The 57671-nt window shown below is 67.8% G+C and carries 49 protein-coding genes and 2 tRNA genes (1 of these 51 running past the window's edge); 20 read left to right on the top strand and 31 right to left on the bottom strand.

The window, feature by feature from the left end:
• On the bottom strand, window positions 1-758 hold the 5' end (the start) of the coding sequence (locus tag KHO18_RS28330) for a BON domain-containing protein (RefSeq protein ID WP_244844385.1). The gene continues 934 nt to the left of window position 1, outside the view; only the first 758 of its 1692 coding nucleotides appear in the window; its start codon is at window positions 756-758; the stop codon falls past the left edge of the window.
• A gap of 220 nt (window positions 759-978) precedes the next feature.
• Here KHO18_RS28330 and KHO18_RS00245 point away from each other — a divergent pair, with 220 nt between their 5' ends.
• Together KHO18_RS00245 and KHO18_RS00240 are read left to right on the top strand one after the other, a co-directional pair.
• Entirely contained in the window at window positions 979-1353 is a 375-nt protein-coding gene (locus tag KHO18_RS00245; protein ID WP_211942564.1) for a hypothetical protein, read from the top strand.
• 239 nt (window positions 1354-1592) lie between these two features.
• The gene (locus tag KHO18_RS00240; protein WP_144202274.1) at window positions 1593-2093 is read left to right on the top strand and encodes a hypothetical protein; all 501 of its coding nucleotides are present in this window, start codon (window positions 1593-1595) and stop codon (window positions 2091-2093) included.
• A 15-nt stretch (window positions 2094-2108) separates the two neighbouring features.
• Here KHO18_RS00240 and KHO18_RS00235 read toward each other — a convergent pair whose 3' ends face one another.
• Window positions 2109-2651 (bottom strand): malto-oligosyltrehalose synthase, encoded by a 543-nt coding sequence (locus KHO18_RS00235; RefSeq protein WP_144202276.1) that lies wholly within the window; start codon window positions 2649-2651, stop codon window positions 2109-2111.
• A gap of 286 nt (window positions 2652-2937) precedes the next feature.
• On the opposite strand from KHO18_RS00235, the gene KHO18_RS00230 reads away from it, so the two are divergent.
• Entirely contained in the window at window positions 2938-3258 is a 321-nt protein-coding gene (locus KHO18_RS00230; protein ID WP_144202278.1) for a hypothetical protein, read from the top strand.
• A gap of 79 nt (window positions 3259-3337) precedes the next feature.
• Here the strand turns inward: KHO18_RS00230 and KHO18_RS00225 are convergent, their stop codons facing one another.
• From KHO18_RS00225 to msrA, 8 genes are all read right to left on the bottom strand, one after another.
• Entirely contained in the window at window positions 3338-4186 is an 849-nt protein-coding gene (locus tag KHO18_RS00225; RefSeq protein WP_211942563.1) for a BON domain-containing protein, read from the bottom strand.
• Between the two features lie 187 nt (window positions 4187-4373).
• Entirely contained in the window at window positions 4374-5750 is a 1377-nt protein-coding gene (locus tag KHO18_RS00220; protein WP_144202369.1) for an MFS transporter, read from the bottom strand.
• A 322-nt stretch (window positions 5751-6072) separates the two neighbouring features.
• A complete protein-coding gene (locus KHO18_RS00215; protein ID WP_144202282.1) occupies window positions 6073-6477 on the bottom strand; it encodes a short-chain fatty acid transporter in 405 nt (134 codons plus the stop codon).
• A gap of 189 nt (window positions 6478-6666) precedes the next feature.
• A complete protein-coding gene (gene uvrA / locus KHO18_RS00210) occupies window positions 6667-12546 on the bottom strand; it encodes an excinuclease ABC subunit UvrA (RefSeq protein ID WP_211942562.1) in 5880 nt (1959 codons plus the stop codon).
• A 222-nt stretch (window positions 12547-12768) separates the two neighbouring features.
• On the bottom strand, window positions 12769-14466 hold the full coding sequence (gene aspT, locus KHO18_RS00205) for an aspartate-alanine antiporter (RefSeq protein WP_211942561.1): 1698 nt from the start codon (window positions 14464-14466) through the stop codon (window positions 12769-12771).
• Window positions 14467-14556: 90 nt separating this feature from the next.
• A complete protein-coding gene (locus KHO18_RS00200) occupies window positions 14557-14880 on the bottom strand; it encodes a calcium-binding protein (RefSeq protein ID WP_144202288.1) in 324 nt (107 codons plus the stop codon).
• Between the two features lie 131 nt (window positions 14881-15011).
• Entirely contained in the window at window positions 15012-16412 is a 1401-nt protein-coding gene (locus tag KHO18_RS00195) for an FAD-containing oxidoreductase (protein WP_144202290.1), read from the bottom strand.
• Between the two features lie 43 nt (window positions 16413-16455).
• The gene (msrA, locus tag KHO18_RS00190; protein WP_144202292.1) at window positions 16456-16962 is read right to left on the bottom strand and encodes a peptide-methionine (S)-S-oxide reductase MsrA; all 507 of its coding nucleotides are present in this window, start codon (window positions 16960-16962) and stop codon (window positions 16456-16458) included.
• A 90-nt stretch (window positions 16963-17052) separates the two neighbouring features.
• Here msrA and KHO18_RS00185 point away from each other — a divergent pair, with 90 nt between their 5' ends.
• On the top strand, window positions 17053-17691 hold the full coding sequence (locus tag KHO18_RS00185; protein WP_244844384.1) for a uracil-DNA glycosylase family protein: 639 nt from the start codon (window positions 17053-17055) through the stop codon (window positions 17689-17691).
• Here KHO18_RS00185 and KHO18_RS00180 read toward each other — a convergent pair whose 3' ends face one another.
• Window positions 17692-18666 (bottom strand): LysR substrate-binding domain-containing protein, encoded by a 975-nt coding sequence (locus KHO18_RS00180; RefSeq protein ID WP_211942559.1) that lies wholly within the window; start codon window positions 18664-18666, stop codon window positions 17692-17694.
• Window positions 18667-18916: 250 nt separating this feature from the next.
• Here KHO18_RS00180 and KHO18_RS00175 point away from each other — a divergent pair, with 250 nt between their 5' ends.
• Together KHO18_RS00175 and KHO18_RS00170 are read left to right on the top strand one after the other, a co-directional pair.
• Entirely contained in the window at window positions 18917-19948 is a 1032-nt protein-coding gene (locus tag KHO18_RS00175) for a Bug family tripartite tricarboxylate transporter substrate binding protein (protein WP_144202298.1), read from the top strand.
• Window positions 19949-20054: 106 nt separating this feature from the next.
• Entirely contained in the window at window positions 20055-21656 is a 1602-nt protein-coding gene (locus tag KHO18_RS00170; RefSeq protein WP_211942558.1) for a gamma-glutamyltransferase family protein, read from the top strand.
• A gap of 33 nt (window positions 21657-21689) precedes the next feature.
• Here the strand turns inward: KHO18_RS00170 and KHO18_RS00165 are convergent, their stop codons facing one another.
• Complete coding sequence (locus KHO18_RS00165; protein WP_144202302.1) at window positions 21690-24647, bottom strand: autotransporter family protein; 2958 nt, start codon at window positions 24645-24647, stop codon at window positions 21690-21692.
• A 145-nt stretch (window positions 24648-24792) separates the two neighbouring features.
• Window positions 24793-25263: an Lrp/AsnC family transcriptional regulator gene (locus KHO18_RS00160; protein ID WP_211942557.1), complete on the bottom strand. Its 471-nt coding sequence runs from the start codon at window positions 25261-25263 to the stop codon at window positions 24793-24795.
• A 136-nt stretch (window positions 25264-25399) separates the two neighbouring features.
• On the opposite strand from KHO18_RS00160, the gene KHO18_RS00155 reads away from it, so the two are divergent.
• A complete protein-coding gene (locus KHO18_RS00155) occupies window positions 25400-26329 on the top strand; it encodes a DMT family transporter (protein ID WP_144202306.1) in 930 nt (309 codons plus the stop codon).
• 22 nt (window positions 26330-26351) lie between these two features.
• On the opposite strand, the gene KHO18_RS00150 is transcribed toward KHO18_RS00155, so the two are convergent.
• Window positions 26352-26822, bottom strand: a complete 471-nt coding sequence (locus tag KHO18_RS00150; RefSeq protein WP_092300665.1) for an Lrp/AsnC family transcriptional regulator — start codon at window positions 26820-26822, stop codon at window positions 26352-26354.
• Window positions 26823-26982: 160 nt separating this feature from the next.
• Here KHO18_RS00150 and KHO18_RS00145 point away from each other — a divergent pair, with 160 nt between their 5' ends.
• Window positions 26983-27294, top strand: a complete 312-nt coding sequence (locus KHO18_RS00145) for an AsnC family transcriptional regulator (protein ID WP_144202308.1) — start codon at window positions 26983-26985, stop codon at window positions 27292-27294.
• Window positions 27295-27300: 6 nt separating this feature from the next.
• On the opposite strand, the gene KHO18_RS00140 is transcribed toward KHO18_RS00145, so the two are convergent.
• Window positions 27301-28221 (bottom strand): LysR family transcriptional regulator, encoded by a 921-nt coding sequence (locus KHO18_RS00140; RefSeq protein ID WP_211942556.1) that lies wholly within the window; start codon window positions 28219-28221, stop codon window positions 27301-27303.
• 128 nt (window positions 28222-28349) lie between these two features.
• Between KHO18_RS00140 and metE the strand changes: the two genes are divergently transcribed.
• Together metE and KHO18_RS00130 are read left to right on the top strand one after the other, a co-directional pair.
• On the top strand, window positions 28350-30752 hold the full coding sequence (gene metE, locus KHO18_RS00135) for a 5-methyltetrahydropteroyltriglutamate--homocysteine S-methyltransferase (protein WP_144202312.1): 2403 nt from the start codon (window positions 28350-28352) through the stop codon (window positions 30750-30752).
• 135 nt (window positions 30753-30887) lie between these two features.
• Window positions 30888-32987 (top strand): TonB-dependent receptor family protein, encoded by a 2100-nt coding sequence (locus KHO18_RS00130; RefSeq protein WP_144202314.1) that lies wholly within the window; start codon window positions 30888-30890, stop codon window positions 32985-32987.
• 37 nt (window positions 32988-33024) lie between these two features.
• Here the strand turns inward: KHO18_RS00130 and KHO18_RS00125 are convergent, their stop codons facing one another.
• From KHO18_RS00125 to KHO18_RS00060, 14 genes are all read right to left on the bottom strand, one after another.
• Window positions 33025-34440: a DUF1254 domain-containing protein gene (locus KHO18_RS00125; RefSeq protein WP_144202316.1), complete on the bottom strand. Its 1416-nt coding sequence runs from the start codon at window positions 34438-34440 to the stop codon at window positions 33025-33027.
• Between the two features lie 210 nt (window positions 34441-34650).
• Window positions 34651-34992: a hypothetical protein gene (locus KHO18_RS00120; protein ID WP_144202318.1), complete on the bottom strand. Its 342-nt coding sequence runs from the start codon at window positions 34990-34992 to the stop codon at window positions 34651-34653.
• A gap of 224 nt (window positions 34993-35216) precedes the next feature.
• Window positions 35217-35293 (bottom strand) — tRNA-Arg (locus tag KHO18_RS00115).
• Window positions 35294-35359: 66 nt separating this feature from the next.
• Window positions 35360-36142, bottom strand: a complete 783-nt coding sequence (locus KHO18_RS00110; RefSeq protein WP_244844382.1) for a hypothetical protein — start codon at window positions 36140-36142, stop codon at window positions 35360-35362.
• Between the two features lie 329 nt (window positions 36143-36471).
• Window positions 36472-36558, bottom strand: a tRNA-Leu gene (locus tag KHO18_RS00105).
• Between the two features lie 96 nt (window positions 36559-36654).
• A complete protein-coding gene (locus KHO18_RS00100) occupies window positions 36655-37929 on the bottom strand; it encodes an amidohydrolase family protein (protein ID WP_144202321.1) in 1275 nt (424 codons plus the stop codon).
• Between the two features lie 43 nt (window positions 37930-37972).
• Window positions 37973-38935 (bottom strand): ABC transporter permease, encoded by a 963-nt coding sequence (locus KHO18_RS00095; protein ID WP_186296967.1) that lies wholly within the window; start codon window positions 38933-38935, stop codon window positions 37973-37975.
• Window positions 38935-40026 carry an ABC transporter permease gene (locus tag KHO18_RS00090; RefSeq protein WP_211942555.1) on the bottom strand — a complete coding sequence of 364 codons (1092 nt, stop codon included), beginning with the start codon at window positions 40024-40026 and terminating at the stop codon, window positions 38935-38937. The genes KHO18_RS00095 and KHO18_RS00090 overlap by 1 nt, the downstream gene beginning before the upstream one ends.
• Window positions 40016-41575: an ABC transporter ATP-binding protein gene (locus KHO18_RS00085; RefSeq protein WP_144202325.1), complete on the bottom strand. Its 1560-nt coding sequence runs from the start codon at window positions 41573-41575 to the stop codon at window positions 40016-40018. Before KHO18_RS00085 ends, KHO18_RS00090 begins: the two co-directional genes overlap by 11 nt.
• Before the next feature lie 59 nt (window positions 41576-41634).
• Window positions 41635-42648, bottom strand: a complete 1014-nt coding sequence (locus KHO18_RS00080) for a BMP family protein (protein ID WP_144202327.1) — start codon at window positions 42646-42648, stop codon at window positions 41635-41637.
• Between the two features lie 73 nt (window positions 42649-42721).
• Window positions 42722-43393, bottom strand: a complete 672-nt coding sequence (locus KHO18_RS00075) for a TetR/AcrR family transcriptional regulator (RefSeq protein ID WP_092300696.1) — start codon at window positions 43391-43393, stop codon at window positions 42722-42724.
• Window positions 43393-44091, bottom strand: coding sequence for a uracil phosphoribosyltransferase (gene upp / locus KHO18_RS00070; protein ID WP_211942554.1), 699 nt, complete (start codon window positions 44089-44091; stop codon window positions 43393-43395). Before upp ends, KHO18_RS00075 begins: the two co-directional genes overlap by 1 nt.
• Before the next feature lie 102 nt (window positions 44092-44193).
• Window positions 44194-45498: a URC4/urg3 family protein gene (locus KHO18_RS00065; protein ID WP_211942553.1), complete on the bottom strand. Its 1305-nt coding sequence runs from the start codon at window positions 45496-45498 to the stop codon at window positions 44194-44196.
• Window positions 45495-46733, bottom strand: coding sequence for a GTP cyclohydrolase II (locus KHO18_RS00060; protein WP_144202333.1), 1239 nt, complete (start codon window positions 46731-46733; stop codon window positions 45495-45497). The genes KHO18_RS00065 and KHO18_RS00060 overlap by 4 nt, the downstream gene beginning before the upstream one ends.
• Before the next feature lie 284 nt (window positions 46734-47017).
• Here KHO18_RS00060 and KHO18_RS00055 point away from each other — a divergent pair, with 284 nt between their 5' ends.
• Window positions 47018-47308 (top strand): hypothetical protein, encoded by a 291-nt coding sequence (locus KHO18_RS00055; RefSeq protein ID WP_144202335.1) that lies wholly within the window; start codon window positions 47018-47020, stop codon window positions 47306-47308.
• Between the two features lie 10 nt (window positions 47309-47318).
• On the opposite strand, the gene KHO18_RS00050 is transcribed toward KHO18_RS00055, so the two are convergent.
• Window positions 47319-48413 carry an acyltransferase family protein gene (locus tag KHO18_RS00050; protein WP_211942552.1) on the bottom strand — a complete coding sequence of 365 codons (1095 nt, stop codon included), beginning with the start codon at window positions 48411-48413 and terminating at the stop codon, window positions 47319-47321.
• Window positions 48414-49142: 729 nt separating this feature from the next.
• On the opposite strand from KHO18_RS00050, the gene KHO18_RS00045 reads away from it, so the two are divergent.
• From KHO18_RS00045 to KHO18_RS00035, 3 genes are all read left to right on the top strand, one after another.
• Window positions 49143-49475: a hypothetical protein gene (locus KHO18_RS00045; RefSeq protein WP_144202341.1), complete on the top strand. Its 333-nt coding sequence runs from the start codon at window positions 49143-49145 to the stop codon at window positions 49473-49475.
• 106 nt (window positions 49476-49581) lie between these two features.
• Entirely contained in the window at window positions 49582-50493 is a 912-nt protein-coding gene (locus tag KHO18_RS00040; protein ID WP_144202343.1) for an amino acid ABC transporter substrate-binding protein, read from the top strand.
• 176 nt (window positions 50494-50669) lie between these two features.
• Window positions 50670-50948 carry an amino acid ABC transporter permease gene (locus tag KHO18_RS00035; RefSeq protein ID WP_144202345.1) on the top strand — a complete coding sequence of 93 codons (279 nt, stop codon included), beginning with the start codon at window positions 50670-50672 and terminating at the stop codon, window positions 50946-50948.
• Window positions 50949-51043: 95 nt separating this feature from the next.
• On the opposite strand, the gene KHO18_RS00030 is transcribed toward KHO18_RS00035, so the two are convergent.
• A complete protein-coding gene (locus KHO18_RS00030; protein WP_144202347.1) occupies window positions 51044-51943 on the bottom strand; it encodes a hypothetical protein in 900 nt (299 codons plus the stop codon).
• A gap of 343 nt (window positions 51944-52286) precedes the next feature.
• Between KHO18_RS00030 and KHO18_RS00025 the strand changes: the two genes are divergently transcribed.
• From KHO18_RS00025 to KHO18_RS28325, 6 genes are all read left to right on the top strand, one after another.
• Window positions 52287-54023, top strand: coding sequence for a glycosyltransferase family 39 protein (locus tag KHO18_RS00025; RefSeq protein WP_211942551.1), 1737 nt, complete (start codon window positions 52287-52289; stop codon window positions 54021-54023).
• Window positions 54020-54391, top strand: a complete 372-nt coding sequence (locus KHO18_RS00020; RefSeq protein WP_144202352.1) for a DMT family transporter — start codon at window positions 54020-54022, stop codon at window positions 54389-54391. The genes KHO18_RS00025 and KHO18_RS00020 overlap by 4 nt, the downstream gene beginning before the upstream one ends.
• Before the next feature lie 37 nt (window positions 54392-54428).
• A complete protein-coding gene (locus KHO18_RS00015) occupies window positions 54429-55604 on the top strand; it encodes a DegT/DnrJ/EryC1/StrS family aminotransferase (RefSeq protein ID WP_211942550.1) in 1176 nt (391 codons plus the stop codon).
• Window positions 55583-56587 (top strand): glycosyltransferase, encoded by a 1005-nt coding sequence (locus KHO18_RS00010; RefSeq protein WP_144202356.1) that lies wholly within the window; start codon window positions 55583-55585, stop codon window positions 56585-56587. The genes KHO18_RS00015 and KHO18_RS00010 overlap by 22 nt, the downstream gene beginning before the upstream one ends.
• Window positions 56575-57519: a formyltransferase gene (locus KHO18_RS00005; protein WP_144202358.1), complete on the top strand. Its 945-nt coding sequence runs from the start codon at window positions 56575-56577 to the stop codon at window positions 57517-57519. The genes KHO18_RS00010 and KHO18_RS00005 overlap by 13 nt, the downstream gene beginning before the upstream one ends.
• On the top strand, window positions 57516-57671 hold a 156-nt coding region (locus KHO18_RS28325), incomplete at its 3' end, for an NAD-dependent epimerase/dehydratase family protein (protein ID WP_244844442.1). The genes KHO18_RS00005 and KHO18_RS28325, both read left to right, overlap by 4 nt.

Genomic DNA, 57671 nt, shown 5'->3' with positions numbered 1-57671 from the left:
CGCTCGCGGGATCCGCGCTGCTGGCCTTCGCCATACTCGCCGTAGCGGCCTTCGCCATAGCCACTGGGGCCGCCCAGATCGCGCCCGCCGCCGGGGTTCCAGCCCTCGCCAGCGCGGTTGCCGCCGTAGCGGTGGGCTTCCATGCGGCGCGGGTCGCCGCCATAGCCGCTGCGCTGGCCATAGAGGGTCGAAGACGACTCATCGTCACCATAACGTTCACGCTCGCCCCGGCTGCGCTCGTTCTGCTCATTGCCGTAGCGCTCGGCCTGACCCTGATAACCGCTGTAGCCGCTTCCCGTCCGCACGGAGGATTCCGGCGACGATGACCGGTCCGCACCTTGCTGGCCGCTGCCCTGCCAGTCGTTGCCGCCGCCGTGCTGCTGGCTGGCGCGTCCTTGCCAGTCCGAACCACCGCCTTGCTGCTGGTTCCCTTGCTGCTGATGGGACAGCCAGCCGCCGCTGTCGGCCTGTTGCTGGCGCTGCTGCGGCCAGTGGTTGCCGCCCTGATCCTGCCAACCGGCGCGCTGGACACTGCCGCGTTGGTCGCGTTGGTCGCGTTGGTCGTCGGTGTTGCGATCGTCGTCGCCGTCACTGCCGTAGCCGCCCGAGGCGCGGTCGTCCGACCCGCCGCCCCCGTAGTTGCCCCTGTAGTTGCCCCTGTAGTTGCCCTGGTTCATGTCGATCTCCGGTTGATCGTCGATCGCGGCGCTGTCGTGCCGCGCCACGCGGTTGCCTTTGACCAGGGACGCAAATTCCATACCGCACGCCGCAACGGGGCTCGTGCGCGCCACGGCGCACGCCGGGCGTGCTTGCCCATCCCCCTTTTACATGCCGATATAAAAGGTGCAAAACCCTGCACCGGCGCGGCGGCCAAGTAGTCGATGTCCTACATGTGTTTCAGGCATCGCCCCCAAGTGGCCGGCGGTCGTCCCGAATATCGTGGAAGTACCGTGAGGACACAATCTTGGAGAAACCGACATGAAACGTACGCTTACCGCCACCGCCCTCGCCCTCAGCGCACTGATCGCGATGCCCGCCATGGCCCAGGGGGGCGGACAGGCCCCCGTCTCGCCGAACGTGCCGAACCCGAGCGCACCCCCGGCCCCTGAAGGCCCCAGCACGCAACGCGGCACCCTGCCTTCCGCCACCCAACCCGGCGGCAGCGGGACGATGAGCAGCGGGACGATGAGCAGCGGCTCGACCATGCAAAAGGACAGCACCACGACCAAGAAGGATCCCACGGCACGCTCGAAGAAGCCGCGTGAGCAAGGCGCCCCGGCCGTGCCGACTGCCGATGCACCATCCGGCCCGAAGGGTGACTCGCCGGACCCGGCCCCGGGCACCAAGCGCTAATCCTCAACAAGCCCGCCGACCGGCCCCGCGCCGCCCAACTGCGTCTTGCAGCGGGGCGGCGCGTTGGCGCTTGCGCGTGTTGCGCGCGTGTTGTGCGTGTGTTGCGCGTCTTGCATGTGTGCAAGACTGATCTGCACGAAATTTCAGGGAGATATGGATCGGCCTTTCGTCCCGGAGCGGCTGCGGTCTCCTACAGTGAGACATGACAAGACAACCGCAAGGACATGACGGAGACGTTGATGGATGCATTGACTACTACACTCGCTCGACTGAGCCGCCATGCCCAGTCGTGCGCAGAGTCGTTGTCCGCCGTGGCCGCCGCGGCGTCTGACCCGCAGATGCGCGCCGTGCTGGCCCATCGCGCGAACATGCAGCGCTGTGCGGCGGCCGAGCTGGCCGTCCGGGCCGGGGCCAACCTGGGCGACGGACACGGTACTTCGCACGGGTCTCCCGTGCCCCCGGCACGCCGCGATGCGCCGGGTAGCCCCGGCATGCCCTCGGCGGACGCGGGCGAGTTGCTGCTGCTGCGCCACGCTGCGCAACAGGCCGGCCGCGCCGCCAGCGCCTATGGCGCGCTGCTGCGCGAGCCGATCGACGATCCGGACCTGCGGCTGCTGCTCGCGCATTACTACCGGGGCGCCACGGAACTGCAGCGGCTGCTGGAACAGCGCGTGGCCGAGTTCTCCCCGGCGCGGGCTGCGGGCATGACGTCACGGCGCATGAGTCCGCCGCTGCATTAGGAGGATGGCGGCGTCCTAGCCTTGCGGATAACCGGCGCGCAGCAGCCCCGCCTGGCGCGGCGCGGTCAGCTCCTGCTGCGGCTGGTAGGGCCGGATCACCAGCGCCACGTAGTCGTCGTTCTTGGGCGACACCACCAGGTACACCAGACCCGACATGACCAGGGCCACCTCGCCCAGCTGCGCGGCGATGCGCGCGGCAATGAAGCGCTGGAGCAGCACCGGATCCACCGTGGCGTCGATGGCCAGCGCGGCCGTGCAGATCGTCATCAGGCATTGTTCCACGGCGCGGCAGACCACCACCACCTCGTCGATGGCGTACCCGGTGTGGGCGGCGCGCACGAGCACGGAAATGCCCTCGCTGGTCGTGGCGCGATGCCAGCCGGGTTTGGCGCGGAAGTCGGGCAGCGCGAGGCGAGACCCGGCGCCCGTGGCCACCGCGTTGAACTGGTGGGCAAAGTCGCGCGGACTGATCGAGAGGAGTTGTTTTTCCACGGGCGTGGAGGAGACGGCCACCGATGAGGCGAGGCTCATCGTCACCAGGATGCCGGACAAGTTCATCGTGATCTCCCTGGCTGACGCCCGGCGGTGCCCTGCACCGCGTGGGTCACGCAGCCCACCATCCCTGAGCAATTGGCATTCCAGCCTCTGGCGGGCGGTCTGCATGGCGCCTGTGTGTCGCGGTCCCCTGCCTGAAACTATAGGCGGCGGCGGGTCTTGGTGAAAACCCTCATCCGTGCCGTAGCGCATGCTGGCCGCCCTGCCGCCCGGGATGTGCCGACTGGCACGCAACTTGCCGCCCTTCCTAGTCGAAGGACATGTGAAAACGATCATCAGGAGCCCCATCATGAGCAAAAGGTCCCGCCATCCGCATGACACGCCGCCCCGACGAGCGGACCAGACCGGCGCAAGCGACCCCGCAAGCATCCCGAGCACGCTCGACCCCAACCTCGACACCGATGCCGGCGACCTGGAACGCGAGCTGGAACTCGAAATGGGACAGACCGAGCGCGACCTCCACGTTGCCACCGAGGAAGACAACCCCGAGGACGAGATCTCTGAGGAAGTACAGCGCGCCGCCGAATCCCTGCCGTCCGACACCCCGGTCGACCGCGCCGACCAGACCGACAAGCGCATGGAGAATCCGCCCAACGGCAGCGATCTGTAGGTCGCGCTCCCGGCCATGAAAACCCGCCATGAAAAATGCCCCGGCAGACCGGGGCATCGTATTGGGGCGTGGGGCCGGCTTATTCCGAGGCCAGCACGCCATACGGGCGAATGTGCAGCTTGTTGATCACATCCGTCACGCCAAAGGTGTCGTCGGCAATGTCTTCCACCTCATACTTGGTACGCCGATTGTCCACCGAGCCAGTCAGGGTGACGATGCTGCCCATGACGGTGACATCCACCTCGCTCACGTCCAACCCAGACTCATGGGCCAGCCGTTCGCACAGTTCCTCGCGGATGCGCTCGTCGCTGCGCGTGTAGTTCTTCGGCCCCACCCGGCGTGAATAGCCATAGGGTGACCGCTCCTGGCCGAATGACTGGTCGCCGCGTGAGCGCTGGCGGTAGTTGCGGCCGGCGTCTGCCTCGTAGCCGCGCGGGGGCTGGTAGGGCTGGTGTGGCTCGTGCGGCTGCGACTCGTGTGGCGGCGGATAGGAGTCGGCGCCCCGGGCGGGCACGTCTGCCGGGGAGCGCGAGGCAGCCTGATAGCCATCCTCATAGCCGCTGCTGTAGGCGGTGACGTAGCCCCGGTTGTGGGGCGCGCTCTCGTCGCGGTTCTCGTCGAAGGTGGAGCGGGCCGGATAGTAGACCGGGCCCCCACGCGCCTGGTTGCCCTGGCGACCCCACTGGCTCCCCTCCGTGCGGCCGCGTCGCCAGGCGCCGCCATCACGCACGCTGTCCTCGGGCGCGTTCCAGGCGTTGTCGCTGGCGTCATAGGGGTTGCGGTCGCGCGTGTTGCCATACCGGCCGCCCGACAGGTCCCGTCCCCGCCAGTTCCGATCATCGCCCGGTACGTGACCGTAGCCTTGCTCCGAGCCGCCGTAACGCTGGTCCGGCCACCGGCGTTGGCCATAGTCGTCTAATCGCTTCATTGCGTTCCTCCATGGACTGGGGCGCGAGACGCGGCCCCGATACGGAAGAAGCGGCAAGTTTCATACCGAGCGCGGCTGGCGTCCGGTGTGGCGAATCATCCACTCACGGCATGCAGTTTCTACAAGCTGTGCGCGCACAAAGCGGCGCCGCTTATTTGCCCGCTTATTTGCCCGCTTATTTGCCCGCTTATTTGCGGGAGGCCCGCATGGCGGCGCTGTCCGCGCTGTCCGCACTTTGCGGCGTCACCAGCCGCAGGCCGCTGGCGATGGCCGCCAGACCGGCAAAGCCGGCGCCGAGCGACAGCGCCAGGGTCGGGCCATGTTCGCCGGCAATGCTGAAGGACAGCGCCACCAGCGCAGCGCCCATGGCCTGGCCGATCAGGCGGGCCGTGGCAATCACCCCGCTCGCACCGCCCGAGCGCTCGCGCGGCGCGCTGCCCATCAGCGCCTTGAGGTTCGGCGACTGGAAGAAGCCGAAGCCGGCCCCGCAGATCGCCATGCGGATGCCAATGTTCAGCGCGCTGGCGTCCGCCGGCATCATCGCCAGCGACGCCATGCCGGCCGCCATCACGGCCAGCCCCACCCCGCCGAGCAGGCCAGGCGGATAGCGGTCAGACAGGCGCCCCGCCAGCGGCGCCATCAGGGCCACCACCGCAGACCAAGGCGTGAGCAGGAAGCCGGTTTCCACCGGGTTGCGCCCCAGCACATGCTCGAAATAGAACGGCAGCGACACGAAGGCCAGCCCCTGCGCGGCAAACGAGCAGACGGCGGTCAGCGTGGAGAGCGCGAACATCGGCCGGCGGAACAGGTCCACCGGCAGCATCGGCGCCGGGTGGCCGCGTTCGCGGCGCAGCAGCAGCACGAAGGCGATGGCGAACACCGCGGCGGCAGCCACCACGTATTCCACCGGCTCGCGCTGCACGCCCTCGCCGAGCGCGAAGATCAGCGCCGCGAAGGTGATGACGTTGAGCACGGCCGCCACGGGGTCGAAGCCATGCGTGCTGCGCTTGCTTTCCGGCAGCGAGCGCCAGCCGATGGACAGCGCCAGCAGCCCGATCGGCAGGTTCACGGCGAACAGCCACGGCCAGGTGCCGAACGAGAGGATGACGGACGCCACGGTCGGCCCGACGGCGAACGACACCCCGACGATCAGCGCGTTGAGCCCCAGCCCGCGCCCGAGCCGGTGCATCGGAAAAATCGCGGAAATCAGCGCCGTGTTCACGCTCATGATGGCGGCGGCGCCGATGCCCTGCAGCGCCCGCGCGGCAGCCAGCGACGGCAGCGACCACGCCATGGCGCAGATCACCGACGAGATGACGAAGACGATCACCCCGCTCAGATACATGCGCCGGTGACCGACGATGCCGCTCAGCGCGGCGAACGGCAGCAGCGTGGCCACCATCGCCAGTTGGTAGGCGTTGATGATCCAGACCGAGGCCTGCGGGGTACTGCGCAAGTCCGCTGCGATGGCCGGCAGCGCAGTGTTGGCGATGGCCGTATCGAGCGTGGCCAGCGCCACGGCGATCATGATCGCCGCCATGCCGCGCTTCTCGCGGGGCGTCATGGCGTTGTCGAGCGGGGGCTGCGTGGCGGGATTGGGCTGCGCGGAGGACGGCTGGCTGGCGGGGGTCTGCACGGTCGGATTACCAGTAGGGGCGATCGGGGGCGAAGGCGCCGGACGGGCTTGACCCCATCGGGGGCCGTCCTTGTCGCCAGATCGAGACAATACGGGAAAACACGCGGGCCTGCTGAAGGCGCTTCAGCATCCGCTTAATAGATCAGGGGGAAGTTGCCGGGAGATCGCAGCCGATGGGGAGGGGTTCCCCACCGTTACGGACGCGATGTCAGCGAGATGCTGGATAAGTCAACGAATCAGCACCAACGAATCAGTACCGCATCTGCACGTCGTCCACGCGGCTGGTGCGCGTGTTGAACAGGCAGGTGTAGCGGAAGGCCATGGCCGCGTCGGAGGCGTCGGGCTCGAAGGTGCCCTCGCCGGTAACGCCGGTCTGTGTGCTGCTCTGCTGATAGATCCGCTCGCGGTCCGGCATCATCATCACGCTGCCGGGTTGCGGATAACGCTGCTTGACCGCGCTGGTCACGGCTTTTTCGCAGGCGTTGCCGGCGGCTTCCATCTGCGAACGGCTCAGGCCACCGGCTGCGCCATAGGCGCCGCCCGGCGCCGGCGTGATCGTGGTGGTGGGTGGGGCCGGCATCCGCTGGGGTGGCGCCGGAGGCGGCGTGGTGCAGGCTGCCAGCAAGGCGACCGTGGCCAGCCCGAGGCTGGCCATCGGCAAAGCAGAGGAACGGAAACAGAGGCGCGAGAGAGAGCGTGACGAAAATCGGGGCATCGGGTCGGTTCCGGTATCGGCTACGGACCGTCGGATGACGGGGATATCGGAACGACTCTATGCCAGGAATGCAGTGGGAGCAACCTGGATAATGTCGCTTTCGTCACTCTCGCTCTTATTCGACCGTCATTAGACCGCAATCCCCCGCTTTTCCTGCTTGGCGCCATCTTGTGGTTCGCGCGCCAACACCGGCACCAGCGCCGCGCCCGTGTGGCTGGCCGCGATCCGCACCAGCGCTTCCGGGTCCGCCGCGCCAACGATAGTGCCGCCGGCCGCCCCGCCTTCCGGGCCGAGGTCGATGATCCAGTCCGCTTCGGCAATCACGTCGAGGTCATGCTCGATCACCACCACGCTGTGGCCGCCATCGGTCAGCCGGTGCAGCACGCGAATCAGCCGCGCCACATCGGCCATATGCAGGCCCACGGTCGGTTCATCGAGCACATACAGCGTATGCGGCGCCTTCTGGCCCCGGCGCGTGATGTCATCACGCACCTTCGACAGTTCCGTCACCAGCTTGATCCGCTGGGCCTCCCCGCCAGACAGCGTGGGCGATGGCTGCCCCAGCGTCAGGTAGCCCAGGCCCACATCCTTCATCAGTTGCAGCGGATGGGCGATCTGCGTGATGGCGCCGAAGAACTCCACCGCCTCGTCGATCTCCATGGTCAGTACATCGCCGATGTTCTTGCCGCGCCAGGTCACCGCCAGCGTCTCCGGGTTGAAGCGCTGGCCATGGCAGACGTCGCACAGCACCTTCACATCGGGCAGGAAGCTCATGCCGATGGTGCGCACGCCCTGGCCCTCGCAGGCCGGGCAGCGCCCGTCGCCGGTATTGAACGAGAAGCGCGAGGCGCTGTACCCGCGCGCCTTGGCCTCCAGCGTCTCCGCAAACATCTTCCGGATCGCGTCCCAGACGCCGATATAGGTGGCCGGGCACGAGCGCGGCGTCTTGCCGATGGGGGTCTGGTCGACCTCCAACACGCGATCGATGGACTCCCAGCCGCTGATCGACGTGCAGCCATGCCACGCATGCGCCACATTCAGCGCGCGCGTGGCCGTAGGCTTGCCGGCCTTCTCGGCGGCAGCCCGGGCCCGGCGCGTGGCCGGCGACGACATTACCGAGCGCCCCACGGCGTCCAGCAGGTTGGTCATCAGCACGTCCCGCGCGAGCGTGGATTTGCCCGAGCCGGACACCCCGGTAATCGCCACCAGCCGCGCCAGCGGAATCCGCGCCGTGACATGGCGCAGGTTGTGCAGATGGGCGCCCTCCACGGTCAGCCACTGCGCCGGCTCGGCTTCCCGACCCGCGCGCGCTGGCCGCACCGCGCGGCGCGGTTGCAGCGGATGGATGATCGGCCGCGCCAGGAACTGCCCCGTGGTGGAATCCGGCGCGGCGGCCAGCGCCGCCACCCCGCCCTGCGCGACGAGATGCCCGCCGCGCTTGCCGGCGCCGGGGCCAATATCGATGATGTGGTCGGCACGGCGGATGGTGTCTTCGTCATGCTCCACCACGACCAGCGTGTTGCCCTTGTCGCCAAGCTTGCGCAGGGCGTCCAGCAGGATCTGGTTGTCGCGCGGATGCAGGCCGATGGTCGGCTCGTCCAGCACATAGCACACGCCCTGCAGGTTGCTGCCGAGCTGCGCTGCCAGACGGATGCGCTGCGCCTCGCCGCCCGAGAGGCTCGGCGCGGCCCGGTCCAGGCTCAGGTAGCCCAGCCCCACTTCCTCCAGGAATTGCAGCCGGCTGGCGATTTCCGACACCACGTCGCGCGCGATCTCGGCATCGCGGCCCTTGAGCCGCAGGCCGTCCACCCAGCGCCGCGTATCGGACACCGTCCATTGGGCGACGTCGGTAATCGCGCTGGCCTCGAAGGTCACCGCGCGCGCCACCGGGTTCAGCCGCGTGCCGCTGCAATCGGCGCAAGGCGTATCGCCCACGCCTTCCGGCTCCTGCTCTTCGGACGGCAAGCTCTGCTCGCGCCCGCGATTGTCGTCGGCGCCCAGCACCGTGTCGTCATATGCCGCGCGCTGCTCGCGTGTCAGCGCCAGCCCCGTGCCCACGCAGGTGGTGCACCAGCCGTGCTTGCTGTTGTACGAGAACATGCGCGGATCGAGTTCCGGGTAGCTCGTGCCGCAGACCGGGCAGGCGCGCTTCGTCGAAAAAACCTTGGTTTCGCCGACGTGGCCCGTGCCACGGCCACCGTGGATGGCGTCTTGCAGCCCGTCCAGCGGTGCCAGCAGGTGCATCACGCCCTTGCCCACCTCCAGCGTCTGGTCCAGCAGCGCGCGCAGCGCCGCCTCGTTATCCGCCGAAATCACGAGGTCGCCCACCGGCAGTTCGATGGTGTGCTCGCGGAAGCGGTCCAGGCGCGGCCAGGGGTCTACGGGCAGGAATTCGCCGTCCACACGCAGGTGGGTGTTGCCGCGCGCCTTGGCCCATTTGGCCAGATCCGTATAGACGCCCTTGCGGTTCACCACCAGCGGCGCCAGCAGGCCCACGTGCTGGCCGCGATGGTCGCGCAGCAGCTGCGCCACGATGGACGCCGCGCTCTGCGAGGTCACCGGCGCGCCGTCATGCACGCAGTGCTGGATGCCGAGCTTCACGTACAGCAGGCGCAGGAAGTGCCAGACCTCGGACGTGGTCGCCACCGTGCTCTTGCGGCCACCGCGCGACAGCCGCTGCTCGATGGCCACCGTCGGCGGAATGCCATAGACCGCGTCCACCTCCGGCCGCCCGGCCGGCTGCACGATCGACCGCGCATAGGCGTTCAGCGATTCCAGATAGCGGCGCTGGCCCTCGTGGAACAGGATGTCGAAGGCCAGCGTGGACTTGCCCGACCCCGAGACGCCCGTGATCACGTTGAACTTCCCGTGCGGGATATCGACATTCAACGATTTCAGGTTGTGCTCATGCGCGTTGACGATGCGCACCACCCCCTCGCCCTCGATGGCCCGGCGCGCGCGTTTGGCCTGCAGCGCGGCTTGCAACGGCAGGCCATGCCCGGCCATCTCGGCGCGCTCGGCGGCCAGCGTGCCGGCCTCACCCATGGCCTTGTCATACTGAATCAGCGCATGGCCGGTATGGGAGTGTTCGCAGCCCTTGACGTCCTCGGGCGTGCCCACGCACAGCACCTCGCCGCCGGCGTCGCCGCCCTCCGGCCCAAGGTCGATCAGCCAGTCCGCCGCGCGAATCACGTCCAGGTTGTGCTCGATCACGATCAGCGAATGGCCGCCGTCCAGCAGCTTGCCGAACGCGCGCATCAGCTTGGCGATGTCGTCGAAATGCAGGCCGGTGGTGGGCTCGTCGAACATGAACAGCCGCCGGGGCAGGATTACCGCCTTGCGGTTCTTCACCGGCTGGGCCTGCGCGGTCTCGGCCAGGAAGCCGGCCAGCTTGAGCCGCTGGGCCTCCCCGCCGGACAGCGTCGGCACGGGCTGGCCCAGCTTCACGTATTCCAGGCCCACGTCGGCAATCGGCGCCAATACGCGCAGGACGGCGGCATCGTCGGCGAACAGCGCCGTGGCCTCGCTGACGGTCAGCTCCAGCACATCGGCCACGCTCAACTGGCGCGGCGGCTGGCCGCGCACGGCGCGGGCGATTTTCACCTCGAGCACCTCGGCGCGGTAGCGCGTGCCGTCGCAATCGGGGCAGCGCAGGTAAACGTCGCTCAGGAACTGCATCTCCACGTGCTCGAAGCCGGAGCCGCCGCAGGTCGGGCAGCGCCCATCGCCCGAATTGAAGCTGAAGGTGCCGGCCGTGTAGCCGCGCTGGAGCGCCAGCGGCGCGCGGGCGAACAGCTTGCGGAGCTCGTCGAACGCGCCCACGTAGCTGGCCGGGTTGGAGCGCGCAGTCTTGCCGATGGGCGACTGGTCCACGAAGACCACGTCATTCACCTGTTCGGCGCCGATCAGGTCGCGGAACGCGCCCGGGGACTCGGTGGCCTTGCCGAAATGGCGCGCCATGGCCGGGTACAGCACGTCCTGCAGCAGCGTGGATTTGCCCGAGCCGGACACGCCGGTCACGCACACCAGCCGGTTCAGCGGAATCTCCACGCTGACATCGCGCAGGTTGTGCTCGGTGGCGCCTTCCAGCCGGAGGCGCGGGGTGTCCGCATCGACCTTGCGTGGCTGCCAGTGCGACGCATCCGTCACAAGGCGCCGACCACCGAGGTAGTCGCCCGTCAGCGTGCGTTCATGGCGGATGGCCGCCGGCGTGCCGTCGAAGACGATCTCGCCGCCGCGCTCGCCGGGCCCGGGGCCCATGTCGATCAGGCGGTCGGCGGCCAGCATGACCGAGGGGTCGTGCTCCACCACCACCAGCGTGTTGCCGGCGTCGCGCAGGCGGTGCATCGCCTCCACGATCCGGTTCAGGTCGCGCGGATGCAGGCCGATGCTCGGCTCATCCAGCACAAACAGCGTGTTGACCAGCGAGGTGCCCAGCGCCGTGGTCAGGTTGATCCGCTGCACCTCCCCGCCAGACAGCGTGCGGCTCTGGCGGTCCAGCGTCAGGTAGCCCAGGCCCACGTCGCACAGGTACTTGAGTCGCGTGCGCACCTCGGCCAGCAGCAGCTTGAGGGCGTCGTCGAGCAAGGCGCTCGGCAGCGTCAGATCGTCGAAGAAGCGGCGGATGCGGGCAATCGGCATCAGCATCAGGTCGTGCACGGTCAGGCCCGGCAGCGCTTCCAGCTGGGTGCGGTCCCAGTCCACGCCGCGCGGCAGGAAGCGGTGGCCCGGCTGGAGCACGGCGTCGGCGTTGGCCTTGTCGCCCAGGCGCCAGAGCAGCGATTCGGTCTTGAGACGGGCGCCGCCGCAGGTTTCGCAGGGGGTGTAGCTGCGGTACTTCGACAAGAGCACGCGGATGTGCATCTTGTACGCCTTCGACTCCAGGTAGTTGAAGAACCGCATCACGCCGTACCACTGCTTGTTCCACTGGCCGTTCCAGTCCGGCGAGCCGTGGATGACCCAGTGCTGCTCGGCCTCGCTGAGCTGGTTCCACGGCAGGTCACGCGGAATGCCGGCGCGGGCGGCGTAGCGCATCAGGTCGTCCTGGCATTCCTTCCAGGCCGGCGTCTGCATCGGCTTGATCGCCCCGTCGCGCAGGGATTTGCGGCTGTCGGGAATCACCAGGCCCAGGTCTACGCCGATGACCCGGCCAAAGCCGCGGCAGGTCTCGCAGGCGCCATAGGCGGAATTGAACGAGAACAGCGCCGGCTGCGGGTCCGCGTAGCGGATATCGCTTTCCGGGCTGTGCAGGCCGGTGGAGAAGCGCCAGACCGGGCCATCGCCGGCATCGGTCACCACGTTTACGCTGACGCGCCCGCCGCCGCGCTTGAGCGAGGCCTCGATGGCCTCCACGGCGCGGGCCTTGTCCACATTGGCGATGCGGAAGCGGTCTGCCACCACATCCAGCACCTTGCGGCTACCGGTGGTGGACTCGACCACGCGCTGGCCGTGCACGCGCGTGTAGCCGCTGACGGACAGCCATTGCGCCACCTCTTCCTCGGTGGCCGAGGCCGGCAGTTCCACGGGGAAGGTCACCACCAGCCGGGCATCGGCAAACGGCTGGCCGGGCGCGGTGCGGGCGGCCAGTTCGGCGTAGATGGTCTCGGGCGAGTCATGCCGCACCGGCAGGGCCGTCTGGCGGTCGAACAGTTCGGCGGCCCGCGCGTAGAGCAGCTTCAGGTGGTCGTTCAGCTCGGTCATCGTGCCGACGGTGGACCGCGAGCTGCGCACGGGGTTGGTCTGGTCGATGGCGATGGCGGGCGGCACGCCGTCCACCTTGTCCACCTGCGGGCGGTCCATGCGGTCCAGGAACTGGCGCGCGTAGGCGCTGAAGGTCTCCACGTAGCGGCGCTGGCCTTCCGCGTAGAGCGTATCGAAGACCAGGCTGGACTTGCCCGAGCCCGAGGGGCCCGTCACCACGGTCATCTGGCCCGTGTGCAGGTCAAGGTCGATATTCTTGAGATTGTGCTGACGGGCGCCGCGGATGCGGATCAGGCCATGGTCGGACAATTTTTCCTCGCAAATCAATGGGTTAAGCGCAATGCAGGGGGCGGTTGGACCGCCAGAGCCCACCATCGTACTCCGATCGGCTCGGCGATTTACGATGGCTTGGCAGGCCCCGGCAGGGTCTCGTGTGGCGCTACTATACTGTATAAACGTACAGTGTGTGGAGCGCGGTGGCTGCGGCAGAGGGCGCAGCGGAGGGCGATGGGAATTCCGGCTGGGGAATGGCTACCCCACCCGGTAGGCCAGTGCGACGATGATGGGGCCGAGTACGGGAAGCATCACATTGGCGATGGCATAGGTCACCGTATAACCAAGCAGCGGCACCGAACTCTGGCTGGCCGCCAGGATAGCGCTGATCGCCGGCGTGCTGACGTGCTGGCCGGCGATGGCGCCAATCAGCAACGGTCCCTCGATCTTCAGGAACACGTGGCCGATCCACAGGGACAGGCAAGCTGGCACCAGCGACACGGCAAGGCCCACCAGCGGCAGCATCGCGCCATGCTCGCGCACCAGCGTCATGGCATCGGGGCCTGCAGACAAGCCCACGCTGGCGACGAATACCGCGAGCCCAAGGTCCTTCAGCAACTGGACGCCAGCCGGCGGCATGTCACCCAGCCCGGGCCGCTTGAAGTTGATCCAGCCGAACACCAGCCCGCTCAGCAGCGCCCCGCCGCCGCTGCCGAGCGAGATCGGAATCCCGTACACGGTCACGGACAGCATGCCCACCAGCAGACCCAGCAGGATCCCCACGCAGAGGAAGACGAGATCGGTGGTGTCCACGTGGCGCACGGCCGTGCCCAGCTCCTGCGCGGCTGCGCTCAGCGCCGGGTCGGTGCCGACCAGGGTCAGGCGATCGCCGTGCAGCAGCTGCGTCGCCGGCGTGATTGGCAGGCTCATGCCGGAGCGCACGATCTGCTGAACCCAGACGAAGCGAAGGTGCCGTTGCGTGGCCATCCGGGCGAGATCGCCCAGCGTGCGGCCGTTGAGGCCGGGCTTGTTGACGATCACCTGGCGCTCGTCGAGCTGGAGCACATCGTGGTGGGCGGACGGCGGCAACACCTCCACGCCGACCCGTTCGCCCGCATTGACCAGCCGCTCGCGCACGCCGATCAGGGCGACGATGTCGCCGGCCTCGATCTTCTGGTCCGGGTCCGCAGAGAGGGATTCATTACCGCGAAACAGGCCTGCGACGAGGGTGCGCCCGCCAATCTGGCGTTCAAGCTGGCCGACGGTCAGCCCGGCGGCCCCTTCGGCGCGATAGGCGCGGCCTACCAGACGCGGGAGCGCCGGTTGCGTGGCCACGTCGTCATCCGAGGCGGCCTCCAGCCGGGTGGCGAGCTCGCGGGACGCCGTCTTCAGGTTGAGCCGCAACAGCATCGGCGCGACCTGACTGGTGAAGAAGACAATGCTGACGAGGCCGACCAGATAGGTCAGCGTATACGCGGTGGCGATGTTCGATTCCATCCGCGTGGTTTCCGCCGCGCCCAGGCCAAGGTGCTTGAGCGCTTCGGCCGCCGTGCCGACCACGGCCGATTCGGTGGCGGCGCCGGCCGCGAGCCCTGCCGCGGTGCCGGCGTCCAGGCCCATCATCCGCGTGGCGGTGAGTACGATGGAGATGACGGCAACCGCCTCGATCAGGGGCAGCACCATGAACCGCAGGCTGGAGCGGTTCAGGTTGGCGAAGAACTGCGGGCCGCCGGAATAGCCCATCGCGAAGATGAACAGCGCGAAGGCCACCTCCTTCAGCTCCCCGTGGAGCTGGCAGCCGGTCTGCCCGATCAACAGCGCCACGATCAGCGTGCCGCACACCCCGCCGAGCCCGATCGGCCCGATCTTGAGCTTGCCCACCGCATAGCCGAGCCCGACGGTCACGAACAGGACCGCCATGGGCACGTCGTTGAAGACTCCGACCGAACATTGCATGGTGACCTCTCTTGCGGACGGCCATTTCAACAACGGCCCAGCCGGGGTCCACGGCCTGCGGCGCCGCGTCCCCGCTGACTTCCCTTCGCGTCAGTTCAGGCTGCCCGGATCACGCGCGGCTTTTTGCTGCTTGGCTCTCGCCGCAAAGTAGGCGCCGATCTGCTTCTGCGTGATGCCGTTGGTCTTCTTGGTGTCGATCTTGTCGTAGTTCTTGTAGACCTCCGGCATGCCAGCCTCAGCCTCCTCGCGGCTCAGCTTGCCGTCCTGATTGGTATCGGCGGCCTTGAATTTCGCGGCGAAGGCAGCCTTGGCCTCCTGTGCGTTAGCCGGCTTTTGCTGCTGCGCACTGGCGGCCGTGGCCGTGAAAGCGGCAATCGCCGCAAGGCACGCGGCTGCTACGAGTTTCGAAGTCATGGTTGTCTCCCAGGTTGTGTTGTATTCAGCGCTCGGGGCGCCACAGCCTGTGTGACTCTATCGCAGCGATTTGCGGTCCTGTAGTTAGACTTTTTGCGGCAGATATGAAAATAGTCGGGCGTCGGCGAAGCTCAACGCGGCTTCGACAACTCCCCGAATATCGTCGGAATCAACTCCGATACCGTGGGATGGATGGCCATGGTCTGGGTCATCTGCGTGGCGGTCATGCCGCCGGCCATCGCGGCCAGCACCATGTGTACGGCCTCGTCGCCGCCCGGGCCGAGGATGGCGGCGCCGAGGATCTTGTCGGTATCGGCATCCACCACCACCCGCATCGAGCCCTGCGCCTCACCCTTCTCCACGGCCCGCGCCACGCGCGTCATGGGCCGCTTGCCGATGCGCACCCGGTGGCCGGCCTGCCGCGCCTGGGCTTCGGTCATGCCGACGCGGCCCAGCGGCGGGTCGGTGAACAGCGCGTAGACGGGAATCCGGTCGCCCACCGAGCGCTGGGCGCCATCGAGCAGATTGGCCGCCACCACCTCGAAATCGTTGTAGGCGGTGTGGGTAAAGGCGCCGCGCCCGTTGCAGTCGCCCAGCGCCCAGATGCCGTCCACGCTGGTGCGAAGTTGGTTGTCCACATCGATATAGCCGCGCGCATCAGTGGCCACGCCGGCCTTGTCGAGTCCCAGGTCGTCGGTGTTCGGCCGGCGGCCCACGGCCAGCAGCACGTGGGTGCCGGCGATCTGCTCCGCGCCGCCCGGGCAACCCGGGCCATTCACGCCTACCGCCGCGCCGTCGGCATGCGGGTGCAGTTGGATGCACTCCGCCCCGCAGCGGATGCGGATGCCTTCCGCTTCCAGGATCTCCCGCACTTGCAGGGAGACCTCAGGATCTTCCCGCGCAATCAGGTGCTTGCCGCGCTCCACCACCGTGACCTGCGCGCCGAGCCGGCGGAACACCTGCGCGAACTCCAGTCCCACATAGCTGCCGCCGATGACGATCAGGTGCCCGGGCACCTCGGTCATCGCCACCATGTTCGTATTCGTCAGATAGGGGACGTCTGCGAGTCCGCCGATTTCCTTCGGTGCCAGCGCGCGGCCGCCCACATTGAGAAAAATCTTGTTCGCGCGTAGCAGGCGGTCGCCCACGCGCACGGTGCGGGGGCTCTCCAGCCGGGCGTGGCCACGGATCAGCGTGCAGCCTTGCATGCCGCCAAGCCAGCCCTCCAGCCCCGCGCGGGACTTGCCGCTGATCTCCGCCACGCGGGCGCTGACCCGCGCCATGTCGATGCGGGCCGGCCCCGGCAGCATCACGCCGAAGTCCGCCGCGCGCGCCGCCAGATGGGCCGCATAGGCATTGGCGACGAGTGCCTTGGTCGGCGTGCAGCCCACGTTGACGCAGGTGCCACCCACCTGATGGCGCTCGATGATCGCCACGGTCATGCCGGCCTGCGTCAGCCGGCCCGCCAGCGACGGGCCCGCCTGGCCGGTGCCGATGATGATGGCGTCGAAGATTTCAGGGGAATCCGACATACAGCCTCCTCATCGGCACACCGGCCGTGTGGCAGCGGGGGGATTACACGCGCGCCGGCAGCTTCCAGTTGGGGCGCACGAAGTGGCAGGTATAGCCATTCGGAATCCGCTCCAGGTAGTCCTGGTGCTCGGGCTCCGCCTCCCAGAACGGGCCGGCCTGGACGATCTCCGTCACCGCCTTGCCCGGCCACAGCCCGGAGGCATTCACATCCGCCACGGTGTCCTCGGCGACCTGCTTCTGCTCGTCATCCATATAGAAGATGGCGGAGCGGTAGCTGGTGCCGATATCGTTGCCTTGCCGGTTCCTGGTGGTCGGATCGTGGATCTGGAAGAAGAATTCGAGGATCTGGCGATAGCTGATCTGCTTCGGGTCGAACACGATCTCGATGGCTTCCGCATGGGTGCCATGGTTGCGATAGGTCGCGTTCGGCACATCGCCGCCGGAGTAGCCCACGCGCGTGGAGAGCACGCCCGGATAGCGGCGCAGCAGGTCCTGCATGCCCCAGAAGCAGCCGCCGGCGAGGATGGCGGTTTCGGTTTGCGTCGTCATACGTCTGATCCTTTCATTCTGGCGGCCGGCCAGAGCGCCGGCGCATGGACCAGTAATATACGCATGCCTCAGGAATTTCGCAGAATGGCCATGCCGTCCCCACCCTCGTCCCCGCCCTCCTCCCCGAGTTTCGCCACCGATGCCGTGCAGCGCCTGCGCCACGAGATCGCCGCCTGCACGCGCTGCGCGGCCGACCTCGCCGCCGGGCCGCGCCCCGTGGTGCAGTTCAGCGCCACGTCACGCATCCTGATCATCGGGCAGGCGCCGGGCTCGCGCGTGCACGCCAGCGGCGTGCCATTCGACGACCCCAGCGGCGACCGCCTGCGCGCCTGGACCGGCCTTACCCCCGACCAGTTTTACGATGCCAGCCGCGTGGCCCTGATGCCGATGGGGTTCTGCTATCCGGGCAAAGGCGCGGGCGGCGACCTGCCGCCGCGCCGCGAATGCGCGCCGCTCTGGCACGAAGCCATCCTGCAGCACCTGCCGCCAGACCGCCTGACCCTGCTGGTCGGCAGCTACGCTCAGGCGCGCTATTTGCCGAAGGGTGCCGGCGGATCGATGACGGATGCCGTGCGCAACTTCCGCGCGGCCGGGCCGCATGTGTTCCCGCTGCCGCATCCGTCCTGGCGGGTGGTGGGATGGATGCGCCAGCATCCATGGTTCGAAGCGGAGCTGCTGCCCGCGCTGCAAGCCGCCGTGCGGGAAAAACTCGTCGATTCGCTACGATAGCTACGCGGCGGAAGCCAGCACGGCCGGCACCTCTGCCCGCGACGCAACCAGCCGGGGCGTGGCCGACCCGGGCGTCTCCAGCATCCGCCAGAACTCCAGCAGCGTGGGATTGCTGCTGATGACGGGCCGATAGGCGACGATCTCGAGCTCCGCGTACCAGGAGGCATCGCCGGCATGCACCAGCGTGCCATCGGCCAGCGCCTCGGCGGCGGTGCTCAGCGGCAGCCACGCCAGCCCGTGGCCCTCGGTGGCCATCTTGAGCAGCAGCATGGCCATGTCGGCCTCGTAGCAGCGCACCAGCCCCCGGTGCGCGTTGTGCGCCTCCAGCACGGTGTCGAGCACGCGCCCGAGCGTGGTGTTGGGCGTGTAGGCCAGGAAGGGGATGGGTGGCGCGTCGCCCCGGGTAGCAGGGGGCACGGCGTAGCGCGGGCGGCCATCGGGCCGGGGCGCGGAGACCGGCAGCAGCGTGTCGGCGCCCACGGTCAGGCTCAGGAAGCGCTCCGCATCGAGCGATACCGGCACGCGCGGGTGGTTGTAGCCGAGCATGAGATCGCAGTGGCCCTCGGAAAGCGCCACCACCGCATCCAGCACATTGGCTGCCACCACGCGCGCGTGGAAGTCGCCAAAGCGTTGCTGGCAGCGCTTGAGCCAGGCCGGCAGGAAGGCCAGCGAGAGCGTGTGCCCCGCCGCGATGTCAATCGCATTGCCCGGCAGCGACGCCTCGCGCCGCAAGGCGGCGCGGGCGTCCAGCAGCAGGTCCGCGGCCTGCCCGGCGGTCTCGCAGAAGGCCGCGCCGGCCCGTGTCAGCGCCAGCGGGTAGGTGTTGCGGTCCACCAGTTCGGCGCCCACCCAGTCCTCCAGCGAGCGGATGCGGCGCGACAGCGCCGACTGCGTGATGTGCCGCAACTCGGCGGCACGCGAGAAACTGCGTGTGCGTTCCAGCACAAGCAGGTCTTCAATCCATTTCAACTGCATGATGCAACCCCATGACCGGGCCACGGACTCCTGCGGCGCCCGGATGCGCAAGCCCTATTCCGGTTTCGCATAGGTTCATGGCCAATTTGCATCCCACGATGCACGGACCGTGCCTAGAATCGATCCCACTCCCAACAGCAGGCCGCCCCATGGGGCCCGGCCCCTGGCATGACAGGCGCGACAGAGCCCGCGAGACAGCGGCCGGTGCGTCAGATGTTCCGCAACCCATCGCCCTCGGAGTCTCTCCATCATGTTGAAGTCATCTCTCCTGCCCGCCCGCACCGCTCCGGCGCATGCGCGCACCATCCTGAGCCGCGCCCTGCCGCTGCTGGTTGCCGCCGCCGGCCTCTCGGGCGCCCTGGCCGCGCCCGCCGCGCTGGCCGAGTATCCGGATCGCCCGATCCAGCTCGTGCTGTCGTTCCCGCCCGCCGGCGCCACCGACGTGCTGGCCCGCGCCGTGGGTACGCGGCTCTCCCAGGTGCTCAAGCAGCCGGTGGTGGTGGAAAACCGCCCGGGCGCCGGGGGGGCGCTGGGCATGGGCTACGCCGCCAAGGCCGCGCCGGACGGCTACACGCTCTACATGGCCGCCGTCAGCAACGCCGCCATCGCCGCCGTCACCTACAGCAACCAGCCGGCCAACCTCGCCAAGGATTTCGTGCCGATCGCCGGCATCGGCAATGTGCCGCACATCCTCGTGGTGCCGTCCACGCTGCCCGTGAAGACCGTGCCGGAACTGGTGAAGTACCTCAAGGCGTCGCCGGGGCAGTACAACTTCGCCTCGCAGGGGTCGGGCACGCTGTCCCACCTGGAGTCGGAGCTGTTCCGGCTGCGCACCGGGGTGGACGTGGTGCATGTGCCCTATAAGGGCAGCTCGTTCGCGCTGCCGGACCTGATGGCGGGCCGTTCCGCGATGATGTTCGACAGCATTCCGTCGGCCCTGCCGCACGTGAAGGCGGGCAAGCTGCGCCTGCTGGCGGTGGCGTCAGACCAGCGCGTGAAGTCCCTGCCCGAGGCCCAGACCATGGGCGAAGCCGGCATCCAGGACTTCCGCGCCAACAACCTGTTCGGCCTGGTGGCCCCCAAGGGCACCCCGCCGGCGGTGATCGAGAAGCTGGCCGCCGCCACCAAGGCCGTGCTGGCCCAGCCCGATCTGGTCGACACCATGGACGCCCAGGGCGTGCAGATCGTCTATTCGGCGCCGGACAAGTTCGGCCGCATGATTAACGAGGAAATGCGCGACTGGGCCAAGGTGGCGCAGGCCGCGAAGGTCAAGGTGGACTGAGCCCCGCCCGGTCTCACCGCAGTTCAGCAACCCTCCCGGGGCGGCGGCCCGATTCGTCCCCAGCCTGGCTGGCGCCGCCCATTTTTCGAATTTGTCCGAGCCGTTCATGACCGCTTTCTGGGATTTTCCGTACACGGCGCGCCGCTTGCCGGTGCTTGCCGACAATGTGATCGCCACGTCGCAACCATTGGCAGCAGCCGCCGGCCTGCGCATGCTCGCGCGGGGCGGCAATGCCGTGGATGCCGCGCTGGCCACCGCCATCGCGCTGACCGTAGTGGAACCGTGCATGAACGGCATTGGCGGCGACGCCTTCGCGCTGATCTGGGACGGCGAGACGCTGCACGGCCTCAACGCCTCCGGCCGCGCGCCGCGTGCCTGGACGCCCGAATCGTTCGCCCGCCACAGCGCCATGCCCTTCACCGGCTGGGACAGCGTGACGGTGCCCGGCGCAGTCTCGGGCTGGCGCACCACGTGGGAACGCTTCGGCTCGCTGCCGTTCGAGGACCTGTTCGAGCCGGCCATCGAGTACGCCACCCATGGCTACGTGGTCTCGCATACGGTCCATCGCCAGTGGCAGGCCCAGGTGCCGGTGTTGCGCAACGAGCCCGGTTTTGCCGAATCGTTCGCCCCGCGTGGCCGGGCGCCGCTGCCCGGCGAGCGCTTTGTCTGCCCCGGACAGGCGGAAACGCTGACCCGCATCGCCCGCTCCGGCGGGGAGGACTTCTATCACGGTGAACTGGCACGAAAGATTGCCGACCATGCCCGCGCCACCGGGGGCCGCATCGACGAAGCCGACCTCGCCGCCCACCGCGCGGACTGGGTCGAGCCGATCCGCATGGCCTACCGCGATCTGGAACTGTACGAAATCGGCCCGAACGGCCAGGGCATTGGCGCGCTGATGGCGCTGGGCATGCTCGAACATTGGGATATTGCCGAGTCCGGGCTCGACAGCGCCCGCACCATGCACCTCCAGATCGAGGCGATGAAGCTCGCCTTTGCCGACCTGCAGGCCCATGTGGGCGATATCGACGCCATGCGCCGGCCCGGCGCGGTGCCGCCCGAGGCGCTGCTGGACCCCGCCTACCTGGCCGAACGCGCACGCGCCATTCGCCCCGACCAGGCGTCGTACCCCGGCCCGGGCAAGCCGCATACGGGCGGCACGGTCTACCTGACCGCCGCCGACCGCAACGGGATGATGGTGTCGTACATCCAGTCGAACTTCAAAGGCTTCGGGTCCGGCGTGGTGGTGCCCGGCACGGGCATCGCGCTGCATAACCGCGGCTGGGGCTTCAGCCTGGAAGCCGGCCATCCGAACCAGGTGGCGCCGGGCAAGCGCCCGTTCCACACCATCATTCCCGGCTTCCTGATGCGCGACGGTGCGCCGCTGGCCTCGTTCGGGGTGATGGGTGGGTCGATGCAGGCGCAGGGCCACGTGCAGATGACCAGCCGGCTGGCGGATTTCGGCCAGAACCCGCAGGCCGCCAGCGACGCGCCGCGCTGGCGCGTGATGGACGATAACGTGGGGGTAGCCGTGGAAGCCCATTGCCCGCCCGCCACCGTGGAGGGGCTGCGCGCCATGGGACACAAGGTGGAGCAGGCGCCCGCCGACAGTCTCGACTTCGGCGGGGCCCAGATGGCGATGAAGATGCCGCACGGCTATGCGGCGGCATCGGACTCCCGCAAGGATGGCTATCCGGTGGGATTCTGACCCCGCCAGACGGCCATCGCTATCAGCGGGGCCTTACCAGCGGTAGCGCATGCCCAGTTGCGCCTTGCCGGCCGTGTAGTCGTGAGCGCCGGCCTCGAAGCCGACGCTGCCCCATACGGTCAGGCGCCGCGTGACATCGCCCTGCATGCCGATCCGGCCTTCGAGACGGTTGGCGGGGAGATCCTCACGGACGACGAAGCTGTCGAACTGCGCGGTCTGCGAAGCGGGGCCATGCCACCAGTTGATCTCGGCGAACGGTTTCATCCGCATCACGCCGATCGGGCTGCCGGCGGTCTCGGGATGGCTGACATCGCCATGCAGGCGCAGGCCCAGGCGGGTGGTCAGGCTGCTCTCCGACAGCTGGCTGACCGCGGTGCCGCCCTGCTCCACATGGCGGTCCGCCCAGTAGTTTGCGTAGAGGATCTGGAGCTGCGGCTCCAGATAGGTACGCACGTCCGCCGAGCGGTGGAGCGGGAAGGCATGGCCGGCCTCGATGGACGTCACGAGGTTGGAGGAGCGATAGCGCTCGGAGGGCAGGCCCGCGCCGTTCACTTCATTGTCATAGGCGCCATACATGGCCCACACGTCCACGTAGGGACCGGTTTCCGTGTGACGGTCGCCGTACCAGGTGCCGTAGACCCCCGCGCTGACGCCATCGACCTTGCCGTGCGCGGCCAGCGGCCCGTTGCGCGACGCGTTGCGGCTGCCGCCGTACGCGCCCATCACGCCCACATGGATGCTGCCCTTGTCCACCGGCAAGCGGAGCACATCGCCACCGATATGCACGAGGTAACGGGTGTCGCTGCCGGTCAGGCCCAGCGCGCCGTTGCGGCTGGCCGTGGAGCCTACCGTGCGCAGCCAGGCGTTGCGGCCCGGCCCGTCGGCGTCGCTGGTACCGGCTGCGGCGCGCTCGCCCTCCCGGTCGCGCAGGGTATGGAACAGCAGGGTGCTGGCGGCGAGCTTGTTATTGAGATAGGCACCCACTTCGGGGCGCAGCGCCGGCAGTGGCGTGACGTCGTCAGGCTGGCCGTCGGTCCGGGCCTGTGCCACCAGATACCAGTCTTCGGCCTTGCCTCCCTCGCCGCCCCGCACCAACTGGTAGTCATACGCCCCAGCGGCGATCGATCCCACGCCTTGCCGGTAGCCGTCCGAGCCCGGGTTCAGCCGGAATGCCGCGGCATCGGTGGCGCCGCCGTTGCGCGTCTCCACAAGGCGGATCCCTTGTACCGTCTGCGCGCCCTCGCCGCCGGCATGGCGGATCAGCAGGCTGGTATCGCCCGAGGCGCGTGCGCCGTCCAGCACGATCTTGTCGGTGGCCGATGCATCGCCGCCCATCTGCGTGGCGAGCCGCACGGTTCCGCCGGTGCCGACATAGTCGCGCGTCACGGTCAGCGTCTGGCCTGGCGTGGCGCCGGCTCGCGTAGCCAGGTTCACCGTGCCGCCATTGGCCAGGCTGGTCACCATGGCATCGCCCTTGATGTTCCAGGCCGACTGTGCGTCCACGGAGAGGTTGAACGTGCTGCCGGCATCCACGCGTGCCGCGCCATCCAGCGTTGACGATTCGAGGGCGAGGCTCAGGGTCCCCCGCGTGCCGTCGTCGGCGTTCAGCACTTCCACCCCGTTCGTGCTGCCCAGCAGGGACGATCGCCGCAGCGTGGCGTCCAGCGCGCTGCCCACCACGTGGATGCCGGCGGCCTGGTTGGCGGCGAGTTGCGAGTCCACGATCATGGCCGTGCTGGTGCCAGCATCATAGGCCTCCGCGTGCAACGCCGCGGCGTTGACGCCATGCGTGGTGATGGTGCTGGCATTCAGGTCCAGGTCGGCAGCACCGCCCACGACCGCGCCCTGGGCCCGTGCGCCGCGCGTGGTGACCGTCACGCCATCGGCGCGTGCGGTGGCGCGCAGCGTCGTGCCGGTTCGGCCGCCAAACGCCATCAGGCCTTGCGCTTCCGCGCCTTCGGTGGTGACCGTGCCGCCGTCCAGCGTTACCGAGCCGCCATGCATGGCGAACACCCCGGCGGCCCCTTCGCCAGCCGTTGTCAGGGCCACGTCATGGGCCACCACCGTGGCACCCGATAGCGCGCCCATGCCATAGCCTGCCTCGCCCGTCGTTTGAATGGTGCCGCCATGGAGTTCCGCGCTGCTGACGTAGCCGCTTGGGTCGTTGATGCCATCGGCCCAGACGCCCGCCGCGGCGTATCCGCTGGTCACGATCTCTGTGTCACGCACCCGGACGGCGCCTGATACGGCGTGGGCGCCGTGGCCGCGCTCTCCCCGCGTACGGATCCGCGTGCCGGTGGCATCGACGAGCGTGTCGCCGCCGCCGCCAATCGCATAGAGCCCGTGCCCGTTGCGTCCGCTGGTGTTGACCACGCCGCGCGACACCGTCACGATGCCATTGAGGTTGGCTTCCACCCCGGCGGCATTGTCGCCACTGGCGTTGATCGTGGTGTCGCGCGCGTCGATCCGGGCACCATTCTCGAAGGCCATGAGCGCGTTGCCGCGATCGGCCGTCACCGTGCCGCCATCGATGCCGATGGTCGCGCCATCACCGGCCCACACGCCCACATAACCGCTGCCGGAGAACACCTGGACGTTGTCCAGGCCGATGCGGCTGTTTGCGTTGATGGCGTACAACGCCATCGCGTTGTCGGTGTCGATACCGCCGCCGCGCATGTCGATGGTGCTCCCGCTCATGGCCGCCAGCCCGTGCGCGCCGCCGCCTTCGGTCGTGACCGAAATCGCCCCGCCGCTATCGAGGATGCGGACTCTGCCGCCTTCGGTGGCGAGGACCGCAATGCCTGCCGTACCGGGTGTCGTGCCGGTCTCGATGGCACGGCCATCATCGATTTGCACTTCAACGCCCGGCGCGAGGATCTGAGTGGCCAGCGTAGGTTGGGAAAACGCGAGGCAAGCCGTGGCGATCACGGACAGGCGCGTGGTAATGGCCCTGCGTTGCTCGCGGGCCCGAACTGAGTAAGACGACTGCATGATGGACTCGAAGAATAAGAAGAAAGGCCCGGCCCGCCACGCCAGATCTGGCGCGGCCTTCCGGGGCGTTGCGCATTCTCACGAGTCACATTTCCTATTGCTATGGGAATTCCCTTAAATTGCGGATGACGCCCAGTCGAATCAATTACCCCAGCGGCAGCGCCGTGCTGTACAGCACCTGCTTCAGCGCGAAGCTGGAGCGGATGCTCGCCACGCCCGGAATGCGCGTGATCTGGTCGATGATCAGACGCTCGAGCGAGTCCACGTCGGGCACTACCACCCGCAGCAGGTAATCGGCATCGCCGGACATCAGGTAGCACTCCATCACCTGCGGCAACGCGCCGATGCGGCGCTCGAACTCGTCCAATGTTTCGCGGCGCTGTTTATCGAGCGAAATCGAGATGAAGACCACCACCTTGAGGCCAAGCCGGCGCGCGTCCAGCAGCGTGACCTTGCGCGCGATCACGCCCGATTTCTCCAGCTGCTTCACCCGCGCCAGACAGGGCGACGGCGACAGGTTCACGCGGCTGGCCAGTTCCACGTTGGTGAGGCTGCCGTCGCGCTGCAATTCGCTCAGGATCCGGATATCTGTGGCGTCAAGATCGATGTCCAGCATGTTGCGCTTCCCGTTCGTGCAAAGACGGCATTCTATGCTGGAATCTACGGCTGGCGCAGTCGAATCCAGTCATTGCTGCGGCGCAACCAGACGTAGACTTTTCAGCACCCGCACCCGCTCCGGAACCCCTTTCCCGATGTCTGCCCAAGCTCCCGCCGGCGCCGCTCCGGCCGCCGGACTCAAGAAATTCCTGCCCCTGATCGGGGCCGTCGCCATCTGGGGCGGCAACTGGCCCGTGATGAAGCTCGGCCTGGCCCACGTCAGCCCGCTGTGGTTCGCGGCGCTGCGCTTCGGCTCGGCAGCGCTGATCAGCGTGGTGGTGCTCGGCGCGCTGCGCCGGCTGCGCCTGCCAACGCGGCAGGAATGGCCGCTGGTGGTCAGCGTGGGGCTGTTGCAGATGGGCGCCTTCACGGCGCTGGCGCTGTGGGCCTTGCAATACGTGGCGCCGGGGCGGGCCTCGGTGGTGGCCTACGCCACGGCGATCTGGGTGATTCCGCTGTCCGCGCTGGTGCTGGGCGAGCGGCCGTCGCGGCTGCAATGGCTGGCCACGGCGTTCAGCTACGCCGGCATCGCCGTGATCGTGGCGCCCGCGCTGGGCGGCTGGGAATTGCATACCGTGATGGGGCTGACCATGCTGCTGGGCGCGTCGCTGGCGTGGTCGGTCAGCATCATCCATCTGCGCGCGCACCGCGCGGTGCGGCTCGGCGCGGACATGATTCCGTGGGAGTGCGCGGTGGCCACGGTGCCGCTGCTGTTACTGGCCCTGTTCCGCGATGGCACGCCGGACCTCGGCGCCATGGCGGACATCTGGCCGGTCATCCTCTACACCGGCCCGCTCGCCACGGCCCTGACCTTTATCGTCGTGCTCAATGTCACGCAGTCGCTGCCGCCGGCCGCCACGTCCATCGCCATGCTCGGCGTGCCGCTGCTCGGCCTGCTGCTATCGGCAGTGGCCTGGCACGAGCGCATTTCCGCGGATCTTTCGATTGGCCTCGCGCTGATCGGGCTCGGCGTCATTACCACGGCGCTGGCGCCTCGCCTGGGCAAACTGGCCGCGTCGCGCTGATATTTCGGAAAATGACTAGCGACTACGGCTGGACTGAGGGTTCGCGCTTCAGCGTGCGCAGCACGAAGGTCGAATGGCTGTGCCGCAGGCCGGGCAGCTTGTAGAGCTTGTGGCGCAGGAATTCCTCGTAGCCCTCGGTGCCGGCCACGGCCACCTTGATCAGGTAGTCGTACTCGCCCGTCAGCAGATGGGCCTCGAGCACTTCGGGCAGTTCGGCCAGCGCCTCGCCAAAGCGGCGGAACATGTCGTCGTCGTGGCGGTCCAGCGTGACTTCGATTAGCACCGTGTCCGGCAGGCCCAGCGCCTTCTGGTTCAGCAGCGCCGCGTAACTCTCGATCACCCCTGCTTCCTCCAGCGCCCGCACCCGGTTCCAGCACGGCGTGGCGGACAGGCCAACCAGCTCGGCCAGCTTCGCATTGGAGATGCGCCCGTCGCGGCGCAGTTCGCGCAGGATGCGGCGGTCGATGTCATCGAGCTTGGGAAGGTTCGACATGGCGGATTCGCTTAAGAAAGAAGAATTATCCGGAGATTGTATGATAATCCGCAGTTTTTTCTTCATTTACCCTGGCATCGGAGAAAAATCAGAAGCTCATTTTTCGCCCGTGCTGGTAAATTTACCGGACACCTTTCGCATCACATCCGGACCGCCTGCCATGTCGCTGCCCACTCTCGACCTCGCCCTTGAACTCGATCCCGCCGATGTCTTCGGCAGCCTGGAATGGGTGCTCGCCAATGCCCGCCGCACGGGCCTGACGCTGCAGGCGCTGCGCTTCGACGCCAACGCCGCGCAGGGCGTGCGGTTCTCCGCCAGCGCGCCGGTGCCGGAACTGCTGCACGTGTTCGTACGCCGCATCGGCCATGGCGTGGAGGTGCGGATCGTGGATGCAGAGTTCGGCGATGACATCGATTCGCTCGATGGGCTCGCCTCGGTCACGCTGCCCGAGCCGGTGGCGCTGCACGCCTAAGGCAGCTCAGGCCGGCGCCAGCAGTTCGATGCCGTCGAGTTCCGCCGCGCAGGTGTCGCGCACGATGGTGACGAAGTCCGCCACATAGGGCCGGTCGGCCATCGCGGCGGGCACGGTTGCGTACAACTCGCTCCACAGGCCCTTGGCGCCGATGCGCTTGGCCAGCACGTAGTCGTGATCGACGTAGTTCTTCACGCCCCAGTTCGGCAGTGCAGCCACCCCGCGCCGGCTGGCCACGAGCTGTAGCACGGCCACGGTCAGCTCGGCCGTGCGGCGTTGCAGATGGATGCCGGCAGGCTCCAGCACCTCGCGGATCAGGTCGATGCGCTGCTCGGGCACCGGATAGGTAATCAGCGTTTCGCCGGCCAGGTCCGCCGCCTCCAGGCGCCGCTTGTTGCGCAGCCGGTGTTCGTTGGCGATGACCGCCAGGATCTCGAAGCGGAACAGCGGCGCCACCTCCAGCCCGCGCTTGGCTGGCGGCTTGGAGCCGATCACCATGTCCGCCTTGCCGTTCGCCAGCAGCGCGAGCGGATCGGCGTGGAAACCCGCCACGAGGTCGATTTCCACCTCAGGCCAGCGGCGGCGGAACTCGTCCATCACCGGCATCAGCCAGTCGAAACACGTGTGGCACTCCAGCACCACGCGTAACTCCCCCCGGGTATCGCCCTTGAGCCGCAGCAGGTCGCGTTCGGCCGCGCTGATGGCGGCCAGCGCCTCGCGCGCCAGCGCCAGCAGCCGCTCCCCGGCCGGCGTGAAGCGCAGGCCCTGGCGCGTGCGGTCGAACAGCGGCGTGCCGTAATGGGCCTCGATGGCCTTGATCTGGTGCGAGAGCGCCGACTGGCTCACATGCACACGCTCTGCCGCCGTGGCCAGCTTGCCGGACTCGGCAATCGCCACGAGGGAGCGGAAATGGCGGACTTCGATCATTGGCGTTGACTACACCCTGTGACTTGAATGAAATTCATATATTGTTTAAAACATGTCGCTTGATTCATTCTACTCGCCATCAGAGACTGTGCGCCAGATCGAACATTTCCCATCTCTGGAGCCCACACATGGCACGCACCCACATCCTCGGCTTTCCGCGCATCGGCGCGCGCCGTGAACTGAAATTCTCGCAGGAGGCGTTCTGGCGCGGCGAGACGCCCGAAGCCGCGCTGCGCGAGACCGGCGCCGCGCTGCGCCGCCGCCACTGGCAGTTGCAGGCCAATGCGGGCCTGGCCACCGTGGCCGCCGGCGACTTCGCCTGGTATGACCAGATGCTCGGTACCACCGCGCTGCTCGGTGCCCTGCCCCGGCGCTTCGGTTTCGACCCGGCCGCGCTGACGCTCTCGCAATACTACGAACTGGCGCGCGGCAACGTGGGTCAGCCGGCCATGGAAATGACCAAGTGGTTCGATACGAACTACCACTACCTGGTGCCGGAACTCGATGCCGAATCCACCTTCGACGGCGGTCCGTCCTGGTATCTCGACGAAATCGACGAGGCGCTGGCGCTCGGCCTGCCCACGCGTCCGGTGCTGATCGGGCCGGTGACCTACCTGTGGCTGTCCAAATCCCACGTGGCGGGGTTCGACCGCCTGAGCCTGCTGCCCAAGGTGGTGGCGGCCTACGCCCGCATCCTCGCCCAGCTCAAGGCGCGCGGCATCGAATGGGTGCAGATCGACGAGCCGGCCCTGTGCCTGGACCTCGATGCGCCCTGGCTCGACGCCTTCGACGCCGCCTACCCCACGCTGGCCGCTGCCGGGGTCAAGCTGCTGCTGGCCACCTACTTCGACACCGCCGCGCCCCACGCCGCCCGTGCCGCCGCGCTGCCCGTGCACGGTTTTCATATCGATCTGGTGCGCGCACCGCAGCAGCTGGCCGCGTGGCAGGCCGTGCTGCCGGCTGACGCCGTGCTGTCCGTCGGCGTGATCGATGGCCGCAATATCTGGCGGGCCGACCTGCGCGCCGTGCTGGACACGCTGAAGCCGCTGCACGCGCAGCTCGGCAATCGGCTGTGGATCGCCCCGTCCTGCTCGCTACTGCACGTGCCGGTTTCGCTCGATGCCGAACAGCGGCTCGACCCGGAACTCAGGAATTGGCTAGCCTTCGCCACCGAGAAGCTCGATGAACTGCATACGCTCGCCACGGCGCTGAACCAGGGCGAGGCGGCCGTCGCCGAAGCCCTCGCGGCCAGCGATGCAGCCCAGGCCGCGCGCCGCACCTCGCGCCGGGTGGTGAACCAACAAGTGCAGAAGCGGCTGGCCGACGTGACGGCCGGCATGGCCGACCGCGCCAGCGCGTTCGACCTCCGCATCGAGCGCCAGCGCGCCGCGCTGGCCCTGCCGGCGCTGCCGACCACCACCATCGGCTCGTTCCCGCAGACGCCGGCCATCCGCCAGACCCGCGCGGCCTACAAGCGCGGCGACATCGGCGCGCTGGAATACCTCGAACGGATTCGCGGCGAGATCGAACTGGCGGTGCGCAAGCAGGAGGCGCTGGGGCTGGACGTGCTGGTCCACGGCGAGGCCGAGCGCAATGACATGGTCGAATATTTCGGCGAACAGCTATGCGGCTACGCCTTTACCGAGAACGGCTGGGTGCAGAGCTACGGCTCGCGCTGCGTGAAGCCGCCGGTGATCTATGGCGATGTGTACCGCCCCGAACCGATGACGGTGGAGACCGCCCGCTACGCGCAGTCCCTGACGGACAAGCCGATGAAGGGCATGCTCACCGGCCCGGTGACGATGCTGCAATGGTCCTTCGTGCGGGACGACCAGCCGCGCGCCACCACGGCACGGCAACTGGCGCTGGCCATCCGCGACGAGGTGCGCGACCTGGAGGCGGCCGGCATCCGCGTAATCCAGATCGACGAACCGGCATTGCGCGAGGGCCTGCCGCTGCGCCGCGCGGACTGGGCGGCCTACCTGGACTGGGCTGTCAACGCCTTCCGGCTCTCGGCCGCCGGTGTGGCCGACGCGACGCAGATCCACACCCATATGTGCTATGCGGAGTTCAACGACATCCTGCCGGCCATCGCCGCCATGGACGCGGACGTGATCACCATCGAGACCTCGCGCTCCGCCATGGAACTGCTGGAGGGCTTCGGCGAATTCGACTATCCGAACGAGATTGGCCCGGGCGTCTACGACATCCACTCCCCGCGCGTGCCGACCGTGGAAGCCGTGACGCGGCTGCTCGAGCGCGCCTGCGAGGTCATTCCGCCGCAACGGCTGTGGGTCAACCCGGACTGCGGACTGAAGACGCGCGGCTGGCCGGAGACCGAGGCGGCGCTGGCCAATATGGTAGCGGCGGCGCGGCAGCTGCGCGGCAAGCTGGCTGGGCAGGTGCCCGTGTCGTGGAAGCGGGTGGATCGCCCGGCCAGCGCGCAGGTCGGCGCGGTTGTCGGCGCGGTTGTCAGCCATACGCACACGGCGGCGTGCGCCCCGGCCTGCGCGGGACAGGCGGCGGTATAGGTCAGAGCCACGTCAGAGCTAGATCAGGAAATCGGCCGGAAAAACGGCGCCCTGCGCGCGCAGCTGTGTCCTTGTGTCACATGGTGCGCGCGCTGGCCAGCCCGTATCCTCTCGGGAAAATTCCAAGAGGAAGTCATGAAACGAGCCAATCCCTGGCGCCGCGCGGCAGTCCTGCCCGCGGCCGCCTTGTCCACGGCTGCGCTGGGCCAGGCCGCCAGCGCGCCCGACCCTACGCCCGAGCACGTGCTGCCCACCGTCACCGCGACGGCCCCGGCGGCGGGATCGCTGACCGCGCCGAGCATCGGCCAGCAGCGCCGGTCGCTGTTCGAATCCGCTGGCTCGGTGGGGTTCGTTGACGCGGCGTCGTATACCAACACCTACGCCAGCGATCTGCGAGATGTGCTCAAGGATGCGCCCGGCGTCTACGTCCAGGAACGCTACGGCCAGGAACTGCGCCTGTCGGTGCGCGGCTCGGGCGTGGCGCGCGGCTTCCACACGCGCGGCATCGACATCCTCCAGGACGGCGTACCGACCAACTTCGCCGATGGCAGCGGCGACTTCTATCAGATCGATCCGATTGGCCTGTCGGCGGCGGAGATCTACAAGGGCGGCAACGGCCTCGCCTATGGCAGCACCACGCTGGGCGGCGCGATCAACTTCACCACCCCAACCGCCCTGAACGCCGAGGCGCCGAACATGGCGCGCGTGGACGGCGGCAGCTTCGGCACGATCCGCGCGAGCGGGCAGGTGTCGCGCCAGATCGGCGCGTGGGACTTCCTGGCCAACCTGACCGTGAACCATTCGGAGGGCTACCGGAACCACGAGCGCGGCCAGTACGAGCAGCTCAACGCCAACCTCGGCTATCGCTTCAGCCCGTCCGTGGAAACGCGCTTCTACTTCGGCGCGTACATCGTCGATCAGCTGCTGCCGGGCACGCTGAGCCTGAACGACGCGCTGAACAACCCGCGCATGGCCTCCGCCAGCGCGCTGGCGGGCGATCAGGCCCGCAACACGCGCACCGAGCGGCTGGCCAACGTGACGACCGTGAAGCTCGACAACGGCCAGCTCGACTTCAGCACCTGGGTCATCCACAAGAGCCTGTATCACCCGATCTTCCAGGTCATCGACCAGGACTACTGGACCTACGGCTTCGCGCCGCGCTACACGGGCAATTTCACGCTGGGCGGCATGCGCAACCAGCTGATCGCGGGTGCGCGCTTCTTCGGCGGCAACAACAACGCGCGCCAGTACGTGAACGTGAACGGCAGCCGGGGCGCGCAAACGCTGAACGCGGCGCAGGATGCGTATAACTACGAGGCGTACCTGGAAGACCGGCTCTACGTGGTGCCCACCGTGGCGCTGATGGCTGGCGCCAAGGCGTACCGCAACCGGCGCGAGTACCAGGACTATGGCGGTCTGCCCGCCAGCTCCACGCCCAAGTCGGACGGCACCACCTACAGCGGCGTGAACCCGAAGTTCGGCGTGCTCTGGGAACCGCGCAAGGACGTGCAGGCCTTCATCGACATCACGCGCAGCGCCGATGTCCCGGATTTTTCCGATTTGAACCAGACCATCGGTGCGACCAACCAGTTCGTGCCGCTGGCCGCGCAGCGCGGCTGGACGCTGGAGGCTGGCACGCGCGGCCAGGTGGACCGCTTCGGCTGGGATCTGACGGTGTACCGCTCCCTCGTGCGCGACCAGTTGCTGCAATACACGGTCAGCCCGGATGTGCCGGCTTCCACCTTCAACGCCAATCGCACCATCCTGCAGGGTGTGGAGCTGGGCGCCAGCGCCGACGTGCTGCGCAACGTGGCCGGCCCCGGTGACAAGATCACCGTGTCGCAACTGTGGAATTTCAGCGATTTCCGATTCGACAACGACCCGGTGTACGGCAACAACCGCATCGCCGGCATCCCGAAACACGTGCTGCGCACGACGCTCGCGTATAGCCAGGCTGCGGGGTTGCGGGTGGCGGGAACGATCGACTGGGTGCCGACCGGCGCCTACGTGGACTACGCCAACACGATGAAGGTGCCGGCCTACGTGCTGTTCGGGATTCAGGCCAGCTATGAATTCCAGCGCGGGGTCACGCTGTTCCTCGATGCCCGCAACCTGGCCGACAAGCGCTACATCAGCGACTTCGGCACCGTGGCCGATGCGCGCACCGCGAACACCGCAGTGTTCTACCCGGGCGTGGGGCGCGCGTTCTACGCTGGCGTGAAGTTCAAGTTCTGACGCCGGGGCGCCGTCAGGGCGCGCGTCAGGTCGCGCGTCAGTTCACGCGCTGCACCGCCGGCGGCGCCCACTTGCCGTCCAGCATGGCCTGGTCCGGCCAGTAGGCGCGCAGCACGAGGTTGAAGCCATCGGGCGGCGCCGGCAGCCAGTTGGCCGCGCGCGCGCCGTCGGGGCGCTCGTACTGGATATAGATGTCGAGCGAGCCGTCGCGGTTGTAGCGCAGGCGGTCGCGGCTGCCGAGCGCGTAGCGCTGGATCGGGTTGCTGACGAACGCCTGCTTGTTGTTGTAGAGCGTGAGCGACCAGAACGCCTTAACCGGCGGCAACTGCCCTTTCTCGAAATGCAGCACGTAGCGGCTGCCGCCATCGAACGGCCGGCCCGTGGCATCGGCGCGCGTGGCGGGGTAGACCGCATCTTCGGGCAGGTTCGCACCCAGGCCCATCATGGCGATGGCGGCGCGCTTGGTGTAGTCGGTGCCGTAGCTGCCAAGGTCACGCGCGATGCGCCAGCCGGTGCTGCCGGCCGCGCCCTTGCGCGCTTCGGCGGCAATCCCGGCCAGCGCGGCCGTCGCGCCTTCCTGCACGGCGCGCGCCGTGGACGGCTCCAGCACCGTGGTCTTGAACGGCTCGCCGGCCTCGATCCCCATGCGGCGCATCTTCCCGACCATCGCCGCATCCTCGGGCGCCGGCGGGTTGGCCTCCAGCAAGGCGGCCATGCGCGAGAAGAACGCCTGCGCGTCCATGGCGGCCACCTGCTCGACGGGCGGCGTCTGGGTGTCGATCAACGTGGCGCGCGGCGGCGCGGCCGGCGGCGCCACGCGGGCGCCCTTCTGCCAGGCGGAAAGCGGAATCAGGCGGTACTGGTCCTGGAGGCGGTGCACGGTCGGGAAGTCCTGCTTCCCGTTGGTCTGCGTGCGGCCAATCAGCCAGACCATGGCGGTCGGCGAGCGGATCTCCTTCACGCCCTTGGGCAGCGTACCCTGCCAGTCCGGTCCGACGATGGCGAACGCGCCACGCTTGGTGCCGGTGGTGCGCTTGCCCGGCGACGCGAACACATTGGTCCACGCATCCATCAGCGGCATCAGGTAGTAGCGGCCGGCGGTATCGGGCACGGACAGGACCACGGGTTCCTTCGTCAGGTCCAGCCAGGCCGTCGAATACAGCGTATCGGCATTGGGACTGACCACGTCGGTGAACATGGCATCCGGGAAGCTGCGCTTGTGAACAAAGGTGTTGGCCGGCGTGCGGGCCGTCATCACCTCGCGCGTCACGTCCATCAGCACGAGCGGATAGCCGTAGGTGAACACCTCCGCGGACAGGGCCTTCATGGCCTGGTCGGAGGGCGGCTGCTCGACGGCCGTGACGGTGGTCGCACGCTCGTTGGTGGACGAGCATGCGGAGAGCAGGACGGCCAGCGCGACCACGCTGGCCAGATTGCGTATCGAAGGATTCATGACCCCGTTTCCCTTTGGACTGGCGGCCTTCCGGATAGACGGGCAAACGGACGGGTAAACGTCGCTTGTCGCCCCGGAGGCGCATCTCTTCCGGACGAATGATGTGCCCGCCGATCCGCCCGTGTCAATGTCCCGGCGACCCAATTAAGGGGGGAACCGAACACGCTGGGGGCGAATAGCGGCAAGGGCTGCCGGGGCGGGGGCCGGGCGCTAGAGATAGGTGGCGATCACGACATAGCGAGCGGGAATACCGGCAGGGGTGCCCGGGCCATCGGCCGGCCGGACATCGAGGTGATAGGCACCCACGGACTCGCCCTCCCCGGCCCGCGGCAACGCCAGGGTCCGCACAACGGCACCGCCCGGGACGGGACAGCGCGACTGGAGCGTCGGCCGCGCCCCGGCTCGCGGCACCATGTCACAGGTCGGTGCGACGATGGCACCCTCAAACCGGATCGTCCCGCCCTCGGCACACGCTACCCCCACCTGCCCCATCAAAAGCCCCGCCGCCGTCGCCATCGCCGCCATCGGGAACGCCCGCTTACGTGCCTTCATGCCTATCTCCTTGGTGTCTGGGACTGCCTGAGAAATTTCCTACGCGGCCAGTGTAGCGACGCGACGGACCGGCCGGAAGTGAAGGATTTCGGGATTGTGTGAACGGCCGGGGGATGGTGACTTCGCGAGGGGAAGCCGTACGGCGGGGAGACTTGCAGACAGATGCGGGAGGACCAAAGAAAAACGGGATTGGCAAACGCCAATCCCGTTTTTCTTGCTGATAGTGGCGCGGCTGGCAGGATTCGAACCCACGACCCCTTGGTTCGTAGCCAAGTACTCTATCCAACTGAGCTACAGCCGCACGCGAGGCCGCAATTGTATCGCAATTCGCCTTTCGTGCAAGCGTTTGATGAAAAAAACGGCATGGCTACCATCGGTACCGTGCGCCCAACGTTGCGCCAGCGTTACGGCCGCCGCGCGCCTTCATCCAGACCTTCAGGCCGGTGATGGAATTGCGCTGGGCGCCAACGTTGAACGACAGCAGGCCACGCAGCAGGTCGGTGTCGATGCGGGTGCCGTTGATGTTGATGGTTCTCGCGCGGTTGTCCTGCCACCAGTCGGCTTCCACATAGGGATAGACGCCGGAGATGCGCGTCGGGCGGGACCCGTAGAGGCGGACGGCCAGGCCGGTGGCGCTGGCCTCGCCGGGCGCGGCGTCCCAGTTGTTGGCGACGGGCGACATGCCAGGGCGATAGGCCATCTCCACGCGCGACTGCAGCGTCAGCCCTTCGGCATTGCGCGACAGCGGCGTGTTCATCGCCAGCGCCATGCTGCGCACGCTGCTGTCGACAAAGCCGGTGGCGGAGGTCACGTCGTCGAGGTGCAACCGGGCGGGACGGGGCGCGCCGCGGAACGTCTCGACCTGGCGATCGATGGCGCCGGGGCCCGGCGCGTCATCGACGGGCCGCGACTGCGCGGACAGCGAGGCATAGACCGGCCGGGGCAGGCCCGGACCGTCATCGCCATCGACCATGCGCGGCGGTGCGAGGGCATCCGGAGGAGCTGCGGGCCTGGTGGGCGCTGCGGCGAGTTCGGGCGGCGCGGCGGCTCCGACGGTGGGCGCGGGAGCGGGTGCTGACGCGGCAGCGGACAAGAACCAGTTGTCCGCCTCCTCCGCATGGGCCACGACCGCGCCGGCCATCAACGCCATGAGCAGCCACCATCGGAGCGGCAGATGATGTGCCCAGTCTGCCGCGGCACAAGGTTTCCATCCGGGATGGCTCCCGGACCGTTCCTCTCTCTCACGCAACGCCAGCTTTCTCATGGCAACCACCTTGCCGGGCGTTTCTGAACCATGCCCGATCAGACTTGAGCATAGGTCAAACATCCGGCGATGGTGAGTGCCTGTGTGATCTGCCGCGCAAGCCAAAACCCGCAGAGATCGTACAAGCGCCGGAAACGAAAAAAGGCCCCCAGGGGGCCTGTCTTTCCGGATGTACAAATAGAAATGGCCCCGCTTGCGCGGGGCCATTTAAATATTGGTGCCCAGAAGAGGACTCGAACCTCCACAGTGTTGCCACCGCTAGGACCTGAACCTAGTGCGTCTACCAATTCCGCCATCTGGGCTTCGTCTCGCTGCATGTCTGCGGCGATGCGAAGAAGGAGATTATGCTGCGATGATCGCCGGCTGTCAACAGGCTGCCGAAAAAATCCTGGCGATTCTTAGCGCAGCCGGAAATCCACCTGTGAAGGCCGGCCATCCAGCGCCAGCGTGGCGGTGGCGGCCGGGGTGCGCGCCACCACCTTGCCGGCGCGCAGCACGGCCAGCCGCGTGGCGCGCAGGCGGAGGGCCTCTACCGGATTGCGCGCCTGCAACAGCACCAGGTCCGCGCGGCAGCCTGGGGCCAGGCCGTAGCCGTCCAGGCCGAGGATCCTGGCCGGCGTCTCGGTCACGGCCGCAAAGCAGGCGCGCATGGCGTCCTGCCCGGTCATCTGGGCCACGTGCAGGCCCATGTGGGCCACCTCCAGCATGTCGCCGGTGCCCAGCCCGTACCACGGATCCATCACGCAGTCGTGCCCGAAGGCCACCGGCACCCCCGCCGCCAGCAGTTCCGGCACGCGCGTCATGCCGCGCCGCTTTGGGTAGGTGTCATGCCGCCCCTGGAGCGTGATGTTGATGAGCGGATTGGCGATGGCCGCCACGCCGGCCTCGCGCATCAGCGGCAGCAGCTTGGACACGTAATAGTTATCCATCGAATGCATCGACGTCAGGTGCGAGCCCGTGACGCGCCCCTGCAACCCGAGCCGGACGGACTCGCTGGCCAGCGTCTCGATATGGCGCGACATCGGGTCATCGCTCTCGTCGCAATGCATGTCCACGCGCAGGCCGCGCGCGGCAGCTTCCTCGCACAGCAGCTTCACGGACGCCGCGCCGTCCGCCATGGTCCGCTCGAAGTGCGGAATGCCGCCAACCACGTCCACGCCCATGTCCAGCGCGCGGCGCAGGTTGTCCAGCGCGCCGGGCGCCCGCAGCACGCCGTCCTGCGGAAAGGCCACCAGTTGCAGGTCGAGGTAGGGCTTCACGCGCTCGCGCACGTGCAGCAGCGCCTCGGTGGCCAGCAGGCGCGGATCGCAGACATCCACGTGCGAGCGGATGGCCAGCAGCCCCTTGGCGACGGCCCAGTCGCAATAGGCCAGCGCGCGTTCCACGATGGCCTCCTGCGTCAGCAGCGGCTTCAGCTCGCCCCACAGGGCAATGCCTTCGAGCAGCGTGCCGGACTGGTTCACGCGCGGCAGCCCATAGGACAATGTCGAATCCATGTGGAAGTGCGCGTCGACGAACGGCGGCGTGACGAGCTGGCCGGCGGCGTCGATCTCCTCGCCCGCCGTGGCGGCCAGGCGCGGCTCCACGGCGGCGATCTTGCCATTGGCGATGCCGATGTCGATGTCGGTACGGCCATCGGGCAGGCTGCAGCGGCGCAGGATCAGGTCGAACATGTGGAATCTCTCTCTTCTATATATAGGGGGCGATGGGGTTGGATCACCGCTCGCCCTTGCGGTACGGCTTCATCAGCGCCTGCGGATAGGCCGCGCGGCGCGCCACCAGCACCAGCGCCAGGATCGACAGCACGTAGGGCAGCATCAGGTACACCTGGTACGGCAGCGGCGGCAGGCCCGGCAGGCTCGCCCCGCCCTGTTGCAGGCGCAGTTGCAGGGCGTCGAACGCGGCGAACAGCACCGCGCCGAGCAGCGCCCGGCCGGGCCGCCACGAGGCAAAGACCACCAGCGCCACGCAGATCCAGCCGCGCCCGTTGATCATGTTGAAGAAGAACGCGTTGAAGGCGGAGAGCGTCAGGAACGCCCCGCCCACGGCCATCAGCGCCGAGCCGGCCATGATCGCACCAATCCGCACGGCTGCCACGCGGATGCCCTGCCCTTCTGCCGCCGCCGGATTCTCGCCGACCATGCGCAGGGCCAGCCCCAGCGGCGTGCGATAAAGCAGCCAGCCGATCAGCGGCGCCATGCACAGCGCCAGCAGCGTCAGCGCGGTCTCGGCGGCCATCACCGGGCCGATCAGGGGGCCGAGGAGCGGTACCTCCGCCCACCATGTCATCGGCGCGAACGGGGTGATCGTCGGGGGCGACGACACCTGTGCGAAGTTCAGCCGATAGGCGTAGTAAGACACGCTGGTGGCCAGCATCGTCACGCCCAGCCCCGCCACGTGCTGGGACAGCGCCAGGGACACGGTCAGCCAGCCGTGCAGCAGCCCGAAGGCCAGCCCCACGCCCGCCGCCACCGCCACCCCGCCCCAGAGCGGCGCGCCGAGGTAGACCGCCAGCCAGCCGGAGAACGCGCCGGCCACCATGATCCCTTCGATGCCGAGGTTGAGCACCCCGGCGCGCTCGCACAGCAGCACCCCCAGCGTGCCGAAGATCAGCGGCGTGGCCACGCGCAACACGGCGATCCAGAACGGCGCCGCACTCACGATATCGAGCAGTTCCATCAGGCGGCCCTCCCGATCCGGTCGAACCGCACGCGGTAGCGCGTCAGCATCGTGGCCACCAGCATGGTCAGCAGCGCCACGGCGACGATCACGTCGGCGATGGTATTCGGCACGCCCACGGCGCGGCTCATGCCGTCCGCGCCCACCAGCACGCCCGCCACGAACACCGACGCGGCAATCACACCGATCGGGTGCAGCCCTGCCAGCATGGCGATGACCACCCCGGCGTAGCCGTAGCCGGGCGAGATGTCCAGCGTCAGGTAGCCGGTGCGCCCCGCCACCTCGACCACGCCGGCCAGCCCCGCCAGCGCGCCGGACAGCATCGCCGCCAGCAGCGTCACGCGCGTCACCGGCATGCCCGCGAAGGCCGCCGCGCGCGCGTTGGCGCCCACCGCGCGCATCTGCAGGCCGAACACCGTGAAGCGGTTGACCGCCCACAGGATCACGGCCAGCGCCACGGCGATCAGCAGCCCGCTATGCACGCGCGAGCGCTCCAGCAGCCGCGACAGTTCGAGTTCCGGCACCAGCGCCACGGACTGCGGCCAGCCCATCGCCAGCGGGTCCTTCATCGGCCCATCCAGCATCATCGACACGCCCAGCAGGACGATGAAGTTCAGCAGCAGCGTGGTGACCACCTCGTCCACCCCCAGCCGCAGCTTCAGCAGCGCCGGCACCAGCAACAGCAAAGCGCCTGCCAGCATGCCGGCCGCCACCATCAGACCGAACAGCAGCCCATTCGGCAGCGCGGCCGCCCACGGCGCGGCAGCCCCATCCACCTGTCCGCCGACGGCCACCGCTGCCAGCGCGCCCAGGTACAACTGCCCTTCCGCGCCGATATTGAACAGCCGCGTGCGGAACGCCACCGCCACGGCCAGCCCGGTCAGCATCAGCGGCGTGGCGCGGGTCAGCGTCTCCGACCACGCGAAACGCGAGCCGAAGCCCCCTTCGAGCAACAGCCAATACGCCTTGCCGACCGGCGCGCCGGCCCAGGCGACCAATACTGCACAAATGCCGAGCGTGGCGACGATGGCCCCGAACGGCGCGGCCACCAGCGCGGTGCGCGAGACCGTGGTGCGCGCTTCAAGCCGCATGGGCCACCTCCCCGTGCGTCGCGGCGTGGTCCGCGCCGGCCATGGCCAGTCCCAGCGTGCCGAGCGTCCAGCCGGACGTCGCGCGGGCCGGCGTCAGCCGTCCGCCATGGATCACGGCGATGCGGTCCGCCAGCGACAGCAGTTCGTCGAGATCCTCGGAAATCAGCAGCACGGCGGCCCCGGCCCCCGCGGCTTCCAGCAACTGGCGATGGACGTAGGCCACCGCGCCGATATCCAGCCCCCAGGTGGGCTGGCTGGCGATGACCAGCCGGGGCGTCTGCGCGCCGCGTACCGACAGCGCGCGCCCCAGAATCAGCTTCTGCATATTCCCGCCGGAGAGCGTGCGCGTGGGGGCGTCGATGCCGCCGCCGCGCACGTCGAATTTCCTGGCCAGCGCCGCCGCAAAGCGCCGCGCCGGTCCGCTGCGGATCACCCCGCCCCGCACGAACGCCGGGTTGCCCAGTTGCTCGGCAATCGCGTTCTCCCACACGGCCAGGTCGCCCACGGCGCCTTCGGCGTGGCGATCCTCGGGCACGCGCGCCACGCCGGCGGCAATCCAGCGCCGGGGCACAGCCGGCAGGTCGATGCCTTCCACGGTCACCGTGCCGGACGATGGCGCCAGCATGCCGCTCATCAGTTCGGCCAGCGTGACCTGCCCGTTGCCGGACACGCCGGCAATGCCGACGATCTCGCCCGCATGCAGGGCCAGCGTGACATCGTGCAGCGCCACGCGCCCCTCCGCCGCGGCCACGTTGGCGCGGCGCAGGGTGGCGATCAGCTCCCCGGGCGCCTCGGCGGCCTCGCGCCGGGGCATCTCCACACGCCGCCCCACCATCAGTTCGGCCAGTTCCTGCTTGCTGGTCTCGCCTGCGGCGCGCATGGCCACCAGCTTGCCGCCGCGCAGCACCGCCACGCGATGCGACACACGCAGCACTTCATCGAGCTTATGGCTGATGAAAATCACCGACAGCCCTTCGGCAATCAGCTGCGCCAGCGTGGTGAACAGGCTGTCTACCTCCTGCGGCGTCAGCACGGCCGTGGGTTCATCGAGAATCAGCACCCGGGCGCCGCGATACAGCGCCTTGACGATTTCCACGCGCTGGCGCTCGCCCACGGACAACGCACCAACCCGCGCGTTGGGCTGCACGGCCAGGCCAAAACGCTGGGCGATGGCCTGCACGCGGCCGAGCGCGGCGGCGCGCTGCTGGCGCCAGCGCCAGAGTGGCTCGGTGCCGATCAGGATGTTGTCGAGCACGGTCAGGTTGTCGGCCAGCGTGAAGTGCTGGTGCACCATGCCCACGCCGGCCGCCAGCGCCGCGCGCGGGTTGCCCGGCGGCAGCGCCGCGCCATCCACCTCGACGGTGCCGGCATCGGCAACGTAATGGCCGAACAGGATATTGACCAGCGTGCTCTTGCCAGCGCCGTTCTCGCCGAGCAGGGCGAGCACCTCGCCGCGCTGGAGATCGAGCGAAATGTCGTCGTTGGCGGTCAGCGGGCCGAACCGCTTGGTGATATGGGAAAGACGGAGGACGGGAGGGGGAATCGACATCTAGTTATTCTGTGCGTGTGATGCCCCTCCCCCAATGGGAAAGGGGCGCGATCCGGGCGTTACGGCGTGGACTTCGGCTCCGTTTCCACCACCTTGACCGTGAACTTGCCATCGAGGATGGCGCGCTCCTTGGCGCGGACCTTGGCCATCACGTCAGCCGGCACCTTGCCCTCGAAGGTGCCCAGCGGTGCCAGTTCGGCGCCCTTGACCTTCATCAAGGAATACTGGCCGTAGTCCTCGTTCTTGAACTGGCCAGCCTTGACCTTGGCCAGCGCGGCGCCAATCGTCGGCTCCATGTTCCACAGCGCCGAGGCCACCACCGTGGCCGGGTACTGCGGCTGGGTGTTGATCACGTTGCCGATGGCCAGCTTGCCGCGCTCCTTGGCGGCGTCGGAAACCCCAAAGCGCTCGGCGTAGAGCACGTCCGCCCCCTTGTCGATCATGGCGAAGGCCGCTTCCTTGGCCTTGGGCGGATCAAACCAGGAGCCGATGAAGCTCACCGTGAACTTCACCTTCGGGTTCACCTCGCGCGCGCCTTCCATGAACGCGTGCATCAGCCGGTTCACCTCGGGAATGGCATAACCGCCGACCATGCCGATGTGGTTGGTCTTGGTCATGCCGCCCGCGATCATGCCGGTGAGGTAGGACGGTTCCTGGATGTAGTTGTCGAACACCGAGAAATTCGGCGCCTGCGGCTTGCCCGAGGAGCCCATCAGGAAGCCGACCTTCGGGTAGTCCTTGGCCACCTTGCGCGCGGCGGCCTCCACGGCGAACGACTCGCCCACGATCAGCCCCGAGCCCTGCTCCGCGTACTGGCGCAGCACGCGCTCGTAGTCGGCATTCGACACGCTTTCCGAGAACACATAGTCGATCTCGCCGCGCGCCTTGGCTTCGTTCAGCGCCTTGTGGATGCGCGAGACCCACTGCTGCTCCACCGGCACCGTGTACACCGCGGCCACCTTCACTTTTGCCTGGGCGTAGGCCAGCGGCGTGACGCCGAGGGCCACGATACCCGCCAGCGCGGCCCCCGCCGCCACTTTCAGCCAGGTGCGGCGATAGCTTTCAATAGGCATGACTTCACTCCCCTTTCGCGTCGTTGCGCGTGATCGAGTACTGCGTTGGAATTCTTGTTCTTTCTGCCCGGCATCAGGCCATGCCATGCGCGCGGGCGGACGCTGGCTCGAGCCCGCAGCCGCGCAGCAGCAAGGCCACCAGATGCTCGGTGGCCTGCTGGAAGTCCTGGGCGTCCAGCCGCTTCACCCCCAGTACGGCGCAGATCTGGGTTTCGAAGTCGGCATAGGTCTGCGTGGCGGCCCAGATCGTGAAAAACAGGTGCTGCGGATCTACCGCCGCCATCTGCCCGCCGGCGATCCAGGCGCGGATCACCCCCGACTTGCGCGCCACCAGCTCACGGAGTGCTTCACGCAGCACACCACCGATCTCGGGCGCGCCATGGAGCAATTCGTTGGCAAACACGCGCGAGGCGTCCGGGTGGCTGGCGGAAAGCCGCATCTTGGCGCGGATGTAATGCTCCAACGCCACCTCGGGCGGATAGTCCACGCTGATGATGTCCGTCTCGGACAGCCACAGTTGCAGCGTGTGGGCCAGCACCGCGCGATACAGCGCCTGCTTGGTGCGGAAGTAGTAGTGCAGGTTCGACTTCGGCACGCCGGCGCGCAGGGCGATGTCGGCCATCGTCGCCCCGGCGAAGCCCGCGCGGGCGAACACATACTCCGCCGCGCGCAGGATCAGCGCCTCGTTCTCCTGCCGAATGCGGCCGGCCGCTTCGCGGGCGGCGGGCGCGACCAGCGCGTCCATTATTTTGTGCCGTAGAGCCGGTCGCCGGCATCGCCGAGGCCCGGCACGATGTAGCCGTGCTCGTTCAGCTGCTCGTCGATGGCCGCCGTGACGATGGCCACGTCCGGGTGCGCCGCGCGCAGCGCCTGGAGCCCCGGGCGGGAGGCAATCAGGCAGACGTACTTCATGGTCGTCACGCCGGCCTCCTTGAGCCGGTTCAGCGCCGCGATGGCCGAGTTGCCGGTGGCCAGCATCGGGTCCACCACGATCACCATGCGTTCATGGATGTCTTCCGGCATCTTGAAGTAATACTCGATGGGCTCCAGCGTTTCCGGGTCACGGTAGAGCCCGATATGGCCAACGCGCGCGGCGGGCAGGAGGTCGAGCATGCCGTCCAGGAAGCCGTTGCCGGCGCGCAGGATCGACACCAGGCAGAGCTTCTTGCCCGACAGCACCGGCGACACCATCGGCGCGATCGGCGTCTTGATGGCGATGGTCTCCATCGCCAGGTCACGCGTGGCCTCGTAGGTCAGCAGCTGGCTGATCTCGCGCACCAGGCGGCGGAAGTTGTCGGTGGTGGTGTCCTCGCTGCGCGCCAGCGTGACCTTGTGCTGCACCAGCGGGTGATTGACCACCATCACCATGGCTGACGGCGAAGACTCCGCATCGGTATCGGCAATGGCTTGCGCGGCCGTGGGCACGGCGGACAGGTCATTCATGGTGCGCTCCTTGGGTCGACTCGCTGGTGTTATCAGGCACGACGGGCCACTGGCCCGCCGCGCCCGGCTGCCTGCAAAAATGTTGGTGAAAACCGGTCCTCGTCAGAACACCGTACCGTCGCTCTGGATTGCGAACGGGGGCGTGCCGCCCGGCCTGCGCTGCGCGGCAATGCGCCGGCCCGCGGCCCAGGTGCCGCCCTCCAGAACCCGCGCCAGCGGGAAATCATCCTGGGTGACGCCGAGCGCCTGCCGCACCCCTTCGGCCACGAGGTCGAGCCCGGTCACGGTCAGCGCGCGCCATTCCACAATCACCGGCTCATCCACCGTGTGCGTGCCCGCCGCGAAATCGGGGTTGCGCGGCACCATCAGCTCGAAGTCGAACAGCAGGCCGCCGTTGCGGTACTCGGGCAGGCCGGTCAGGGCGTCGAGCCCGGTGACGGTGAGGCCGGCGTCCTCGAGCGGCTCCAGCAGCGAATAGGTCAGCCACTGGGTGAGCTTGTGGAACGGCACCAGCCCGTCCGGCGCGGCTTCGTGGCGCCAGCAATCGCCCAGCGAGATGCCATCGAGCTGCACGCGGCCCGGCCAGACCGGCCCGAGCGCCACCAGCAGCGTGCGCAGCACGAAGCTGGCCTCGATGCGGCCATCGACGGCATGTTTGGCCAGGTAGTCGTACAGATTGCCGAGCCGGGCCGGCGTGCCGAAGACGGCCGGGGTGGCCTGCACCACCTCGCCCAGCCGGCGCAACAGGCCGGCGCGGCCTTCCAGGCCCACCAGCGGGTTGTGCGCGGCCACCTGGAAGGCGGTGGCGATGGTCGAGGCATCCATGCGCGCCAGCCGTTCGCCATCGGCGCGCAGCGGATCGCCATGCTCTGCGGAGAAACCGCCCCGCGCGAAGAGATCGAAGCTGGCCACGCCGAGCCCTTCGGAGCGGGTCAGCATCAGGTCGCTGGCCGGGTCGCGGTAGCGCCAGTCGGGGCCGGCACCGGCATCGAGCAGCACGCTCGGAATCACTAGATCGATACCGATGCGCGCGCGTTCCTCGCAATGGTCGGCGCCAGACATGCCCGCCCGCTCGCACAGAATCTGCCAGCGGTCGAGCTTCTCCTCGCCCGGGCCGCCGCTCTCGAAATGGCGCCAGCGGCTGTGGTACGGCACCTTGAGGTCGCGGTAGCGGCGCCGGATGGTGGCCGCCACGTAGTCCGCCACGGCGTGCACCCGGTCTGGATGCCACGTAAAGAGCGCCGACTCGCCCGACGCCACGTACTCCGTCACGACGGCGCATCGGCTGCGCACGGCCTCCGCGCACAACAGGGCCGAGGCGGGATGGCCGGGCGGCACCGGGGTGTGCCAGCCGCTGCCATCGTCATCGATCCGTGCGTCCTGCCCGCCTTCGGGATACTGGTTCATTCGTTCAACCCCCTGCCCTTTGCCAGGGCGAGTTCGTCGGCGTCAGGCGGCGTGTACCGCGTGAAGTACCCCGCCGCCACCTTTGCATCGATTTCCACGCGCGCGTCGGCCGGGATCAGCGCCTCGGGGATGGCCACCTGCTCCACCACCTCGATGCCCTGCGCGGTCAGCGCGCCATGTTTCATATTGCTCATGGACGCCCAGCGGTCGATCCGCCGGATGCCCAGCCAGTGGAAGACGTCGGGCATCAGTTCCTGGAACCGCATGTCCTGCACCCCCGCCACGCATTCGGTCCGCGCGAAGTAGGTCTCGGCACGGTCGCCGCCCACCTGGCGCTTGCGCGCGTTGTAGACCAGGAACTTGGTCACCTCGCCCAACGCGCGGCCCTCCTTTCGGTTATAGACCACCAGGCCCACGCCGCCCTGCTGCGCCATCTCGATACAAACCTCGATGCCGTGCGCCAGATAGGGCCTGCACGTGCAGATATCGGACCCGAAGACATCCGATCCATTGCATTCGTCGTGCACGCGGCAGGCCACGCGGGTCTCCGGCTGGCCCAACTTGGCCACATCGCCGAAGAAATAGAGCGTCATGCCACCGATGGGAGGCAGGAAGACCTTGAGATCAGGCCGCGTCACGAGTTCCGGGAACATGCCGCCGGTCTGCTCGAACAGGCTGCGCCGCAGGATGCTTTCCTTGATATCGAAGCGCCGCGCCAGCCCCGGCAGGTACCAGACCGGGTCCACGGCAGCCTTGGTCACGCGCACATCGCCATTGGGATAGAGGATCTCGCCATCGGGCACCAGACGGCCGGCGGCAATGGCCGCCGTCAGCTCCGGCATATTGATATGGGCGCGCGTGACGGCAATGGTCGGGCGGATGTCCACGCCGGCGGCGATCCGGTCTGCGAAGACGGTGGAGACGAGGTGGCCCCAGGGGTCGAGCGACACGATCTTGTCCGGATCGCCCCACTGGGCATGGGGCCCGATGGACTCGGCCGGCGCCGTGTCGGTCAAATCCGGACGATGCGCGCGCTGCAGGCTGCCCGAGGCCACCGCCAGCGCGCGATAGATCGCATAGGCCCCGGCGTGGGTGCCGATCACATTGCGGCGCGTGGGGTCCGTGAGGCTGGCGATGACCGGTCCACGCTCGGCCGCCGTGGGGGCGCCCCAGTGGATCGGCTCGGCCGGCTTGTCGCGGCGCGCGTGCGAGGTCAGGACGATGTGATCGGACATGACAGCCTCTTCCCCGGATGCCCCGGTATCAGGAATCCTGACCAAATGGTCAGGTTTGTATCTCCATACTAGGCAACGTTCGTGCCATCGCCCAAGTGGGGTTGTTACGGTAGGTGTTGCGCCGAACGCACCGTGGCAGTGCGTTGCCCGCGCCAAGGCGAGGCGGCGGGCACCATCAGGGCGATGGGCTAATTTCGTATTTCGGCTATGTCGAGGTCGATGCGCATTTTCCATACTGGCTGAGTCGCGCCCCAGATGGGGCCAGCCACAGCATGGAGAACATCGTGAAATTACTATCCGCCTTAGCGGCAGTCGCCGCATCCATCAGCGTATTGACGCCCGTGGCGGCGCACGCGGCATCGGCTAGCCCGCTGCCTGCGTCCTGCGTGACGGTGCCGGCGCAGGCCGGCGAGGCCCAGCGCGCACCCGGGCCGCGCGTCCGGTGTGTGCTGCCCTCGGGCAAGGCAACGGGCATGGTGCCCGTGGGCGGGATGTCGCACGGTGCGCCCGCGGACTGGAACCGGGTGATCGAGGACCCGACCGCCCGCAAGACGCTGGTGCCGACTTACAGCTGAAGGACCGGAGTCAGGCTTCGGAAGTGACCGACTTCTCGCGCGTCGGCCAGATCGCCTCGCGCAGCACCTGAAGGACATCGACCGATTCCACATAGCGATGGAACACCGCCCCGGCCAGGTTGCTGGCGACCCAGGCGGCGCCCATGCCCAGTGCATTGAGCACGGGCTGGCCCGGCGCAAGGTGAGAAACCGCCGCGTTGACCACCAGACAGACCGGAAAATGGACCAGGAAGACTGAATAGGAAATCTTGCCGAAATAGGCCCAGAAACCCGCCAGACGACCGCCGGGCCAGCGCTCCAGCCAGTCCCCGCGCCGGGAGATGGCCAGTAGCAGCGCCGTGGCCAGCGCCACCGCGATGCGCAGCCGGAAGTCCACCACCAGCGCCGCCACGCCTACCGAGGCCAGCAGGATCAGCGCCATCGGCGAGCGCTCCGGGTTCGACACCCAGTACGCCAGCGTGCCCATGCCATAGGCACCGAAGAAATAGATCGCCCAGATATCCCAGCTGGCATCGCGGTTGAACCAGAACAGCGACGCCACGGCCAGTGCACCCACCAGCGCCATGCCCCACGGCAGGCGCCGGCCCGGCGCGGCGCGTGCCACCCACAGCACGATCACCAGCAGCGCGAACAGTTGCAGGTCGATGGCGATATACCAGACGCCGGCGGACAACGCGTCCACATCGAGAATGTTGTGCAGCAGCAGCAGATGCGCGACGAACTGCGTCAGATGCGGGGCAGCCGGAATGGAGTCATGTGTCATCCAGGCGCGCGCGAGCGCAGCCCCGGCAATCGCCACGAGGATGGCGGCGGCAAACGGCACCACCAGCTTCTGGTAACGACGCCAGATCGTCCCCAGCGGATTCGCGGCGGTCAGGAAGCCGCCCGGCGCCAGGCTGCGCGCGGCCAGGAAGCCGCTGACGACAAGAAAGACCTGCACGGCAATGCGCGCATAGTCGGCCAGCCAGCTGATCAGCCCCGGGGCGAGGGACTGCGCGGCATCGGACATCGGCCCGTAGAAGGCCAGATGGTGCAACACGATCAGCTGTGAGCTGACCGCCTTCAGCGCGTCTATGCACGCCAAACGAGAAGGACGGGTGCCCATTTGTTATGAGTACGATACAAAGGTGCGGGATTGTACCTTGTTGGTGCAGGGAGGGATGGGGGTCAAAGGTTACGGGTGTAACAAGGTTAGGCGTTCCGGCGCGCCGGCCATGATGGAAGTCAAACCATGCACGAGTTTTGGGCGGGTCTGATAGACCGCTCAGGCAGGGCGAGGGTAGAAAGTCTGCTGGTTCAACCCCGGTGCTACAGACCCGCGCATGGAAAACGAAATCAGAAACAATCATTTTCTGCGGCGGGACCTCGAAGCTTCTGGATCTCGAAGGAACTGCCCGACGCATCGATATGAGGCGGGCCAGACTGTTATTCGACGGGAGAGTGCTGCATTGGATCGAAAACGGGAATGGCAGGCGGTGGTCCGCCACATCGGGGAAATCCGGATTCAATACCAAGGAGTACCAGGCGGACGGGTATAGCGGACCCATTCCCGAAGGACGATATCTGGCCCTCCAAAGCGACTTCCAGAAATGGGAGGAAACCAACATCTTTAACCGCGCGGCTTGCGTTTTGAAATACATCAACTGGGACAAGGGACGGTGGCCAGGCTGCACGATAGCCTGGGGGCGAAGACGCGTAGGCCTGCGTCCGTTGCCGGGAACGGTGTTACACGGACGCAGCGGCTTCACCATTCATGGCGGGTGGTTTCCAGGGTCAGCGGGCTGCATTGATCTGACCAGTTCGATGGATTCGTTCGCAAAAGAGTTTATGTATTATGCCAAAAACATGGAACTGGAAGTTCGCTATTAAATGCGTGCTGGGGACTATTCTCGGGTTCATCGCCTTTATCGAGCCCTTCGAAATATGGAGCGCATGGACCGTGCCGCATGAGTACCCATTTGGCGCAGAAGGCCCGGCGGCTTCGATGTGGGCGTATAAATCACAGCAAAACTACCTGATCGCGTGCGTCGCCACATGGACCACCAGCACCCTCGCCCTCTGGTCCCTGCTTGCCAGGCGCGCCCGAATGCGGACCCGCATCCTGTGCGCGCTCCCCTTTGCCGTGGTCTGGGCGCTGATGGCCTACGACGGCTCCCAGCTGACCTAGGGCAGCCCGTTCCCCAAAACCGGGCATTTGCTTATGACGAGAATATCCTTCCTGCGTCGCAGGCTCGGGTATACCCTTGCCGCTTTCGTCAGCGCCCCAATCCCACATGTCGCCGTTTGCCTCGTTTTCGTCCCTGCAACGCCTGATCGCCGCCGCTGCCCTGCTCGCCGGGGTGGTGGCGCCTGCCGTCGCCCATGCCGATAGTCCGGTCCTCAACAAGATTCGTGAGACGGGCACGATTACGCTCGGCTACCGGGAGTCGGCGCTGCCGTTCTCGTTTGCCGATGACAAGGGGCAGCCGGCCGGGTATGCGGTGGATCTGTGCCTGCGTGCTGCCGAGGCCGCGCGGGTGAAGGCGGGATTGAAGGACATCAAGGTGCGCTGGCTGCCGCTGACGCCGCAGAACCGCATTCCGGCCGTCGTCAACGGGCTGGTGGACCTCGACTGCGCGCCCAATACCAATACGCTGGAGCGCCAGAAACAGGTGGCGTTCAGCGTCTCGCACTATGTATCCACCGTGCGGATGCTGGTGCGGGCCGATTCGGGCATCAAGTCGTTCGAGGACCTGCGCGGCAAGACCGTGGTGACCAGCGCCGGCTCCACCGGCGACCGCCACGTGCGGCGCCTGAAGGCCGATTATGGCTATCGGGACGTCTACGCCAAGGATCACGGCGAATCGTTCCTGCTGCTGGAGACGGGCCGCGCCCAGGCTTTCGTCATGGACGATGTGCTGCTGGCCGGGCTGCGCGCCAAGTCGAAGGACCCGTCGCAGTTCGTGATCGTCGGCCCGGCGCTGTCCGTGGAGCAGAACGCGCTGATGATGTCCAAGGCTGACCCGGAGTGGAAGCGGCTGGTCGATCAGGCGCTGGCCGCCACGTTCGCCTCGCCGGACGCCGCCGCGCTGCAAAAGCGCTGGTTCCAGCAGCCGATTGGCGCGCGTGGCACCAACCTCGCGCTGGCGCCTTCGACCGAGGTCACCCTGGCCTGGAAGCACCCCTCTGACGCCGTGACCGAATAAGCACTTTCTGCGATCCAGCACGGGGCGGCACACTGCTGCCGCCCCCGGAAAACCCCTGAGTTGACGGCTTCGCCGGGCTTGGACACACTGCCCCGAGCGTGGCTGACATGCCGTTTACTGGCCGGTAAGCCCGCACAACGCGAACCGCCGGAAGGCGGCACCATTCAGGAGATCCCATGAACAAGATCATCGCCACCGCAGTTGCGCTGGGCCTGGCTACCGCCTCCGTGGCGGCCATCGCACAGGACAAGAAGCAGTTCGACCCGTACTCGCAAGGCGCGAAGGCTGGCGAGAAATTCGACACCTACAGCCAGGGTGCGAAGTCCGGCGACAAGTTCGACCCGTACAGCCAGGGCGCGAACAAGAGCACGCGCGCGGATCTGGTGGACCAGTCGGGCCAGCCGAAGAAGGACAAGGCCAAGAAGACCACCAAGAAGCCCACGCAGGGCAACTGACTGGCCGCTTGCAGGCCAAGCTGGCCACGGATCTTCCCGTGCGGAAGCAGACCCCCCAAGGTATTGGGGGGTTTTTTATTGGGCGGACGCTGGCCTCAGCGCCCCGCTGTGGCCTCGGGGTCGAGCATCTCCAGCGAGGTCACGTCCACGCGCTGGACCTTGTTGTTCTGGCGGACTTCGGTGCGCAGCACGAAGGCCTCCATCGGGCAGTACCAGTCGGTGACGTGCAGCACGCTCGGCTCCAGTTGCAGGATCTCGTCGCCCACCATCAGCGGCCCCAGCGAGGTGCGCTTCTCATACGTGATGGGCATGCACTCCTTGCGCCCCATCACGGTATTGATCATCTGGCGGCGCCCCACCGTGCGCGAGCCGACGATGATCGAGGCATGCAGCGCCTGCATCGTGCCCACCACCTCGTCGGCGCCGAGCGGGTAGATCTTCAGCGAGACGCTCGACTGAAAGGTCTCGCCCTCCAGCATCGCCCCCTCCTTGATCTCCACGCCGGCATAGTTGAAGACGCCGCTGCCCGTGAAGGACGCCTCGCCGAACATCCGCGCATAACGCGCCCGGGCGTTGATCACCGCGTTGCGGCTGTCGATGCGCGTGCGCATGGTGGCGCTGCTGCGGTCGATATTGATCTCGTGCACCTGGTCCATCACCACCGGGGGGCCCATCAGCGCCGACAGCGCCGACTTGGAGCGCACTTCAAGCTGGGCGCTGCAGCCCCGCGCCGTGCGCATGACGTCGCGCAGGGTCATGGTGATCGACATCGGCATCTCGCCGTCGCCTTCCATCTGCACGCGGGAGCCAGAGCGGAACCAGGGGGCGTCGCACAGCGCTGCGCCGGCGGGCATGGGCACGGGGGAGATGCCGGCGACGGGCACGGCATCGGTGGACTGGGCGGCTTGGGCAGCCGGCTCCGACGCCTGTGAATGTGCTCCATTCGCCACTGCAAGCAGGCTAAAACAGAGACAGGACATCAGGGCCGTTTTCATCGTAGTTTCCTGAGTATTCGACAGCTATTTTCGACAAACCGGTCGGCTGGAACAAATTGCTTCACAGCGCTGCCGCCAGTATTGCGCGAATCCGCCACACGGGGAATCCCGGCCGGTGGTGACGCCGGCGCGGCATGCTAACATTGCGCGCCAATTTGTGACCTGGCGAGGCAGCAAATCGGCCATGGCCGGGCATTAGAGGGGAACCCGGCCTCGGCCCCGAGGTTCTCACCGCTGCGCGAAATGCGTGTCCACCGAATTCAGCCTTGCGGCGTTGTGTGGTGTCTGCTGCACAACCAGGGGCCCACATCGCTTCCGGTTCGCCGGCCATTTCAGGAGAGTTATGCGTAGTTCCACGCCCTCGCGCTATGCCGGGCTACCCGTCGGCATGATTGTCCTGGTCGTCATCGCAATCTTGCTGGTCTGGTTCGGCACGCTCGACGCCCGTCACCTGCTGAAGCCGGATGAAGGCCGCTACGCGGAGATCTCCCGCGAGATGTTCGCCAGCGGCGACTGGGTGACCATCCGCTACAACGCGCTGAAGTACTTCGAGAAGCCCCCGTTCCACCTGTGGGTCACCACGCTGGCCTATGAGGCCTTCGGCGTGGGCGACTGGCAGGCGCGGCTGTGCGTGGCGCTCTCCGGCTTCCTCGGCCTGGGCGTCACGGTGCTCGCCGCCACGCGCTGGTTCGGCGCGCGCGCCGGCCTGCTGGCCGGGCTGGCCCTGCTGGCGGCGCCGATGTGGAGCATCGCCGGCCATTTCAATTCCCTCGACATGACACTGTCCGGCGCGCTCGCATGCGTGCTGGCCTGCATGATGCTTGCCCAGCATCCGGAGGCCACGCCCGCCGCCCGTCGCGGCTGGATGCTGGCCTGCTGGGTCGCCATGGGCGTCGCCATCCTGACCAAGGGTTTGGTCGGCATCGCGCTGCCGGGCCTCGCCCTTGTGGTGTACACCTTGATCACGCGCGATCTGGGCCTGTGGCGGCGCCTGCATCTGGTGTCCGGCATCGTCGCCATGCTGGTCGTCACGGTGCCCTGGTTCTGGCTGATTTCATCGCGTAATCCGGAATTCCCGCATTTCTTCTTCATTCACGAGCACTGGGAGCGCTATACGTCCACCGTGCATGCGCGCAAGGGCACGCCGTTGTACTTCGTGCCGCTGCTGCTGCTGGGGTTCCTGCCTTGGCTGGGGCTGACGCCGCGCATGTGGACCGCCGTGCGCGAGCGCGCCGGGGCCGAGCGCGGGGCCGGCGGCAAGCCGTTCCAGCCGGCGCTGATGGCGCTGGTCTGGGCCGTGGCCATCTTCGTGTTCTTCAGCCTTTCCGGCTCCAAGCTGCCCGGTTACATCGTGCCGATCTTCCCTGCGCTGGCGATGCTGGCCGGCGTGGCGCTGGACGACATCACCGAGCGCTCCTGGCAGCGCCAGATCAACGCGCTGATGGTGCTGGCCGTGGCGGGGCTGCTGGCCACGCCATATGTAGCCACGCTGGATCGCCCCTCCAACCCGAACGAGGTCTTCCGCACGTTTGCCGTGTACACGGGCGTTGCGTTTGCCGTACTCTTGGGCGGCACGATACTGGCGCGCAAGCTGTTGCAGTCACGTGGCCTGTTTCCCAGCATCACGGCGGGGGCGCTGGCGATGTTCCTGACCTGCACGATCGGCCTGATGGGGCATGAAGTCATGGGCCGGCGGGCATCCGGCGTAGACCTGGTACCCGCCATCCGTGCCGTGCTGAAAGACGATATGCCCCTGTATGGCGTGCGGGTGCTGGACCATACCCTGCCGTTCTACCTGGGCCATACGCTGACGATGGTGGAGGAGCCCGATGAGCTTGAATTTGGCGTGCAGCAGGCCCCGGACCAGTGGATTCCCACGCTGGACCAGTTCATCGCGCGCTGGCGCGACGGCCAGCCCGCGCTGGGCATCATGGACCCGGGCCTCTACGCCGAACTGTCGGCCCGGCAGGTCCCGATGCATGTGGTGGCGCGCGATAGCCGGCGCGTCGTGGTCAGCAACTTTTCGCCGTCCGGAGCCCCGGCCCCGGCAGGCACTCCGGAACCCAAGCCCGCGTCATGACGCTTTCGACTTTTGCTTTCATCCTGACCGGCGTGCTGCTCAACGCCGCCGCCCAGTTGCTGCTCAAGGCCGGCACCAATGCCGTGGGGGCCATCACGCTGGACCGCGCCACGCTGCTTACCACGGCCTTCCGCGTGCTGACGCAATGGCCGGTGATCGGCGGCCTGACGCTGTACGTGGTCAGCGTGGCGGTGTGGATCGTCGGGCTGTCGCGCGTGGACGTGTCCATCGCCTACCCCATGCTCTCGCTGGGCTACGTGGTCAACGCGCTGGCGGCCTGGTGGCTGTTTGGCGAGATGATCGGTCCCTTGCGCGTGGCCGGCATCCTGCTGATACTGGCCGGAGTTTTCCTGATTGCACGATCCTGAACGGGCGCGCCTGAGCCCCCGTGCCCCACTAAGAACCATGACCGTTACCGCAGCCCAGCCCTTCCTGCCGTTCGTGCGGCCCGAGATCGACCCCGAGACCATTGCCGAGGTCGGCAAGGTGCTTGCCTCCGGATGGATCACTTCCGGCCCGAAGATGCAGGCGTTTGAAGCGGCGCTGTCCGACGTGTTCGGCGGCCGGCCGGTGCGGACGTTCGCCAACGGCTCTGCCACGATGGAGATCGCCCTGCGCGTGGCCAATATCGGCCCGGGCGACGAAGTCATCACCACGCCGATCACCTGGGTGGCCACGGCCAACGTGGTGCTCGCCGTGGGCGCCCGCCCGGTGTTCGTCGATATCGACCCGCGCACCCGCAACCTCGACCTGGACGCCGTGGAGGCCGCCATCACGCCGCGCACGCGGGCCATCATGCCGGTCTACCTGTCCGGCCTGCCCGTGGACATGGACCGGCTCTACGCCATCGCCGGCAAGCACCAGTTGCGCGTGATCGAGGATGCCGCCCAGGCCATCGATTCCCGCTGGCGCGGCCAGCGCATCGGCGCCTTTGGCGACCTGGCCAGCTTCAGCTTCCAGGCGAACAAGAACATCACCACCGTCGAAGGCGGCTGCCTGGTGCTGAACTCGCCCGAGGAAGCCCTGCGCGCCGAGCGCCTGCGCCTGCAAGGCGTGATCCGCACGGGCATGGACGGCATGGACGTGGAGGAGCCGGGCGGCAAGTTCAACCTGACCGACGTCAACGCTGCCATCGGGCTGGCGCAGCTGCCGAAGCTCGCCGCCATCACCGCCAAGCGCGCCGCGCTGGCCGAGACCTACTTCCGCTGCGCCGCAGACACGGGGCTGGCCGAGCTTGGCATCGAGCTGCCGCTGCCGCTGGACCCCGTCGGCGCCACCACCAACTGGCACATGTTCCAGGTGGTACTGCCCACGGAACGCCTGCGCGGCGGCCCGGCGCAAGCACGCAGCCACGTGATGGAGGCGCTGCGCGAGCAAGGCATCGGCACGGGTGTCCACTATCCGCCCATCCACCTGTTTACTTACTACCGCTCACTCGGCTGGCGCGAAGGCATGCTGCCCCACGCCGAGCGCATCGGACGCGGCATCGTCACGCTGCCGCTGTTTCCTGCCATGCATGCCACCGACGTGGAGCGGGTATGCGCAACTCTCAGCGAAACATGCAAACGCCTTTCTCTCTAAGCCCCGTCGAGGTCTCGGTCGTCGTCCCCGTCTACAACGAGGAGGACGGCCTGCAGGCGCTGTTCGATCGCCTTTATCCGGCGATGGACGCCATGGGCGAGTCGTACGAGCTGATCTTCATCAACGACGGCAGCCATGACCGCTCCCCGCAGATCCTGGCGGCGCAGTTCCACAAGCGCCCGGACGTCACACGCGTGGTGCTGTTCAACGGCAACTTTGGTCAGCACATGGCCATCCTGGCCGGGTTCGAGCACACGCGCGGGCGCATCGTCATCACGCTTGACGCGGACCTGCAGAACCCGCCCGAGGAAATCCCGCGCCTGGTGGCCGCCATGCGCCAGGGCCACGACTACGTGGGCACCATCCGCCGCCAGCGCAACGACACGGCGTTCCGACGCTACGCGTCGCGCGCGATGAACCAGCTGCGCGAGCGCATCACCAAGATCAAGATGACGGACCAGGGCTGCATGCTGCGCGCCTACGACCGCAACATCATCGACACGATCAACGCCTGCCGCGAGGTCAACACCTTCATCCCGGCGCTGGCGTACACGTTCTCGTCCAATCCGGTCGAGATCGAGGTGGGCCACGAGCAGCGCTTCGCCGGGGAGTCCAAGTATTCGCTTTACCAGCTGATCCGCCTCAACTTCGACCTCGTCACCGGCTTCTCGATCGTGCCGCTGCAGTGGTTCTCGGCCATCGGCACGCTGCTGTCGATCTCGTCGGCGGGCCTGTTCGTCGTGCTGCTGATTCGGCGCTTCCTGCTCGGCTCGGAAGTGCAGGGTGTGTTCACCCTGTTCGCCCTGAACTTCTTCCTCGTCGGCATCATGCTGTTCGGCATTGGCCTGCTTGGCGAATACGTGGGCCGGATCTACCAGGAAGTGCGCGACCGCCCGCGCTACCGCATCCAGGCCGTGCTCGAGCGTGACCCGCTCAAGACCCCGGAAGACCACAACGCCGTGGAGGAATCGTGCGCGCGGTAGTCTTTGCGTACCACAACGTCGGCGACCGCTGCCTGCGCGTGCTGCACGCGCGGGGCGTAGACGTGGCGCTGGTGATCACCCATCGTGACCGGCCCGACGAGAACATCTGGTTCCGCCGCGTGGCCGATACCGCCGTGGAACTGGGCATCCCCTTCCTGCATGGCGAAGACCCGACCGACCCGGCCCTGGCCGAGGCCGTGCGCGCCGCCCGGCCCGATGTCATCTTCTCGTTCTACTACCGGGCGATGATTCCGGCCGAGGTGCTGGCCATCGCGCCGCACGGCGCGTTCAACATGCATGGCTCCCTGCTGCCCAAGTATCGCGGCCGCGTGCCGGTGAACTGGGCCGTGCTGCACGGCGAGACCGAGACCGGGGCCACGCTGCACGCGATGGAAGCCAAGCCCGACGCCGGCTATATCGTCGACCAGACTGCCGTGCCGATCCTGCCCGACGACACCGCCGGCGAGGTCTTCGAGAAGGTCACCGTCGCCGCCGAGCAGACGCTCTGGCGCGCCCTGCCGGCCATGATGAGCGGCCATACGCCCAAGCGCCCCAACCGGCTCGCCGATGGCAGCTACTTCTCGGGCCGCAGGCCCGAGGACGGCCGTATCGACTGGCGCCAGCCGGCATCTGCCGTCTACAACCTGATTCGCGCGGTGGCGCCGCCCTACCCGGGCGCGTTCACCGAGCTGGCCGGCCATCGCCTGATCGTGGCCGCCGCGCGCCGCCTGCCCGCCCTGCCATCGACCGCCGCGCTGCCTCCCGGGCTGCACGTGGCCGATGACCGCATCGTCGCCGTCTGCGGCGACGGTGGCCTGCTGCATATCCGTACGCTGCTGGAAGGCGCCTCCGCCGACCACGCCGCGCCGGTTACCGTTTCCGCCCTTCAATCCATCATCGCAACTGCACAGTCCAGAGAGGAAAACCGATGAAAAAGGTCCTGATTCTTGGTGTCAACGGCTTCATCGGCCACCACCTCACGCGCCGCATCCTGGAGACCACCGACTGGGAGGTCTACGGCATGGACATGGCCTCCGACCGCCTCGGCGACCTGGTGAGCCATCCGCGCATGCACTTCTTCGAG

Source organism: Cupriavidus campinensis (genome assembly GCF_905397395.1).
GTDB lineage: Bacteria > Pseudomonadota > Gammaproteobacteria > Burkholderiales > Burkholderiaceae > Cupriavidus > Cupriavidus campinensis.
This window is presented reverse-complemented; position numbering and strand designations above follow the sequence as displayed.

Coding starts and splice junctions, on each gene's coding strand:
- KHO18_RS00185 (WP_244844384.1), top strand. CDS start 17,053: ATGCCGTCCCCACCCTCGTCCCCGCCCTCCTCCCCGAGTTTCGCCACC.
- KHO18_RS00155 (WP_144202306.1), top strand. CDS start 25,400: ATGTCTGCCCAAGCTCCCGCCGGCGCCGCTCCGGCCGCCGGACTCAAG.
- msrA (WP_144202292.1), bottom strand. CDS start 16,962: ATGACGACGCAAACCGAAACCGCCATCCTCGCCGGCGGCTGCTTCTGG.
- KHO18_RS00140 (WP_211942556.1), bottom strand. CDS start 28,221: ATGATCGAAGTCCGCCATTTCCGCTCCCTCGTGGCGATTGCCGAGTCC.
- KHO18_RS00200 (WP_144202288.1), bottom strand. CDS start 14,880: ATGACTTCGAAACTCGTAGCAGCCGCGTGCCTTGCGGCGATTGCCGCT.
- metE (WP_144202312.1), top strand. CDS start 28,350: ATGGCACGCACCCACATCCTCGGCTTTCCGCGCATCGGCGCGCGCCGT.
- KHO18_RS00125 (WP_144202316.1), bottom strand. CDS start 34,440: ATGAATCCTTCGATACGCAATCTGGCCAGCGTGGTCGCGCTGGCCGTC.
- KHO18_RS00090 (WP_211942555.1), bottom strand. CDS start 40,026: ATGCGGCTTGAAGCGCGCACCACGGTCTCGCGCACCGCGCTGGTGGCC.
- KHO18_RS00085 (WP_144202325.1), bottom strand. CDS start 41,575: ATGTCGATTCCCCCTCCCGTCCTCCGTCTTTCCCATATCACCAAGCGG.
- KHO18_RS00020 (WP_144202352.1), top strand. CDS start 54,020: ATGACGCTTTCGACTTTTGCTTTCATCCTGACCGGCGTGCTGCTCAAC.
- KHO18_RS00145 (WP_144202308.1), top strand. CDS start 26,983: ATGTCGCTGCCCACTCTCGACCTCGCCCTTGAACTCGATCCCGCCGAT.
- KHO18_RS00100 (WP_144202321.1), bottom strand. CDS start 37,929: ATGTTCGACCTGATCCTGCGCCGCTGCAGCCTGCCCGATGGCCGTACC.
- KHO18_RS00060 (WP_144202333.1), bottom strand. CDS start 46,733: ATGTCCGATCACATCGTCCTGACCTCGCACGCGCGCCGCGACAAGCCG.
- KHO18_RS00095 (WP_186296967.1), bottom strand. CDS start 38,935: ATGGAACTGCTCGATATCGTGAGTGCGGCGCCGTTCTGGATCGCCGTG.
- KHO18_RS00040 (WP_144202343.1), top strand. CDS start 49,582: ATGTCGCCGTTTGCCTCGTTTTCGTCCCTGCAACGCCTGATCGCCGCC.
- KHO18_RS00080 (WP_144202327.1), bottom strand. CDS start 42,648: ATGCCTATTGAAAGCTATCGCCGCACCTGGCTGAAAGTGGCGGCGGGG.
- KHO18_RS00010 (WP_144202356.1), top strand. CDS start 55,583: ATGCAAACGCCTTTCTCTCTAAGCCCCGTCGAGGTCTCGGTCGTCGTC.
- aspT (WP_211942561.1), bottom strand. CDS start 14,466: ATGCAATGTTCGGTCGGAGTCTTCAACGACGTGCCCATGGCGGTCCTG.
- KHO18_RS00220 (WP_144202369.1), bottom strand. CDS start 5,750: ATGACGCCCCGCGAGAAGCGCGGCATGGCGGCGATCATGATCGCCGTG.
- KHO18_RS00245 (WP_211942564.1), top strand. CDS start 979: ATGAAACGTACGCTTACCGCCACCGCCCTCGCCCTCAGCGCACTGATC.
- KHO18_RS00225 (WP_211942563.1), bottom strand. CDS start 4,186: ATGAAGCGATTAGACGACTATGGCCAACGCCGGTGGCCGGACCAGCGT.
- KHO18_RS00215 (WP_144202282.1), bottom strand. CDS start 6,477: ATGGCCAGCCTCGGGCTGGCCACGGTCGCCTTGCTGGCAGCCTGCACC.
- upp (WP_211942554.1), bottom strand. CDS start 44,091: ATGAATGACCTGTCCGCCGTGCCCACGGCCGCGCAAGCCATTGCCGAT.
- KHO18_RS00035 (WP_144202345.1), top strand. CDS start 50,670: ATGAACAAGATCATCGCCACCGCAGTTGCGCTGGGCCTGGCTACCGCC.
- KHO18_RS00160 (WP_211942557.1), bottom strand. CDS start 25,263: ATGCTGGACATCGATCTTGACGCCACAGATATCCGGATCCTGAGCGAA.
- KHO18_RS00150 (WP_092300665.1), bottom strand. CDS start 26,822: ATGTCGAACCTTCCCAAGCTCGATGACATCGACCGCCGCATCCTGCGC.
- KHO18_RS00045 (WP_144202341.1), top strand. CDS start 49,143: ATGCCAAAAACATGGAACTGGAAGTTCGCTATTAAATGCGTGCTGGGG.
- KHO18_RS00050 (WP_211942552.1), bottom strand. CDS start 48,413: ATGGGCACCCGTCCTTCTCGTTTGGCGTGCATAGACGCGCTGAAGGCG.
- KHO18_RS00030 (WP_144202347.1), bottom strand. CDS start 51,943: ATGAAAACGGCCCTGATGTCCTGTCTCTGTTTTAGCCTGCTTGCAGTG.
- KHO18_RS00120 (WP_144202318.1), bottom strand. CDS start 34,992: ATGAAGGCACGTAAGCGGGCGTTCCCGATGGCGGCGATGGCGACGGCG.
- KHO18_RS00015 (WP_211942550.1), top strand. CDS start 54,429: ATGACCGTTACCGCAGCCCAGCCCTTCCTGCCGTTCGTGCGGCCCGAG.
- KHO18_RS00130 (WP_144202314.1), top strand. CDS start 30,888: ATGAAACGAGCCAATCCCTGGCGCCGCGCGGCAGTCCTGCCCGCGGCC.
- KHO18_RS00175 (WP_144202298.1), top strand. CDS start 18,917: ATGTTGAAGTCATCTCTCCTGCCCGCCCGCACCGCTCCGGCGCATGCG.
- KHO18_RS00110 (WP_244844382.1), bottom strand. CDS start 36,142: ATGGCGTTGATGGCCGGCGCGGTCGTGGCCCATGCGGAGGAGGCGGAC.
- KHO18_RS00235 (WP_144202276.1), bottom strand. CDS start 2,651: ATGAACTTGTCCGGCATCCTGGTGACGATGAGCCTCGCCTCATCGGTG.
- KHO18_RS00230 (WP_144202278.1), top strand. CDS start 2,938: ATGAGCAAAAGGTCCCGCCATCCGCATGACACGCCGCCCCGACGAGCG.
- KHO18_RS00180 (WP_211942559.1), bottom strand. CDS start 18,666: ATGCAGTTGAAATGGATTGAAGACCTGCTTGTGCTGGAACGCACACGC.
- KHO18_RS00195 (WP_144202290.1), bottom strand. CDS start 16,412: ATGTCGGATTCCCCTGAAATCTTCGACGCCATCATCATCGGCACCGGC.
- KHO18_RS00165 (WP_144202302.1), bottom strand. CDS start 24,647: ATGCAGTCGTCTTACTCAGTTCGGGCCCGCGAGCAACGCAGGGCCATT.
- KHO18_RS00065 (WP_211942553.1), bottom strand. CDS start 45,498: ATGAACCAGTATCCCGAAGGCGGGCAGGACGCACGGATCGATGACGAT.
- KHO18_RS00025 (WP_211942551.1), top strand. CDS start 52,287: ATGCGTAGTTCCACGCCCTCGCGCTATGCCGGGCTACCCGTCGGCATG.
- KHO18_RS00240 (WP_144202274.1), top strand. CDS start 1,593: ATGGATGCATTGACTACTACACTCGCTCGACTGAGCCGCCATGCCCAG.
- KHO18_RS00075 (WP_092300696.1), bottom strand. CDS start 43,393: ATGGACGCGCTGGTCGCGCCCGCCGCCCGCGAAGCGGCCGGCCGCATT.
- KHO18_RS00170 (WP_211942558.1), top strand. CDS start 20,055: ATGACCGCTTTCTGGGATTTTCCGTACACGGCGCGCCGCTTGCCGGTG.